Annotated in this window: 71 protein-coding genes and 2 pseudogenes (1 of these 73 only partly in view); 51 read left to right on the top strand and 22 right to left on the bottom strand. The window is 38.0% G+C overall.

Going from position 1 to position 54,830, the window contains the following annotated elements; genetic code table 11:
• The 5 genes in view from A7P55_RS18250 to A7P55_RS18230 are tightly spaced (at most 35 nt apart) and all read right to left on the bottom strand, a layout consistent with a single transcriptional unit that may run on beyond the window.
• Positions 1–485 carry the 5' portion of an ATP-binding cassette domain-containing protein gene (locus A7P55_RS18250; protein WP_171553299.1) on the bottom strand. 586 nt of this gene lie to the left of the window's left edge, so 485 of the gene's 1,071 nt are visible here — the first part of the coding sequence; it begins with the start codon at positions 483–485; its stop codon lies beyond the left edge, outside the window.
• 11 nt (positions 486–496) lie between these two features.
• Positions 497–1,327, bottom strand: coding sequence for a MetQ/NlpA family ABC transporter substrate-binding protein (locus A7P55_RS18245; protein WP_171553208.1), 831 nt, complete (start codon positions 1,325–1,327; stop codon positions 497–499).
• A 35-nt stretch (positions 1,328–1,362) separates the two neighbouring features.
• Positions 1,363–2,775, bottom strand: coding sequence for an LLM class flavin-dependent oxidoreductase (locus A7P55_RS18240; RefSeq protein WP_171553207.1), 1,413 nt, complete (start codon positions 2,773–2,775; stop codon positions 1,363–1,365).
• Complete coding sequence (locus tag A7P55_RS18235) at positions 2,775–3,998, bottom strand: SfnB family sulfur acquisition oxidoreductase (protein WP_171553206.1); 1,224 nt, start codon at positions 3,996–3,998, stop codon at positions 2,775–2,777. Before A7P55_RS18235 ends, A7P55_RS18240 begins: the two co-directional genes overlap by 1 nt.
• 10 nt (positions 3,999–4,008) lie before the next feature.
• The gene (locus A7P55_RS18230; protein ID WP_171553205.1) at positions 4,009–5,220 is read right to left on the bottom strand and encodes an SfnB family sulfur acquisition oxidoreductase; all 1,212 of its coding nucleotides are present in this window, start codon (positions 5,218–5,220) and stop codon (positions 4,009–4,011) included.
• A 358-nt stretch (positions 5,221–5,578) separates the two neighbouring features.
• Here A7P55_RS18230 and A7P55_RS18225 point away from each other — a divergent pair, with 358 nt between their 5' ends.
• Complete coding sequence (locus A7P55_RS18225) at positions 5,579–6,349, top strand: glutathione S-transferase family protein (RefSeq protein WP_171553204.1); 771 nt, start codon at positions 5,579–5,581, stop codon at positions 6,347–6,349.
• Between the two features lie 457 nt (positions 6,350–6,806).
• Positions 6,807–7,277: an Lrp/AsnC family transcriptional regulator gene (locus A7P55_RS18220; RefSeq protein ID WP_004661600.1), complete on the top strand. Its 471-nt coding sequence runs from the start codon at positions 6,807–6,809 to the stop codon at positions 7,275–7,277.
• Between the two features lie 43 nt (positions 7,278–7,320).
• Here the strand turns inward: A7P55_RS18220 and A7P55_RS18215 are convergent, their stop codons facing one another.
• Both A7P55_RS18215 and A7P55_RS18210 read right to left on the bottom strand, forming a co-directional pair.
• A complete protein-coding gene (locus tag A7P55_RS18215; protein WP_005293306.1) occupies positions 7,321–8,070 on the bottom strand; it encodes a YebC/PmpR family DNA-binding transcriptional regulator in 750 nt (249 codons plus the stop codon).
• A gap of 142 nt (positions 8,071–8,212) precedes the next feature.
• Complete coding sequence (locus A7P55_RS18210; protein ID WP_171553203.1) at positions 8,213–8,770, bottom strand: 1-acyl-sn-glycerol-3-phosphate acyltransferase; 558 nt, start codon at positions 8,768–8,770, stop codon at positions 8,213–8,215.
• On the opposite strand from A7P55_RS18210, the gene A7P55_RS22890 reads away from it, so the two are divergent.
• The 5 genes from A7P55_RS22890 (at position 8,757) to A7P55_RS18185 (ending at position 11,494) form a co-directional block, all read left to right on the top strand.
• On the top strand, positions 8,757–9,011 hold the full coding sequence (locus A7P55_RS22890) for a hypothetical protein (RefSeq protein ID WP_354667325.1): 255 nt from the start codon (positions 8,757–8,759) through the stop codon (positions 9,009–9,011). The two genes, A7P55_RS18210 and A7P55_RS22890, sit on opposite strands and share 14 nt — an antisense overlap.
• A gap of 437 nt (positions 9,012–9,448) precedes the next feature.
• On the top strand, positions 9,449–10,258 hold the full coding sequence (locus tag A7P55_RS18200) for a DUF4882 family protein (protein ID WP_171553202.1): 810 nt from the start codon (positions 9,449–9,451) through the stop codon (positions 10,256–10,258).
• An 84-nt stretch (positions 10,259–10,342) separates the two neighbouring features.
• Positions 10,343–10,657 carry a hypothetical protein gene (locus A7P55_RS18195; RefSeq protein ID WP_171553201.1) on the top strand — a complete coding sequence of 105 codons (315 nt, stop codon included), beginning with the start codon at positions 10,343–10,345 and terminating at the stop codon, positions 10,655–10,657.
• Between the two features lie 163 nt (positions 10,658–10,820).
• Positions 10,821–11,003 carry a type II toxin-antitoxin system HicA family toxin gene (locus A7P55_RS18190; protein ID WP_171553200.1) on the top strand — a complete coding sequence of 61 codons (183 nt, stop codon included), beginning with the start codon at positions 10,821–10,823 and terminating at the stop codon, positions 11,001–11,003.
• An 86-nt stretch (positions 11,004–11,089) separates the two neighbouring features.
• On the top strand, positions 11,090–11,494 hold the full coding sequence (locus A7P55_RS18185; protein WP_171553199.1) for a type II toxin-antitoxin system HicB family antitoxin: 405 nt from the start codon (positions 11,090–11,092) through the stop codon (positions 11,492–11,494).
• A gap of 66 nt (positions 11,495–11,560) precedes the next feature.
• Here the strand turns inward: A7P55_RS18185 and A7P55_RS22500 are convergent.
• A pseudogene (locus A7P55_RS22500) lies at positions 11,561–12,351 on the bottom strand (Bro-N domain-containing protein).
• Positions 12,352–12,653: 302 nt separating this feature from the next.
• Between A7P55_RS22500 and A7P55_RS22825 the strand changes: the two are divergent.
• Together A7P55_RS22825 and A7P55_RS22710 are read left to right on the top strand one after the other, a co-directional pair.
• Positions 12,654–12,788 carry a hypothetical protein gene (locus tag A7P55_RS22825; protein WP_289847050.1) on the top strand — a complete coding sequence of 45 codons (135 nt, stop codon included), beginning with the start codon at positions 12,654–12,656 and terminating at the stop codon, positions 12,786–12,788.
• A gap of 154 nt (positions 12,789–12,942) precedes the next feature.
• Entirely contained in the window at positions 12,943–13,092 is a 150-nt protein-coding gene (locus A7P55_RS22710; RefSeq protein WP_252727896.1) for a hypothetical protein, read from the top strand.
• A gap of 121 nt (positions 13,093–13,213) precedes the next feature.
• On the opposite strand, the pseudogene A7P55_RS22705 reads toward A7P55_RS22710, so the two are convergent.
• Positions 13,214–13,443: pseudogene (locus tag A7P55_RS22705) on the bottom strand (SOS response-associated peptidase); the annotation flags it as partial.
• 195 nt (positions 13,444–13,638) lie between these two features.
• Between A7P55_RS22705 and A7P55_RS18170 the strand changes: the two are divergent.
• Positions 13,639–14,190, top strand: coding sequence for a hypothetical protein (locus A7P55_RS18170; protein ID WP_171553198.1), 552 nt, complete (start codon positions 13,639–13,641; stop codon positions 14,188–14,190).
• Between the two features lie 194 nt (positions 14,191–14,384).
• On the opposite strand, the gene A7P55_RS18165 is transcribed toward A7P55_RS18170, so the two are convergent.
• From A7P55_RS18165 to A7P55_RS18105, 12 genes are all read right to left on the bottom strand, one after another.
• Positions 14,385–15,599 (bottom strand): site-specific integrase, encoded by a 1,215-nt coding sequence (locus A7P55_RS18165; protein ID WP_171553197.1) that lies wholly within the window; start codon positions 15,597–15,599, stop codon positions 14,385–14,387.
• Positions 15,600–16,022: 423 nt separating this feature from the next.
• A complete protein-coding gene (locus A7P55_RS18160; RefSeq protein ID WP_171553196.1) occupies positions 16,023–16,298 on the bottom strand; it encodes a DNA-binding protein in 276 nt (91 codons plus the stop codon).
• Positions 16,282–17,277, bottom strand: coding sequence for a hypothetical protein (locus A7P55_RS22700; protein ID WP_252727885.1), 996 nt, complete (start codon positions 17,275–17,277; stop codon positions 16,282–16,284). Before A7P55_RS22700 ends, A7P55_RS18160 begins: the two co-directional genes overlap by 17 nt.
• Complete coding sequence (locus A7P55_RS18145) at positions 17,270–17,950, bottom strand: hypothetical protein (RefSeq protein WP_171553195.1); 681 nt, start codon at positions 17,948–17,950, stop codon at positions 17,270–17,272. The genes A7P55_RS22700 and A7P55_RS18145 overlap by 8 nt, the downstream gene beginning before the upstream one ends.
• Positions 17,943–19,184 (bottom strand): hypothetical protein, encoded by a 1,242-nt coding sequence (locus tag A7P55_RS22495; protein ID WP_216078080.1) that lies wholly within the window; start codon positions 19,182–19,184, stop codon positions 17,943–17,945. The genes A7P55_RS18145 and A7P55_RS22495 overlap by 8 nt, the downstream gene beginning before the upstream one ends.
• A 10-nt stretch (positions 19,185–19,194) precedes the next feature.
• Positions 19,195–19,440: a helix-turn-helix domain-containing protein gene (locus A7P55_RS18135; protein WP_171553194.1), complete on the bottom strand. Its 246-nt coding sequence runs from the start codon at positions 19,438–19,440 to the stop codon at positions 19,195–19,197.
• 53 nt (positions 19,441–19,493) lie between these two features.
• The gene (locus A7P55_RS18130; protein WP_171553193.1) at positions 19,494–20,249 is read right to left on the bottom strand and encodes a hypothetical protein; all 756 of its coding nucleotides are present in this window, start codon (positions 20,247–20,249) and stop codon (positions 19,494–19,496) included.
• A gap of 13 nt (positions 20,250–20,262) precedes the next feature.
• Entirely contained in the window at positions 20,263–20,847 is a 585-nt protein-coding gene (locus tag A7P55_RS18125) for a hypothetical protein (protein WP_171553192.1), read from the bottom strand.
• On the bottom strand, positions 20,847–21,308 hold the full coding sequence (locus A7P55_RS18120; protein ID WP_171553191.1) for a hypothetical protein: 462 nt from the start codon (positions 21,306–21,308) through the stop codon (positions 20,847–20,849). The genes A7P55_RS18125 and A7P55_RS18120 overlap by 1 nt, the downstream gene beginning before the upstream one ends.
• A 104-nt stretch (positions 21,309–21,412) precedes the next feature.
• Positions 21,413–22,222: a DUF2303 family protein gene (locus tag A7P55_RS18115; RefSeq protein ID WP_171553190.1), complete on the bottom strand. Its 810-nt coding sequence runs from the start codon at positions 22,220–22,222 to the stop codon at positions 21,413–21,415.
• 54 nt (positions 22,223–22,276) lie between these two features.
• Positions 22,277–22,603, bottom strand: a complete 327-nt coding sequence (locus A7P55_RS18110; RefSeq protein ID WP_171553189.1) for a hypothetical protein — start codon at positions 22,601–22,603, stop codon at positions 22,277–22,279.
• A 152-nt stretch (positions 22,604–22,755) separates the two neighbouring features.
• Positions 22,756–23,403 carry a S24 family peptidase gene (locus tag A7P55_RS18105; RefSeq protein WP_171553188.1) on the bottom strand — a complete coding sequence of 216 codons (648 nt, stop codon included), beginning with the start codon at positions 23,401–23,403 and terminating at the stop codon, positions 22,756–22,758.
• Positions 23,404–23,524: 121 nt separating this feature from the next.
• On the opposite strand from A7P55_RS18105, the gene A7P55_RS18100 reads away from it, so the two are divergent.
• From A7P55_RS18100 to A7P55_RS18000, 21 genes are all read left to right on the top strand, one after another.
• Positions 23,525–23,776, top strand: coding sequence for a YdaS family helix-turn-helix protein (locus A7P55_RS18100; protein WP_171553187.1), 252 nt, complete (start codon positions 23,525–23,527; stop codon positions 23,774–23,776).
• A gap of 56 nt (positions 23,777–23,832) precedes the next feature.
• Positions 23,833–24,498: a phage antirepressor KilAC domain-containing protein gene (locus A7P55_RS18095; protein WP_171553186.1), complete on the top strand. Its 666-nt coding sequence runs from the start codon at positions 23,833–23,835 to the stop codon at positions 24,496–24,498.
• A gap of 60 nt (positions 24,499–24,558) precedes the next feature.
• Positions 24,559–25,389, top strand: a complete 831-nt coding sequence (locus A7P55_RS18090) for a hypothetical protein (RefSeq protein WP_171553185.1) — start codon at positions 24,559–24,561, stop codon at positions 25,387–25,389.
• On the top strand, positions 25,386–25,673 hold the full coding sequence (locus A7P55_RS18085) for a hypothetical protein (RefSeq protein WP_171553184.1): 288 nt from the start codon (positions 25,386–25,388) through the stop codon (positions 25,671–25,673). Before A7P55_RS18090 ends, A7P55_RS18085 begins: the two co-directional genes overlap by 4 nt.
• Positions 25,670–26,179 carry a hypothetical protein gene (locus tag A7P55_RS18080; protein ID WP_171553183.1) on the top strand — a complete coding sequence of 170 codons (510 nt, stop codon included), beginning with the start codon at positions 25,670–25,672 and terminating at the stop codon, positions 26,177–26,179. Before A7P55_RS18085 ends, A7P55_RS18080 begins: the two co-directional genes overlap by 4 nt.
• Positions 26,176–27,663: a hypothetical protein gene (locus A7P55_RS18075; RefSeq protein WP_171553182.1), complete on the top strand. Its 1,488-nt coding sequence runs from the start codon at positions 26,176–26,178 to the stop codon at positions 27,661–27,663. The genes A7P55_RS18080 and A7P55_RS18075 overlap by 4 nt, the downstream gene beginning before the upstream one ends.
• Complete coding sequence (locus tag A7P55_RS18070; RefSeq protein ID WP_171553181.1) at positions 27,660–28,319, top strand: hypothetical protein; 660 nt, start codon at positions 27,660–27,662, stop codon at positions 28,317–28,319. The genes A7P55_RS18075 and A7P55_RS18070 overlap by 4 nt, the downstream gene beginning before the upstream one ends.
• Complete coding sequence (locus A7P55_RS18065; protein WP_171553180.1) at positions 28,316–28,867, top strand: hypothetical protein; 552 nt, start codon at positions 28,316–28,318, stop codon at positions 28,865–28,867. The genes A7P55_RS18070 and A7P55_RS18065 overlap by 4 nt, the downstream gene beginning before the upstream one ends.
• Entirely contained in the window at positions 28,864–30,660 is a 1,797-nt protein-coding gene (locus A7P55_RS18060) for a DNA cytosine methyltransferase (protein ID WP_171553179.1), read from the top strand. The genes A7P55_RS18065 and A7P55_RS18060 overlap by 4 nt, the downstream gene beginning before the upstream one ends.
• Positions 30,657–31,700 (top strand): site-specific DNA-methyltransferase, encoded by a 1,044-nt coding sequence (locus A7P55_RS18055; protein WP_171553178.1) that lies wholly within the window; start codon positions 30,657–30,659, stop codon positions 31,698–31,700. Before A7P55_RS18060 ends, A7P55_RS18055 begins: the two co-directional genes overlap by 4 nt.
• The gene (locus A7P55_RS18050; protein WP_171553177.1) at positions 31,700–32,686 is read left to right on the top strand and encodes a DUF1376 domain-containing protein; all 987 of its coding nucleotides are present in this window, start codon (positions 31,700–31,702) and stop codon (positions 32,684–32,686) included. Before A7P55_RS18055 ends, A7P55_RS18050 begins: the two co-directional genes overlap by 1 nt.
• Positions 32,679–33,428, top strand: a complete 750-nt coding sequence (locus tag A7P55_RS18045) for a hypothetical protein (RefSeq protein ID WP_171553176.1) — start codon at positions 32,679–32,681, stop codon at positions 33,426–33,428. The genes A7P55_RS18050 and A7P55_RS18045 overlap by 8 nt, the downstream gene beginning before the upstream one ends.
• Entirely contained in the window at positions 33,425–33,883 is a 459-nt protein-coding gene (locus tag A7P55_RS18040; RefSeq protein WP_171553175.1) for a hypothetical protein, read from the top strand. The genes A7P55_RS18045 and A7P55_RS18040 overlap by 4 nt, the downstream gene beginning before the upstream one ends.
• Entirely contained in the window at positions 33,876–34,559 is a 684-nt protein-coding gene (locus tag A7P55_RS18035; RefSeq protein ID WP_171553174.1) for a RusA family crossover junction endodeoxyribonuclease, read from the top strand. The genes A7P55_RS18040 and A7P55_RS18035 overlap by 8 nt, the downstream gene beginning before the upstream one ends.
• Entirely contained in the window at positions 34,559–35,260 is a 702-nt protein-coding gene (locus A7P55_RS18030; protein WP_171553173.1) for a helix-turn-helix transcriptional regulator, read from the top strand. Before A7P55_RS18035 ends, A7P55_RS18030 begins: the two co-directional genes overlap by 1 nt.
• Positions 35,261–35,262: 2 nt before the next feature.
• Entirely contained in the window at positions 35,263–36,099 is an 837-nt protein-coding gene (locus A7P55_RS18025; protein WP_171553172.1) for a hypothetical protein, read from the top strand.
• Positions 36,096–36,788, top strand: coding sequence for an adenylosuccinate synthase (locus tag A7P55_RS18020; RefSeq protein ID WP_171553171.1), 693 nt, complete (start codon positions 36,096–36,098; stop codon positions 36,786–36,788). Before A7P55_RS18025 ends, A7P55_RS18020 begins: the two co-directional genes overlap by 4 nt.
• A gap of 5 nt (positions 36,789–36,793) precedes the next feature.
• Positions 36,794–37,174 (top strand): hypothetical protein, encoded by a 381-nt coding sequence (locus tag A7P55_RS18015; protein ID WP_171553170.1) that lies wholly within the window; start codon positions 36,794–36,796, stop codon positions 37,172–37,174.
• 217 nt (positions 37,175–37,391) lie between these two features.
• Positions 37,392–37,823: a hypothetical protein gene (locus A7P55_RS18010; RefSeq protein WP_171553169.1), complete on the top strand. Its 432-nt coding sequence runs from the start codon at positions 37,392–37,394 to the stop codon at positions 37,821–37,823.
• Positions 37,816–37,974 (top strand): hypothetical protein, encoded by a 159-nt coding sequence (locus A7P55_RS18005; RefSeq protein ID WP_171553168.1) that lies wholly within the window; start codon positions 37,816–37,818, stop codon positions 37,972–37,974. Before A7P55_RS18010 ends, A7P55_RS18005 begins: the two co-directional genes overlap by 8 nt.
• A gap of 18 nt (positions 37,975–37,992) precedes the next feature.
• Entirely contained in the window at positions 37,993–38,418 is a 426-nt protein-coding gene (locus A7P55_RS18000) for a hypothetical protein (protein WP_171553167.1), read from the top strand.
• Between the two features lie 51 nt (positions 38,419–38,469).
• Here A7P55_RS18000 and A7P55_RS17995 read toward each other — a convergent pair whose 3' ends face one another.
• Positions 38,470–39,159: a hypothetical protein gene (locus tag A7P55_RS17995; RefSeq protein ID WP_171553166.1), complete on the bottom strand. Its 690-nt coding sequence runs from the start codon at positions 39,157–39,159 to the stop codon at positions 38,470–38,472.
• Positions 39,160–39,370: 211 nt separating this feature from the next.
• Between A7P55_RS17995 and A7P55_RS17990 the strand changes: the two genes are divergently transcribed.
• The 20 genes from A7P55_RS17990 (at position 39,371) to A7P55_RS17895 (ending at position 54,818) form a co-directional block, all read left to right on the top strand.
• Complete coding sequence (locus A7P55_RS17990) at positions 39,371–39,745, top strand: hypothetical protein (RefSeq protein WP_171553165.1); 375 nt, start codon at positions 39,371–39,373, stop codon at positions 39,743–39,745.
• 70 nt (positions 39,746–39,815) lie between these two features.
• Complete coding sequence (locus A7P55_RS17985; RefSeq protein WP_171553164.1) at positions 39,816–42,149, top strand: hypothetical protein; 2,334 nt, start codon at positions 39,816–39,818, stop codon at positions 42,147–42,149.
• Positions 42,142–42,492, top strand: a complete 351-nt coding sequence (locus tag A7P55_RS17980) for a hypothetical protein (RefSeq protein ID WP_171553163.1) — start codon at positions 42,142–42,144, stop codon at positions 42,490–42,492. Before A7P55_RS17985 ends, A7P55_RS17980 begins: the two co-directional genes overlap by 8 nt.
• Before the next feature lie 83 nt (positions 42,493–42,575).
• Complete coding sequence (locus A7P55_RS17975; RefSeq protein WP_171553162.1) at positions 42,576–43,643, top strand: hypothetical protein; 1,068 nt, start codon at positions 42,576–42,578, stop codon at positions 43,641–43,643.
• Between the two features lie 96 nt (positions 43,644–43,739).
• On the top strand, positions 43,740–43,949 hold the full coding sequence (locus tag A7P55_RS17970) for a cold-shock protein (RefSeq protein WP_171553161.1): 210 nt from the start codon (positions 43,740–43,742) through the stop codon (positions 43,947–43,949).
• A 244-nt stretch (positions 43,950–44,193) separates the two neighbouring features.
• A complete protein-coding gene (locus A7P55_RS17965; RefSeq protein WP_171553160.1) occupies positions 44,194–44,478 on the top strand; it encodes a type II toxin-antitoxin system Phd/YefM family antitoxin in 285 nt (94 codons plus the stop codon).
• The gene (locus tag A7P55_RS17960; protein ID WP_171553159.1) at positions 44,432–44,698 is read left to right on the top strand and encodes a type II toxin-antitoxin system RelE/ParE family toxin; all 267 of its coding nucleotides are present in this window, start codon (positions 44,432–44,434) and stop codon (positions 44,696–44,698) included. The genes A7P55_RS17965 and A7P55_RS17960 overlap by 47 nt, the downstream gene beginning before the upstream one ends.
• 106 nt (positions 44,699–44,804) lie before the next feature.
• Positions 44,805–45,065, top strand: a complete 261-nt coding sequence (locus A7P55_RS17955) for a hypothetical protein (RefSeq protein WP_171553158.1) — start codon at positions 44,805–44,807, stop codon at positions 45,063–45,065.
• A 71-nt stretch (positions 45,066–45,136) separates the two neighbouring features.
• Entirely contained in the window at positions 45,137–45,658 is a 522-nt protein-coding gene (locus A7P55_RS17950; protein ID WP_171553157.1) for a hypothetical protein, read from the top strand.
• Between the two features lie 468 nt (positions 45,659–46,126).
• Positions 46,127–46,465, top strand: a complete 339-nt coding sequence (locus A7P55_RS17945) for a hypothetical protein (protein WP_171553156.1) — start codon at positions 46,127–46,129, stop codon at positions 46,463–46,465.
• Positions 46,449–47,891, top strand: coding sequence for a hypothetical protein (locus A7P55_RS17940; RefSeq protein ID WP_171553155.1), 1,443 nt, complete (start codon positions 46,449–46,451; stop codon positions 47,889–47,891). The genes A7P55_RS17945 and A7P55_RS17940 overlap by 17 nt, the downstream gene beginning before the upstream one ends.
• On the top strand, positions 47,879–48,508 hold the full coding sequence (locus tag A7P55_RS17935; protein ID WP_171553154.1) for a hypothetical protein: 630 nt from the start codon (positions 47,879–47,881) through the stop codon (positions 48,506–48,508). The genes A7P55_RS17940 and A7P55_RS17935 overlap by 13 nt, the downstream gene beginning before the upstream one ends.
• Positions 48,509–48,584: 76 nt before the next feature.
• Positions 48,585–49,040, top strand: coding sequence for a hypothetical protein (locus A7P55_RS17930; protein ID WP_171553153.1), 456 nt, complete (start codon positions 48,585–48,587; stop codon positions 49,038–49,040).
• 62 nt (positions 49,041–49,102) lie between these two features.
• A complete protein-coding gene (locus tag A7P55_RS17925) occupies positions 49,103–49,303 on the top strand; it encodes a hypothetical protein (RefSeq protein ID WP_252727884.1) in 201 nt (66 codons plus the stop codon).
• A gap of 128 nt (positions 49,304–49,431) precedes the next feature.
• The gene (locus A7P55_RS17920) at positions 49,432–49,656 is read left to right on the top strand and encodes a hypothetical protein (protein ID WP_171553152.1); all 225 of its coding nucleotides are present in this window, start codon (positions 49,432–49,434) and stop codon (positions 49,654–49,656) included.
• 81 nt (positions 49,657–49,737) lie between these two features.
• Positions 49,738–50,664 carry a hypothetical protein gene (locus A7P55_RS17915; protein ID WP_171553151.1) on the top strand — a complete coding sequence of 309 codons (927 nt, stop codon included), beginning with the start codon at positions 49,738–49,740 and terminating at the stop codon, positions 50,662–50,664.
• A 5-nt stretch (positions 50,665–50,669) separates the two neighbouring features.
• On the top strand, positions 50,670–51,476 hold the full coding sequence (locus tag A7P55_RS17910; RefSeq protein ID WP_171553150.1) for a hypothetical protein: 807 nt from the start codon (positions 50,670–50,672) through the stop codon (positions 51,474–51,476).
• Positions 51,469–51,978, top strand: coding sequence for a hypothetical protein (locus tag A7P55_RS17905; RefSeq protein WP_171553149.1), 510 nt, complete (start codon positions 51,469–51,471; stop codon positions 51,976–51,978). Before A7P55_RS17910 ends, A7P55_RS17905 begins: the two co-directional genes overlap by 8 nt.
• A 9-nt stretch (positions 51,979–51,987) precedes the next feature.
• Positions 51,988–53,976, top strand: coding sequence for a Hint domain-containing homing endonuclease (locus A7P55_RS17900; RefSeq protein WP_171553148.1), 1,989 nt, complete (start codon positions 51,988–51,990; stop codon positions 53,974–53,976).
• A 77-nt stretch (positions 53,977–54,053) separates the two neighbouring features.
• Positions 54,054–54,818: a hypothetical protein gene (locus A7P55_RS17895; RefSeq protein ID WP_171553147.1), complete on the top strand. Its 765-nt coding sequence runs from the start codon at positions 54,054–54,056 to the stop codon at positions 54,816–54,818.
• The last annotated feature ends 12 nt before the right edge of the window (positions 54,819–54,830 follow it).

Here is a 54,830-nt window from a genome sequence, read left to right as displayed (position 1 = left end):
ACACGTTGTTTCTGCCCACCTGACAGTTGAGCAGGGTAATCCTCTCGCTTTGCTGCTAATCCAACCAGCGTCAGTACATCACTGACCCGTTGTTCGATCTCAGCCTTGTCATAACTGGCAATACGTAGCGGTAGCGCCACATTTTCCCATACGGTTTTGGCGGACATCAGATTAAAATGCTGAAAAATCATGCCAATTTTCTGCCGAGTTTTAATCAACTCGGCATGACTGAGTTCAGCAATATTTTGCTGATGAATCAAAATACTGCCTGCATCAATTGACTCCAGACCATTTAAGGTACGCAGCAGGGAGGATTTACCTGCACCACTTTTTCCGATAATCCCGACAATCTGTGCTTTAGGAATATCCACATTAATGTCTTTTAATGCATGTAAGCGTTGGCCCTGTACCTCATAAAACTTATTTAAACCACGGATTTTCAGATGTGGAACTGAAAAATCAACTTGTGAACCAAAACTCACCATCATCGTTCTCCTTATTTCCAGCCTGGGAACCACAACGTTGGACCAAAATCACTATCCAAGGCTGCTTTGACTTTCGGTGAGTTTTGATAAATCTCGACAAATTTCTGTAGTTTGCTGTCTTTATCCTGATAGTCATCACGCACCACAAATAAAATCGCATAACGCTTATTGGTATTGTCATCAAACAATAAGGCACTTTCAGGATCAGCTGTTTTGGCTAAACGTAGGTAATGTGGATAGCCAAACGCCAGATCAACATCATCAATGGCACGTGCAGTTTGTGGGCCTTCAACTTCGGTAAATTTCAGGTTCTTCGGATTTGCAGTAATATCTTTCAGTGCAGAAAGGTGATTATTGCTGTCTTTCAGTTCAATCAGCTTGGCTTGTTGCAGCAACAATAAAGCACGACCTTGATTCACAGGATCATTCGGAATAGCAACTGTTGCACCATTTGGCAGTTCATCAAAGCTTTTATATTTTTTTGAATACAGTCCGACATGCGATGCTGCACCTGCCGCAAATGACTTTAATTTAAACCCCGTTTCTTTAATGGCATTGTCCAAGAAGGGCTGATGTTGGAAAAAGTTGGCATCAATATCACCATGATTTAGTGTAATGTTCGGCGTGTTCCAATCGGAAAACTCGACCAATTTGACATTCAACCCTTGTTGTTTGGCTTCATCCGCAGCGACTTGTAACGGATGTGCAAAAGACGGACTAATCCCAATTACCAGTTCACTGCTTTGGTTCTGTCTTTGTTTATTCCAAATCAATAAGGCAATAATCGCAACAACAACGACAAGGCCAATACCCAACCATTTTTTAGAGGCTGTTTGAGCCATATATTTCTCCAATTCTATTCTTAAATGTTTAAATGCTAAGCACTAATTTCTTCAATTGTTTTTAAGTCATGTGTGTTGTTCTGCGCTCTACATCGAAACTGATCGGCAGGATGGCTTGCAGCTAAATGATCCCCTTGAGCAAACAGTTTATTGCGTAATGAACCTGTGGCATATTCAGTTTTATAACGTCCGCGTTGCTGTAACTCTGGAATCACCAGTCGAATAAAATCATGATGTGATTCAGGTGCAACGGTACGAGTCAGGTTAAAACCATCGATACCGGTTTGATCGAGTAGCTCAATCAGATATTCCGCAACTTCAACACCACTTCCGACAATCAGCGGATAACGTCCACCCAAAACATGCTGTGCTTTTAAGTCATTCTTACTGATGCGCTGTTCTTTAAACTTCTCATTGACTGAGGCAATGCTATTGCTCTTTTGATAAGGAATCGCTTCATCATCAGCAAACTTGGCAAGGTCAATACCGACTGAGCTGGCATAATGCGCTAAACCTGCTTCTGGGCTGGCATATTGGCGATATTCAGCCAGTTTCTGTCGAGCAAGTTCATGTGTTTCAGCCACAACGACGGTAATGCCGACAAAGATTTTAATCGCATCTTCATCTCGACCTTGCTGTGTTGCTTGTAGTCGTATCTTATTAACGTGCTGACGAATTTTTTCAGGCTGATCACCGCCAATAAAAATACATTCCGCATGACGTGTGGCAAATTGCAGACCTTTCGGTGATGCACCTGCTTGGAAGAGTGTTGGGGTACGTTGTAGTGACGGCGCAACCTGAAACACCCCTTGGCTTTGGTAATATTGGCCTTGATGATTGATCGAGTGGACTTTATTTGGATCGGTAAAAATGCGTTGTTGCTTATCTTTTCTCAAGGCATCATTTTCCCAAGAGCCTTCCCAATATTGATAGCAAAGCTGTAAAAATTCCTCAGCCTGATCGTAACGGGCGTCATGATCTTTTAGACCTTTTTGCCCAATCAAACGTTCGGCACTATCCAGATAGCCTGTCACGATATTCCAGCCTAAACGACCTTGGGTTAAATGATCCAGACTGGCAAAACGCCGTGCAAATTGATAGGGCTGTTCATAGCTCAGATTGACCGTGACACCAAAACTCAAATTTTGTGTGACCAAAGCCATTGCCGAAATCAGGGTCGATGGATCATGGCTTGGTAGTTGAATGGATTCTTTGAGGGTCAGATCAATCCCATTCTGATAGACATCATAAACACCGGTAATATCCGCGAGGAATAAACCATCAAAAAGACCTTGTTCCAGCGTTTGGGCTAACTCAGTCCAATAACTCAGTTCATTAAATCGATGTGATTGATCACGCGGATGGGTCCACAAACCATGATTGATATGACCGACACAGTTCATATCAAAGGCATTCAGTAAAATTTTCTTCGGGAGATTTTGACCCATTACAATGTCCCCCGACGCGGTGGCAGAATGCCATTCAACACATAATTACCGATAAAGTAATATTTCCAGCGCGCAGCATCGTGCAGGGTATGGACCCGTGCATTACGCCAATGCCGATCCAGTCCATCTGCACGTTGACTGCCACGACTACCCGCCAACTCAATCAGTTTTGATGAGGCTTTTAATGCTGTTTCGGTACTATGCGCACGCACTTTTGCCACATCAATTGAGGCTTTGGCCAAGGTCTCTGCATTGAGGTCCTGTTTGGCGATATCTACAGATCGAGCTGCTTGTTTAAGTAAAAGTTCGCTGGCTTTGACATCGGTTGCGACACGACCCAGTTCAGATAGGGTTAAAGGATCTTGCGTCGCAGATTCAATATTGGCATCAATCCAAGGACGAGCCACACGCACGCGTTGTAGTGTTTCTTCAAAGGCAGCACGGGCAATGCCGACTTCAATCGCAGCATGCATGATCTGGGCAAAGGGGCCAACTAGAGACAGTTGCTTAAAGGCAGTATCAAAAGGAATCACATCCTCTTTGGCAACAAAGACCTGATTAAACTTAACTGTGCCGCTGCCCGTGGTGCGTTGCCCAAAACCAGACCAGTCATCAATCAGTTCTAAGCCTTGGCTGTCGCGTTGTACAAAAGCCAGAAACTCATTGCCCGTTTCATCAACTACTAAGGTTGGAATACGATGTGCAAACAGGCTACCCGTGCAATAGAACTTTTCTCCCTGAATCAGATAGCCTTTCTCATTTGGAATCAATGTTGTTTGCTTATGTGCAGATGTACGAGTTTTAAATTCAGCCAGTGCATTACCGAAACGAGCACCGTGTAAAACTTCTTGATAGAGACGTTTCTTTTGCGCTTCTGTGCCTGTATTACGCAGTACTTCCAATGCATAGAAGTGATTTTGTGGAATTTGCCCAATCGAACCATCTGCACCGCTAAACAGGGCAATGACTTTGGCAACGGTAAGGCTGGAAACTTCTGCACCACCATATTGCTTAGGTACGGTAATCGCCCACAAACCAGACTGGCTATAGCTTTCGATTTCAGTAAACGGCAAGTTTCGATTGGCATCGCGTTCAACCGCTGCTTGTTTAAACTGCTGACTCAGTTGAGTAGCAATGTCTAGTGCTTCTGCATCGCTTTGGATAATGTGCGCTGCTTTAATATGGGTTTTAGCAAAACCTTGTAATTCTTGGTATGAGGTCATGATTTACTCCTTAAATCCAAGCATGGCGGGCAGGGGGCGTACCATTGAGGTAATAGTCACCGATGGCATGGAATTTCCAACGCACAGGATCATGTAAGGTATGTACACGGGCATTGCGCCAGTGTTGATCAAGATTATGTTGGCTCAGGCTGGCACGGCTGCCACCAAGTTCCAGTAGCTTCTCGGAGATATGCAGTGCAGCATCATTGGCATAGATCTTTGCTTCTGCTACTAAAATTGAGGCACGCGCGCCTTGTTCGGCAGAGATTTCTGTAAGTTGATCCAGTTCATCCAGATATTCGGCAGCATCATCCAGTAATAAAATCGCTGCATCGAGCAGGATGTTGAGCTTGCCAACTTCTTGTAGGGTGTAATGTTCTTCACTGGCTTTTTCTACACCTGAATCGATGATCGGTCTTGCTTTACGAATGCTAGATAAAGTGTCATCAAAAGCTGCTTCGGCAATGCCAACATCAATCGCAACCTGTAAAAGTTGAGAATACGCACCGCGAACATTTGGGGTGTCGGCAATAATGCGCTCATCAAAAAATAGTGCAGGATCAACTTCAACATTGTTTAATTTAACTGTGCCACTGGCTGTAGTACGTTGCCCAAAGCCATTCCAGTCATTAATCACTTCCACGCCTTCGGCATGACGCTCAACCAGAGTCAATACGGTATAACCATCTGGATGAAGTGCTCTAATTGCTAACCAGTCTGCAAAGCTGGTTCCAGTTGAGTAAAATTTTTCCCCGTTTAAAAAGTATTGACCATTTTCCAACCTTAAACTGGTTTGAATGGCTTTGGTATCTTTGGAGTTTTTTTCTGGCCCACCATTGGCGATACGTTTGCCTGCCAGAATTTCAGTATAGATAAACTGTTTTTGTGCATCTGAACCAGTGATATTAATAAAATTTAAAAGGCCGAATTGGTTTTGTGGAATTTGTCCGACATTGGCATCGGCTTTAGTTAAAATACGAAACACATGAGCTAAGGTTTTATTGGAGACAAAAGCACCCCCATATTGTTGCGGTACACGGATTCCGCCAAGGCCTTTTTGGCTAAACTGGATGATTTGTTCTGTCGGCAGAATCCGATTTTGATCACGATGATTACGATCTTCTAATGCAAAGTCAGCAACTTGATAGGCAGCATTAATCGCCTGCTGATCATTTGAAATCAGTTGTGTTTGAACTTGAATCACTGATTGATTACTGGACATGTGAGCACCTCTAATAGATAAGAGACACTTTACAAAAGTTTTACTTTTCCACTAAACCATCAGTTATGCCTTGTATATCACAATAATTCCTAAGCATTTTTTATGAGAAAAATAACAGAAAAATTAATATTAAATATTAATATAAAACAATGGTTTGAGTTTTATGCTGATTTATTAAACAGTATAAAAAGTCATTGTCTATGAATGAGAGGAATATTCTCACCATGAAAATTTATAAAGCGACTTCGCCAAAATTAAAAAAGATCGAACGAAAAGGACATTGTATTCATTAACTTTTACTTCTAAAGTAGGGAAAACCTTATGTTTGATCGAGTAGAAAAATAAATTTGGAGAGTTTATGCGGGTTTTATACCAATTTCCTTTGTCTCACTATTGTGAAAAAGCTCGCTGGTTGTTAGATCATAAGGAATTGGACTATGTGGCACATAATTTAATTCCAGGTTTCCATCGTGCGTTTACTTATCTAAAGTCTGGGCAATATTTATTGCCGATGCTGAAAGATGATAAGCGGTGGGTTGCTGATTCAACACAAATTGCTTTATATCTTGATACGACATATCCTGAACATGCGTTATTGAGACGTGATGAGCAGTTACGTGAGCAGGCTTTAGAAATCGACAAATTGACTGATGAGCTTGGTGTTCATGTCCGTCGTTGGTCATTGGCACATGCACTTTCAGTGGGTGACCATCCGCTTGAAATCATGATGGGTGAACAAGGCTATTTACGTCAGTTTGAGAAGATTTCTAAACCGATATTAAAAAGTCTGGTTTCGACTAACTATAAATTGAGCCCTGAAAAAGTTGCTCAATCCAAGTTGCGTATGACCGAGTTGATTAGCGATCTCAACCAGCGTTTGATTGATAATCAAGGGCGTTATATGGTCGGTGATCGTCTTGGTTTAGCGGATATTGCAGTGTGTTCTATTCTCGCGCCTTTACTGGTGATTAAAGGTACGCCGTGGGAATTGGAGAGTGATGATATTGAACAATTCAATAGCGAATTGAAACAATATTATGACTATTTACTCGACCTGCCGATTGGACAATACGTACAGCGGATTTACGCCACTGAGCGGAATGCGCGAGTTGATTGGCGCGGTTTGTAAAATATTCTGCAAGTAAAAGCCCTGACTGAAAATAATCGGGGCTTTTTTATGGGAAAGAAAATTGAAAAATTGTGGATAAAGCAAAAAATAATTAGGGAATAAAATTAGTTTTTAAAAGAAAATTCGTTTTAAGCAGAAAATATTAGAAATTATTGCCAAATTTACTTTAAAAAAACTGAAAAGAGGGAAATAATTATAAAAAGGCTTTGTTATCTTATGTTTCAGGGTGTGATGGGGATCGAAACGAGTTGTTCAACTATTGGGAGATCAGTTGAACAGTTGCTCAAAAGGTCTTGTTTCGGCTTTGAGACAAAGATAAACCAAAAGTTTATCGGAATCATGTTTGCGTTATCCATGCAGCATCGTCAAAAGTTAAACGAATGTTTTCCCTTGACCCTTAAAAATTACTGAGTGAGCAGTTCCGATAAAAACATAGATTGAAAGAGAGGACTATAGAATGGAATTGGATCGTTTTGATAAACAAATTCTTGAAATTTTGACCCATGAAGATGTCAATCTGAATGAGCTATCAGAGCGTATCAATCTTTCTGTGAGTTCTGTGCATCGTCGTATTAAAAACCTGATTGAATCCCAAGTGATGGGGCAGCTCAAACGAGAAATTAATTTTAATAAACTAGGCTTTAGCCTACATATTCTGTTACAGGTTTCATTGAGCAAACACGACAGTGAAACCTTTGATAAATTTCTACAAGAAATTGAAGATATTCCAGAAGTGACCAATGCCTTTTTAGTGACTGGGCAGAGTGCGGATTTTATTTTGGAATTAGTGGCACGTAATATGGATGATTATAGTGAAATTTTATTACGCCGTATTGGTAAGATTGATAGTGTAGTCGCATTACATTCAAGCTTCGTGATCAAAGAATATAATGTATTTAACTGCTATAAACTTTTAAATAAGCTATAAAAAATGCATCTAAAAAGATGCATTTTTTGATCATCAGAAAGTATTAAGCATCAAGTTGAGCTAACACTTCTTCAGAGAATTCAACGTTGGTATAAACGTTTTGAACATCATCAAGATCTTCAAGCATATCAATCATTTTCAAAATTTGTTTTGCTTGATCGATATCTGTGATTTCAGCTTTAGTCGATGGGCTCATCACAACTTCAGCATTGTCAGATTTTAAACCTGCTGCTGTAAGGGCATCCTGAACATCACCAAAGCTCTCTGGGCTAGTAATCACCAAGATACTGTCTTCATCAATCTCGATATCATCTGCACCCGCTTCTAATGCGATATCCATGATTTTGTCTTCTAAAGAAACATCTTCAAAAGAAATTTCGCCACGCTTGGTAAACAAGTAGGCAACAGAACCATTGGTCCCCAAATTACCGTTGGTTTTACTGAAACAGTGACGCACATCTGGAACGGTACGGTTTAAGTTATCGGTCATTGTTTCAATGATAACTGCAACACCGCCAACACCATAACCTTCATAGGTGATTTCTTTTAAATCATCATTATCTTCACCGCCAGCACCACGTTGAATGGCACGATTAATCGTGTCACGTGTCATATTCACTGAAAGTGCTTTTTCAACAACAGCACGCAAACGAGGGTTACTCGCCGCATCTGGACCGCCCAAACGTGCAGCAGTGACGATTTCACGGATGTATTTAGTAAAAACTTTACCGCGACTCGCATCTTGTTTCGCTTTACGATGCTTAATATTGGCCCATTTAGAATGACCCGCCATGGAAGTAACTCCAAAAAATTAAAACTCAAAAAAGTGCAGGAATATTAGCATAGCGATGGTTTTGTTGAAAACTCTCGCAGCTCATATTCAAAATTTAAAATCTTGATCAAGTATCAAAGATTGATCAAATAGACGGAATAATTTAATTAATTTTCACATCAATATCATACTCAGCATAAAGCGCTTTGATTTTTTCTAGATCTTGTTGCAAATCTGTTGGGTAAATTTTACCTAGAATGCCGCCTTGCTTAGTACGAGCATTGGCATACATCAAAATAATGGGCACATTGGCTGCTTTGGCGATATGCCAAAAACCAGTGCGAATAGGTTTGCGCTCTTCACCATCTTTGGCACGTGTTGCCTCTGGCGCAATCACGAGATTAAAGCTGTCATTTTGATTAAATAGCTCAACCATTTGGGTCACGATATCTTTATTGGCTTTACGGTCGACTGGAATGCCGCCTAAACGTTCTAAGATTGGTTTTAATGGGCCTTTGAATAACTCTTTTTTGATTAAGGTATGAATTTTGAGTTCTAAAATTTCAAATAAAGCGAGGGAGAGGATCGTATCCAGATTTGAGGTATGCTCAAAGCCAATAATGACTTGTTTTTTTTCTAAAATGTTTGGGTCAACTTTGTATTTCCAACCTGTTGCTTTAAAAATAGATTTTCCTAAAAATTTTTTCATGTTTATCATCATAGGCTTTGAGTCGCAGCAGTGTAATACGAGTTTTCAGGAAAATACATATCCTAAAACACCAGATGAAAAGAAATTTGGATGTCTTTTAAATGATCAAAAAATTGAAGTGCAACAGATCCAAGTGAAAAACTTAGCTCGTTTCTCGGTTTATGCAATTAAGATCAAAGAAGCTTTAGAAAGTTATTCAATAGAAACAATCACGCCGTTAATTGAGCCGCAGATACTCAATATCAAACGCTAAGCTCTAAAGTGTTTATCGAGAATACAGAGCAAACAAAGGCCATTGCTGAACTTGTTTTAAAAATCATTGATGTAAATGAAGCATTCTTCAAAAAAGAGAAAAGATAGAATAGGTCAAGAAAGAAACAAAAGAGGTTGGTTGGTTTCATTCATTCGCTTACTTGATCCAGAGTGGACACAGACATGATGAGATCATGGACATGACTTACGGTACTTTCATGCACTACTTGAAAGAAGCTCATGCTTTAGAACGATAGCAAATTAAATCGTATGCAACAGCAACTCGTGTTTTGAATAATGCAAAGCAGCAGGGATGGGAAAAATATATTAAGCAGTTGGAAAATTAAGAAACTTTTAGGAACATTTCATTATTTATTTTGTGATTTCACAATAACTAATAGATATAATATAATCTCTATTATAAAAAAGGTGAAATAAATGAAAAATTTAATTCTAGGGGTGTTAGTTAGTTTTTCTACAATATCGAGTGCATTTGCAGTGTGTACATATAATTTAGATGCTACTCCTTATGAAATATCTAAAATGTATTCTGGACAAAATATAACGGAAAGATTTCCTACAGTAGTTTCTCAAGATTATGGTTATCAGATTAAAAGTACAAATAGTGTTTTAAACTCCTTAAGACTTTATGCTGCGGGAAGTTCGACTTTTGTAAATGCTATATCTTCATGGGATGCTGCTAGTTCCAAAGATGCTGAACTAAACGGGGATGTTGTTTTACCTGAGAATGGAATTTATGCCATTGAATTTAAAATAAATTCATTCCATTTTGCGAGTAATATTGGTTCTGCTGAATATAATTTGGGTGCAATGATTGTAGGTACAAGTAATAGTAAACGCGGTGTAAATATTATTCCAATTTTATCCAATACTTCGACTGGATTAAAATTAAAAATTGATATTGTTGATAAGCTCGGAGGGAATTTTGAAACTGTAAGTTTTCCCGTACCAAATCAGCTTGCTAATTTTAGATATGGCTTATATTTTAATCAAGACACCAAACAGGTGGGAGTAATTGTTAATGGCGTAAATAAGGGCTATATTAATACTCCACTATCTAATAAAATAGATGCTTTAGGTTTTATTTTGCAAGGTCGTATATCTAATATCCCTAGTGCATCATCATATTTAAACAAGTATGTAACTGCTAAAATAATTACTGATAAAAGTGAACTGAATTTTAATTATCCTATTGGCACTAAAGATATTTGTAGCAATATAATTTGAACTTGGAGCCTCCTTCGGGAGGTTTTTTTAATGACTTTTATTCAGTCATTTGGAAATTTACCCTCAAATTAGAAGGGGGAGTATATGAAGAATAAAGTTTTAAAAGGTTTGATGTTCATAATTGTATGGGGTGTTATTTACTGGATAACAGTGAGTGATTTTTGGTTTATTTCGTTCTTAGTTGCTTATTTGATTATTTCTGCTGTAGATAAGGACACCTTATTGCAAATAGTTAAAGGATTTGACAAAAATGATGAAACATTATTTGGTAGTGTAAAAGATTTATACGAAGAAGTTCAGATACTTAAGGGTGATAAAGAATCTTTAAAAAATGAATTACAAAAACTTCAGAATCAAATATCTGAGTTAAAACAGGCTAATGGTGATGAGAATCGGTAATGCCTATTAGGATTTAAAGGGTTTCTGATGACCAAAGAAAAGCCCTGAGGGGCTTTTTTATTGAAGTAAAGGATTAGCAATTGGATGAATAAATAACTCTAGGGTTGTTGCTTTATATAACTCTGGGGTTATAATAGCATTATCGAGTTAAGAAGGTGGTAGCGTGAAAAGTCTGGATTTGATCAAGATGATTGAAACAGACGGTTGGTATCAAGTTAGGGTTACTGGAAGTCATCATCATTTCAAGCACCCAACTAAAAAGGCACTGGTAACAGTTCCACATCCTAAAAAGGATTTACCAAGCGGAACTGTTAAAAGCATTTTGAAACAAGCAGGTCTTAATTGACCTGCTGTTTTCCGACTTAAAAAAACCACTATTAAACATAACGCAAAAGGCGATATGGTAAGGGCCTAGGGCTTGGAGTAAATGATATGTTATATCCGATTGCAATTGAACGTGGATCAGATACAGAGGCATTTGGTGTTGTTGTTCCAGATATCGCGGGGTGCCATGGTGCTGGCGATACATTTGAAGAAGCCTTAGAAAGCGTAAAAGAGGCTATTTCTGGACATTTAGAAATTCTTGCTGAAGATGGTGAAGATATTCCTTTAGCCTCATCAGTGGGTAAATATATTGATTCTGATGACTATAACGGCTTTATTTGGGCTGTTGTAGATGTTGATGTGAGCCGCTATCTAGGTAAGGCTGAAAAAATCAACGTCACACTGCCTAGTCGATTAATCCGATTAATTGACGATAAGGTTGGTAAAGATCGACAGTTTAAATCCAGATCCGCATTTTTAGCTGCAGGTGCTGAAAAGTTACTGCATGCCTAATTTAAATTCACCCACTTCGGTGGGTTTTTTAATAACGGAAAAAGCCCCGAAGGGCTTTTTTATAGATTAAGACCAGTTATTAAATTCACAATGGTCATGACTGTTTGGATTGCGCTCTACCAATTTTAAACATTCACCACTGAAAACCATTGGTATTTATTTCTGTAAAGCTGTACTGAACTCTGATGAAGATTGTTTCATTTCACCAAGTAATTTATTCAATAATGATTGGGCATCCTTGCGATCTCTAAGCAAGCGTTTAATTAATGCTTCCTCACATGCGTAACAAGTTCTTAGATATGACTAAATGATACTGAGAATGCGATTAAACTCTTGTGCCAAGACCGGCAAATGCTCAACCTCAAACCTAGAAGGACTTGGAACACCAGTCACATTACGAAGTGAATATCAAATAGCAATACTGACAGATTGCTTTTGGTCTAAATGTCCAGAACAACACCAAATTAAACGTTTGATATTAAGCATGCCGTTATTGTTGATGTAGTTACGTGGAGTGATAGGTTTCGGTGCTTCGTATTTACCAGTTTTTCGAATTGATAGAAGAACCTCAGAAGTTACCCATTTTTTGAATTTCTTCGCTTCTGGTTTACGGCTTTTTAGTATTGCTGAGTAAAGTCCAGATTCACTGATGATAAGCATTTCTTGGCTTCCACCAAGGGTATACTGATTGTGTATACCCTTTTCGTCATCATCTAAGTTGCGTGCAATATGTGAGGCTGATGGATAATCTAAAGCATTTGCAACATCAGAAGCGACGAACCAAAGTTCACTATCGATATCAACGATGCGAACATCGCGTAGTCATTGTGAAACGTAAATTGTGTTAAAGTAGCCATGTCAGGTTTCCTTGTTTGAAAGTTGATAACTCGCCCCCGCTTTCCGCCAAGAATGTGTTTGGGGTATTTTAATGTGACATCATTTTTGATTTCTTTAACCCTGATATCTGAAAATTTATAGGTCAAGTATTTTATATATTTACAAGTTTTAATTTAGAACTTATATTGCTTGTGCTGGCTAAAAGATAAACTATCTATTTAGAGTCAAACTTCAAAGCCTTGTGGTTATATTGTTTAATGGACTATTTTGAAATAAGTATTAAATTTCAATTGTTTGTTTTGATGCAGAAATGAGTATGTCAATGAGTGATGCAACCAAAATTTCAAGATTCAGCTCTATGGCAAAAATCACAGGCTATGGGTTTATTCTTTTCTTTTTGGGCGCAATATTTTTATTTTTATTAAATGTTGCTGATATTTTAATTCAAACAGATTGAGGGCGATTTTTAGTCCGTTTAGTACGCTGGGGCGAGTTACACGGTGGTGGAGAACACTACGAAATTATGATCGGTGTTATCTACGTAGTTTGGGGGTGGTTCCTGCTGAAGGCTGCTATAACCCAATAGAAATTATATATTTTTTGAGTTCACCATGGTCGCAAATATTGCACATTTTGGAGCAATGCTGATTATGGGATTGGTGATGACACATGAAATACCACATCTAATAGGTGATGTATTGATGGGGTGGATACTACTAATAGCTTATATATTTTTGGTTGCCTGTTCGGAAAATTATTAATTCTAAATGATTTGTAAAGCCCTCTGATGAGGTTTTTTTTTAATTTTAATACTTGTTGTTTTACTTTTTCTAGGTCATTAATACTATAACCTAATAATTGCGGAAGCTTGCTTTTGTCGCATGTCGCGACATTCTCAGATCTAGCGTTATATGTGTTACGAATGTTTTTGAGGTCATCTGCCCAGTTTGGAACCAAACCTAGCCGTACGCCACTCTAAACCTTGATCCGTTGAAATGATGATGGGCCCATCATAATCAGGGAAAAGGTCAGCTTTATAGTCAAATGTAGGCTCATACAAATTTAGTAATTGAGCACGGCTTCGTGAAATAGGGTTCATAGTTTGCGCACATAGAGACCTCATTATTTTATTTATATTGATTTTTTTCATAGTAATACTTTTAGATATATAAAATATTTTACAGCTTGTCGATTTTTTTGAAAAAAACTTTAAAAAACATTTAGATGATCTTAGAATTTGTAAATTTTAAGTTTGAACTTTAAAAGTCAAAATTGTGTTTTTTATGTTTATTTAGAGAAATTGTCATATGCTAAAAGGTATATTTAGTTTTACCCTAACTATATGGATCATATATGTTTTATGGTTCTTTTTGTTCACTAATAATGCAGAAGATCGAATAAAGAATTTAGAGTTGGAAGAGGTGGTAAGAGGTCATTTCGATGAAAATGAACAAGAGTACGCAGATAAATTTTTAAACTATGCAGAAAAAAATGGTGCAGAAACAAATAAATCATTAACGAAATCTTTAAAAAATTTAGGTGCTGAAAATTTCTCTTTGAAAGAAAAAGTTCTCATGCCTCAAGTAAAATATATTAGCTATAAATTTGAATATAAAGGTTATACAATTACAATGGGTAGTAAAGTTGCAGAAAGAAATCTTATAAGAAAAGAATATCCTGGTCCGTTATCAAAATTACTTTTTATCGAATCATTGAAATGTTCAAATGGGCGAAATGAAAAAATAACTGATATGATTAGCTTGGATAACGTAACAGGCTTAGCAATAATGTCTTCGTTTTACACAGACCCTAAGTTAAAAGCTATGGATGAAGTCATTAGTTATATTTGTCCTAGATGATGAAAATTAATGCATAGAACAAGAAAACTTGTTTTGCATTTTTCAGATCGTTTTAAATTATGAAGAAGAACAGAGGGCATCTGCTAAGTATGGTGCCCTTAAGTACAATAGAACAGGATGAGCAATTCAATCGAATTTTTGAGATCAGCAATCTAAGAATCTTTTACGAAATGATATGAGCAAATATCTCTACATTAACCTAAAACAATATCTTCAATCTCATTCATTGCTGCTCGAAGTTTCTTATCACTGATCTGAACATAACCCGCAGTAACATCATTTTTATCTTCATTCTTATGATTCAGTAATTTCTTAATCGTATATTTCCCATAGTCCAGGCTTTCGGCAATTGAACCATATGTACGGCGTAGATCATGGAAAGTGAACTGGATACCACAACTTTCATTGATCTTAGCTCTAACTTTTGAAATATTTGTAATGTGGCCTGATTCAGATTTTACTGAGGGGAAAACCCAATCTACAGAAATTTGTTTTCTACGCTTTTTCATCATTTCCCAAAGGAAGTCGCCCATAGGGAGTGTATGTGGTTCATTATTCTTCGGATTTATTGAAGTGATATAGCCATATTTCAAGTCTACAGCTGACCATGCCAGTGACTCACATTCTTCACGTCTAAAGCCGGTTAGGATCAATGTGATAAGAAAGTCTTTATTGGTCTCAAGCTGCTGGCCACGGTCTTCAAAATTTAATACAGCATTGACCCAATCGGGCAACTTATCTTCATTGATATATGAACTGCGTCTACGAATCTTATTCCATGACTTTTTTGCTGTTAAAGTTTTAACAGGGTTGAGTGGGGGAATGATGGGCTGTTCATCATCATCCAGATAGTGTTCGATCGAAAAATTATAAATAGCACGAAAGACACGCATACACATATTGGCCTGAGCTTTACTATTAAGGGATAGGTCCTTATGTTTTTCTTGAACCATGGTCCTTGTAATGTCTTTGAGCTTCGCGTTCTTCCAGTCTTTTAAGTATCCATTAACGACATCACTGTAATCATCTAGCGTACGAGGTTTTAATGTGCGTTCTTCGAGATATACCAAGTATGCATCATTTAAAGTCGGCTGAGACTTTTCTATATCAAAAATTGCTTTAGCGTCTGCGATCTTCTTCTTTTTCTTATCGATTGGTTTTATACCCATTGTCATGTCTAAAAGGGCTTCTTGAGCCAATACTTTTGCTTGAGTCAGGGTTATTTGTCCATGAATGCCCAGAGTAGACCGAGTAGACCTGCCATTAACCTTTTTTTCAACGATATAAGTTTTATATGAGGTGTTTACACGCACAGCAAAGCCAATTAACTCACTATCACGATAAATCGCAGGAATTAATTCGAGTTGGTCAATAAATGACTTAGTTAGCTTTACTCTGTTTGCAGACATGAGCTAGAATCCGCTTGTTTCACAACATTTAGCATCATATTACAATATTATCTGCGGTCTACTATAGGTCTACTCAAGAAAAAACTTGTAATTAAAAATGATTTTCGCTAATATTAGATTCAAGCTGAATTGTAGAGAATACAAACAGTTATAAAGTTTAGGGCCTATAGCTCAGTTGGTTAGAGCAGCGGACTCATAATTCAGAAGTTACAAAAAATAATTCGCAATAATAGACAACAATAAACAATAATTCGCAATAATTTCTCTATCTAAGTTTCTAATTTTAAATACTAATTTATCAGTTTTGCAACAACTCGCAATAATACGCACTATTTCGCAATAATCCAAATGCCTACATAACGCCTACATGTTTTTAGCAAGGGTGCCTACAAAGTGCCTACACGCCTACACAGAAAAAAGCCGCTAAACATAAGCGGCTGATGAGGTGCTGGTGTGCTTCTTTTTGGAGAAATAGTCTATTGCATCCTGCTTTATATAAAGGATTGTTCGACCTTCTTTACTAAAGGGGATTCCACCTCCAACGCAGCGTTTAAGTTGGAACCACGATAATGATTTCTTGTAGACAATCGCCAAGACTTCAGGGGTGAAAGTTGCATCTGTCGGAGCAGCCCAATACTTGATAGCCTCGGCTGCTTTTTCTTCGGAAGTCATTTGATCTAATTTAGTTAAACGAGCCATCTTTATCCTCCTCTATCATAGCTGCAATTTTAGAAGGGTAGTAACACAACGGATTTGCACAGTTCCTAATCACATTATTTAAGGAATCAAATGCTGTTGCGATTTCATCTGGAACACTTATTCCATCAGGTAAATGTTCTTCAAAGTAATCGTCTGGGTCGATTTCAGTTGCATTTTGAGGATCACCAATTACAAGCATTAATTCTTGAGCTGATTGACCAGTTTCGCGCATAACATCTATTACTGAAATTTTATCCAAATACCATTGGTCCAGAGCCATGGAATATAATGGTTCATCTTTCCATTGTTGCTTTGGATAAGTTGTGTATTCTTCCTGGTTATTTAGTGGAACGCATGCTTCGCAATAACCTTGTTTGGGAGATAAATGACCACGCTTGCAAATACTATGAGTTGAACCATCCCAGCGGGCCATGGATTCTTCAATAAACAGGCGACCAGTGCTCGATTTCCAAATCACTGCACTTACTTTTCTAGCTGCAGCAGGGGAATCTGGCAAAATTGGTCCTTCATGAGAGATATCATTCTCATCCTGTTCCTTAGGGTAATATTCCTCATCGAAAATTCGATCTAGTAGCTCTTCAGTAATTTCACTTACTAAGCCAACAGCTTCTGATTCTTCACCACAACATAGTGTTTCTAATTGATCTTCCGTTAAAGCAGATAATTCTGTTTCAGCTTTCATTAGAATCGTTGGATCGATTGTCATTAACCATGTATTAAATCTTTCAAGCGTAACACCATATGGTTCATGACGGTTAACTCGGCCATTATCTAGCCAAATCTCTGTAGCTGCCTGCTGAATTTTTGGGAAGCATTCTGCTAAACGCTGGCTTATAAACGTTTCGAGTTCTTCAGGTAATACAAGTAGGTGGTCTGGATATTCTTCTGGGCTTGATCTATCAGAGAGCTCACAAATATCACGGATGATTAATACGATCTTGTCTTTTAGCTTACTCATGATTTCCACCTCTGGCTGCTTCCACAACACCTAATTTAATTGCACCTTCCTCAGGGCATTCAGTGCAATATGCATAGATACCCGCGCCGCTATGTCCTGTATCACGATGAACAATGGTAATTTCAGTGCCCATCTGTTCTTCTGAATATTCGGTTCTTTCAATTTTCAAATCTGGTGCACCAAATTCAAGAACTTCCAAAATTTCCTCACAAGTAAGAATTAAACCTTGTGATGGCACCACCACGCAGCCTTCAAGTTTTTCTTCGGCACGAAGGGCAGAGGCTTTGCCACTCTTAAATTCTTCTACTGTCTTTTTAACGCAACGTGTAAAAGACTTACTTGCATGTTCATTCGACCAAATCAGAACTTCTTCAAAAATGTGGAAAGTTAATCTCTCTAAAATAACCTCTACATTATTGACGGTTTCAATATGATCTGGTTTTTCGTATTTCTCTAATTGAGATTTTAATTCTTCAATTTTGTGTTGCTGACTAATAAAGGCAGTTAGACCACCATTGCACCCATCAGCGTAATGCTCAAACTCGCTGCTACCAGATGTATTCACGTATACGCCCGCGGCTTCATCCCATTCACATAATTCGAGTAAATGTTTAAATTCAGGAAGGTCTTCAAATTTTTGTCGCAAATATAATTGTAAGCTTGGATTAGTCATTAGCTTTCTCCAAGAAAGTTGTGTGAAGCCACCAGATTGGATTTGATTTTAAATATTCGGCGTGTTCGTCTGACGTACCTTGCCATTCCTCAATAGTCACGGCATCGGCAATAGACTGACCAACATTGGGGAATTGTTGTAGAGCTTCTTTTTTTAACCTAGTAGCAATTTTTTTAGCAATTTCGTGGCTCGGTACTGGATGTAAAATTGATGCCGAATCTGGTTCTTCTGGAATGTTCACTGCCCAAAGTTTTGGATTTGGGTTTTCAGAAAAAAACTTAAGAACATCTTCCTCAGATAGAGCAATAACAGACTTATCATCGACATAACACTCAACACAATCGTTAAGGGCTTTTATATATTTAATCGCCATCTCTGTATTGTCATAACGCTTCAATGGCTTTGAAAACCATTCTTCGGTAATTTTCAATTCTTCGGCATGTGCTTTCTTTGTACCATTCCAAATAGCTGGATAAATCCAATTTGCACCATCATTAAATTCTGAATGATCATTTTCAAATCTTGGATTGAAAATAAATGACTTTCGGAGGCGATGAGCAGCTTTAAATGCTAATTCAGCTGAAGCTGCGGCCATTTGTACAACATCCTCATCATCTTCTGGATGAGGACCAACTACCACCGAATATAGTCCTGAATCTGGATCATTACTTCTTGGCATCAACACTGCTTTCACATCTTTAAAGTCGCTGAATAGAAAATCAATGTTCGCGCCTTTATCCATGCCAGTAGGGGTAATGACAGGATTGCAAATTGATCCTAATTCACTGCAAATTTCTTCTACTTTTAAAAGATATTCACTACCAAAACGGACAAAGCCTTCATAATCAGTATTGGCTGGTATTACTTTCTCCCAGTCAGGATAAGTAACTTTTAAGAAAACTTTAAAGGCCTCATATGCATTGTGGTGATGTGGAATTTCAATTAATCCAGTTTGTGACTCAGTGTCATATGAGATCTGGCAATGCTTCAATCCTGAACTACAAGCAGTTTTTTTAATAAAACTTTCTGCATAAGCTTTTGGAATAATGAAGAAAACATTATCTGGCACATTTTCTAATTTTGCATAAAACAAAATACGTCCATCTGTAGCAACAATATGACCATTTTTGATTGCTACAGAATCCAGATTTCGGGTGACCCAACTATCTTCATCTTTTGATGCAATACAAGCAGCACGAAGCAGGGCGATTGGCACTAAAATGCTATGTTTCATCTTTAGGCTCTCACTTCAAAATGCCATGAGCGTGCAACTTTTTACGCAGCGTGCCGCGGTTAAGTCCCAATCGAGTTGCTACGCGGGTTTGATTGCCGCGTTCTTGAAGGAGCAATTCCTCGATTAAAGGTTTCTCGAAAACTTTCATAACTTCAGCAAAAAGATTTTCATCTTTTGATTCGATAATTGAACGAACAATTACTTGAATCTGTTGTTGGGTATAAATCGGACTTTGTAGTTGGGTTTTAGAGTTCATTTACTTTTCCAAAAATATAATGATGTAAGGTGGAGAAGGGCAGCTATTTACTTTTAAGCTTGGCCCCATCCTTCATGTGTTTTCTTGTTCTTGCATGCGGCTACAATGGTCGTTTCATAAAACGTGCCTTTGAATCTTGTATAAGCTGCATTCAAAATTGATGGCTCTTTTGCGTTACAAATAGCCTTTAGTGCATCATTAAATAGTTGCTTCTCAGACCGTTTAGGCTTTTGTTCATTTGGAGCTTGTTGTACTGATTGCTCAGTTGTTTTAACTTCGTGCACAGGCTGTTGATGTTTGGCTTGGTTATTTGAAGCTGCAGCATTATTTTTGCCGTAGTAATGTTCATAAGCCTTCTGCTGATAACCTGGTGCATTCCAGTAACCCGCATGAATATCGCCAGCAAAGCCTAAGAGACTTAAAGCCTTAACGGTTGCATTTGTTTTTGACTTTTTAATTGCATCTTCGTCATGAATAATGCCAGTGCTAGCCTTATACATTGCTTTAGATCCAGCAGTTTGCTCAACACAGCACTTTTTCCCGTCCTTCATGTACCAAAGCACAATGACTATCCAGTGGCTGATAGTCACATCATCAAGTTTCTGAAAACCATGGTCTTTGATATCAACACCCCAACCTTCACCAATCGGTCCGAATGTTTCAGTAGCACGTTGAATCAACCAGTAAGCTTTGGGTGAAGTTCCCTTATATCGCTTACCTTCTATTTTCGTGGTCTGAGTTGGGTCCGTCACACAAACGGAATGCCATAACGCCATATTGCGATTATTTTGATTGTCTGCATTTCCCATGATCAAATCCTCCTCAACCTAAAATTTTGCGTTGTTTAGGTGGGATATTGTCAAAGAAACCTTTTTGATCTAAATGTTGAGCACGCTTAGCCGCTTGTTTTACCTGTCGAGCTTTATAAAGATGTGAGGTCACTTTTTCTGACAACATGGTTTTAATAAGTTGTCCATTTCTTTCAATATAAAAATCGAAGCCATTAAGATAAGTGCCCCAAGTAAGATATTTACTTAGTCCAGCAGGTAACTTTGAAGTTTCATTTTTTATTAGGACATACACTGTAGGATTATCAAAACCCATGCGGAAACGTTCATTTCCGTCACCATCGACATTAAGAAATTCACAAAAATACTTCGCTGATTTCTCTTTGAATCGTTGTGTATCGTATGTTTTCATTGAAAAGCGAAATTTAAGACAACCACTGAAAATATCTGCAATCGAAATAGGGCAGTTCTTTTCAATGAATGACCAATCACTTGTTTCAACTTCAGCGTATTCAATGCCAATACCTTTGCTCAATGACTCCAAAACTTGAGCAGGGCTAAGGTTTTGAGTAAATGCCATTAAAGATGATTGGATTTGTTCTTGTGCAGATGTAGACATTAGCGTGCCTCCACCAACTTGTTAGCCTCAATAAAGTTTTTCAAAGCTTCACTGATATTTTTATGGTCCTGATAATTGGTAAAGTCATCAACTTCTTTGCCATTTGTATTAAGAATTTGACCAATATCGAACCATGTGATGTCTACGGCTGTATACTCAGTGCCTGGTGCACCGTAATTACTAGGATAAGAATCAAACTTGAAATCTAAAGGCACTAGATAGCCATCAAGATTGATTAATCCAGTCCCTGTATTTTTTGAAGTAATGGAAAGTTGAGTAACTCCATATGTTGAAGGGCGTACATCAGGTATAGCGTTATTCTGTGGAGGTGGGTTTATATCAATAGGCTTTAAAACAGCAATCGATATACCAAAGAGGACAATTAAACAAATAATTGCCGTGACTAATACTACATTCGGTAAACTAAATGAAATATTGTCTTGAGAAAGCTTTTGTTCCATAATGCTCTCGTTCCATAATTTTCTTGCGTAAAGCAATGAAAGTTGACCTTGAAAAGCCCTGAATCCGCCAAGAGCAGGGCTTTTTTTGTGCTTTAAATTAAGGGTTAGGCTTTGAATGTACCGATTAGAACTTGTTGTTCAGGAAGCAATTCTGCAACACGCAATTTGAATTCTTGTGCAATTTCATCAATAAGTAATTCTTGTTTGACAATTTGCAGGGTCAGAGAAGGTGCTTGATCTTGGGTATTAACTGACAAACGTAGTTTGATAGTTTTAATACCAAGGCCAATATATGCAGTGTCTTGCACTTCAAAATATGTCGGCAACTTGCCTTCAACAGCTTTTGCTTCCACCGTTTCAAGTGTTCCACGTGATGTACGGGTATTATTAACTTGAGAGTCGACTTGATTATTAGAGTCAACCTTCATATTACGAACAGCAAGAAGTGCATCTTTTATTTCAATGACTTCACCATCTTCACTTGTTGCTTTAAAAACAGATGCCCAATCGTCAAGTAAATTTGCAAAAGAACGCTGGTTTAAACGTTGGCCGTTTAACTCATTGAGCTTTTTCCACACCACGGTTTTTTCTAACTGTAATGTTGCAGTATGGTCACAGTGACCTTGATCGTAGCCAGTTTCTGAATCATTAAGGACAGCCACGGCTTTTACATCATCACGGGATACATAAACAGGCACTTTGCCTGTAGTGATAGAAGCAGCAATATAAGTTTTAAAGTCGGCAAACATTGGTGTTACGAATGAACCGCGGACACGATTACGACCAAGTTGATACTGTTCTGTATCTTCAATTTTATAATTTTGATGTACAGCAAGTAGCTCACCACGGATTAAATTACGGGTTGGCGCACAATGTTCAACTACAGCTGCAACTTCTGAATTTGCTAATGACATGAGATTTAATAATCCTATTTAATTTAAGGTTGGGGAGGTTAAGAAAAAGAAGGCTTAAGCTTCTTCTTCCAAAAGTGATAGTGAGTTTTTTGCAAAAAGGGAAACGTCGCCACCAAGGTTTACATACATTGGTGTTTTTTCATTGTGTTCTTCGACACGCTTACCTTTCGCAAGTGGTTCATTGAATTGAAGTTTGCTTTCAATCTGAACTTGAGAATCAGAAATCTTGCTAACTTTAAGCTTGATATTAATTTCACCGACTTTACTTGTAGCTAAAACACTATTAGCTACTTCACTGACTGCAACACCGAGTTGCTTGCCAAATACGCCTGCGCCAATATCATCGATAAATTGTTGTGCATCAGTTGGTTTGTTTGACATTGTTCACCACCTAACTCTTAGGTTTTGTTGTTGGTGAAATGATCATATTACAAGTAAATCTTGTATGCAATAATTATTTAAAGAAATTCTTGTAATATTTTTAATTAGACATAAAAAAACCTGCATATAGCAGGCTTTATGATTTCAAAAAATTACATAACTGTTAATTGGCTAATTAAATCTTGGTCTGTTTTAGAACTAATCGCACCAACAACTTTCCCTGTAATGTGACAAGTCTCATCTATAGCCATGTAGCGAGGTACCCAATCGGGATTTAACGCTTTTAAAAGAAATGAGCCATTATCGTTAGCTGTCAGTCTTTTAAAGGTAGAGCCGTTCGAACACCAGGCAATTACATCATCACCAATATTCGCTGCCAAATCTGGATTAACAAAAATAATATCTTTGGGTTTGTATTCATCTTTCATGCTTTCCCCATTAACTTCAAGGGCATAACCATTAGGACCAACATTAAACATGCAAAGTATTTTTGTATACTGATCTAATATTTCAATATGACGATCATTCCAGTGACCTGCTGCAACCCAATCAATTAATGGGACATATCTAGCTCTGTTAAAAGGTTTTAGCTCATCTTCTTCGCCAAACAAATAAGCTTTTGTACAATCTAATATTGTAGTGAGTGCATCAAGGTTTTTTCCACGTGGAGAGGTTTGACCTGACTCCCATTGTTGGACAGCTTGAGGAGTAATCTCAAGTAAATGTGCCAACTCTGTTTGGTCTAAACCTTTAGCATCACGTTTTTTTGCGATCCGCTTACCCATTTCAAGCTTATTCATCTCTATGTACACAAGAAAATCTTGTATCAAATATAAAGCAATTCTTGAAAAAAGTCATTGCAAGTAATTCTTGTACCATTTAAAGTAATACTTGTAATGAGCGAGTAGGGCTTTTCTTTTTATGAATAACAATCTAACAAAATCTGATGAAGTAACAACTGAAAGCATCGTAAAAGATGCGATTCAAAAAGTTGGCGGTGTGGGTGCCGTTGCACGTTTGGTTACTAAAAAATTAGGTAAGAGCTATTCATATCAAGCCGTTCAGTCTTGGGTTTCACAAGACCGTATACCACCTAAATATATTCCAATCATCTCTGATGAAACAGGGATATCTAAGAGCACATTAGACCCGATTGTATTCCAAGAGCAATAAAAAACAAAACAAATTGCATGGGATCCAATTAATACAAAAGGGAGTAGCGAAAAGATATGAATCAAATTGTTGTAAATCCGAATTTAAATAACAAATTTTCAAGTCTTGATCTATTAAAAATCATTAATCAGGTCCGTCAAGAGTTTGGCGAACCGGTGATTAGACCAAATGATTTTTATGCGCGGGTTCAAGATGAATTAGAAGGTGAGCACTACGAAAGTTTCGTAGTGAATAACCCGAATAAGACTGTGACGCAAGCAGCCAATTTAGATCATGACCAATGCTTGGTTATTTCAATGCGTGAGTCAAAAGGTGTTCGTAGAAAGGTTTTAGAAGTATTAAAAGCACAGCATGTCCAACCTGTACGAATTCCACAGACTTTTGCAGAGGCATTACAACTCGCAGCGGATCAAGCGCACCAACTTGAGCTTGCTGCACCGAAGGTTAATTTTTATGACACGGTTGTAGAGAGAACAACTCTTATGAATACAACTCAGGTTGCACAAAAAATTAAGCTATCAGCTAAAAAGCTAAACAAAATTTTGGATGATCTAGGCGTTTATAGCAAAGCAGTGCTTCGTGGCCGTGTCTTTAGACAATGGTTCATCGAAAAGGATCTAGGAATTATGCGTCAAACAGAGGTTGGCTATTCACAGCCAATGTTCACAACTAAAGGAGAGGCTTGGATTGTAGAAGAAATCACAAAGAAAGGCTTGGTTTAACCGCTTCTTGTTGGCGCAAGAAGCGGTCAAAAGTTATTCATTTATTCTTAGAGGTAAAAAATGAACTCAGTTACTGTATCAGAACATAGCTGTGCAGACAAATGCACGGAATTTAAGAACAAAGGGGAGCAATGTGGTCATTGCTTGATTCAGCATGTAGAAAAGCAAGAGTTTGCCTTAGGTATTGCACCAGATGCTGATTATGTTAAGGGTGATGTTAAACAACAACATCAAAAACTATTAAGTGCTGTTGGTGGAATTAACCTGGCTCTTAAAATCATCAAAGACAATCCCGATGATTTTTCGTGGTTCTCGATTCAAAAGCAATATTATTATGACTCTAAAACTCATGATGATTTAATTTCAATTAATGATCTAAGAGATGCCTGTCACGGATATTTCATTGAGTTCTTTGGTGGCCTTACCGCTATCCAATACATTCTGGATACCGCACCCAAGGGGGCTACACATTTTGATCGTTATTTCGAAAAGATCAATTACTTAAATAAGACACTTTCTTTATGGGTAGACGGTGACTGGTCACTGCAAGAATTTCGCCTTCTGGGATTTAATAGAGCAATATCTACCAGCATTCCCCTTGAAGATTTAAGAGATGTATTAGATCACTACAAACCTGAAATTATCCCGACTTTCGATGATTCTGGTGTCCAGAACTTCTCATATCTTCAACTTACTCAAGCCACAATTGCACAGATTGAGTTTTTCAATACTCAAAAATATGTAGCAGCTCAGAACGGTGCTCAACAAGAAGCTGATGCTTTTGATAATCAGGCTGATGGTGCCTATTTACTATGGTTCAGTATGACTAAGGATTGTCGTACTAAAGCAGACAATGAACGTCTTCAAGCTTTGATAGGTGCTCAAGCATGAAGACTAATAAAAACAATCGTCCAGATAGCACAAGCATTTATCATTTTCACAAAACAGCAATTTCACTTCTTTTGGAAATGCAGCAAGAGTCAATTGATGCAGCATCACCAGAGAAACAAGTTTGGCGTGAAGATTGGAAAGCGCGTTTAGCCTTTGAACATCAGTTAAAAGATGATGTCTGTGATCAAATCGAATCATCATTGTTTAATTCAAATTTAATCAATTTCCATGGGGAAAATATATTTGTCGTAGTTGCTGATGAAGCACGGGTTGGTGCTGCATGAGTGCTCGTCCTATTGATTTAAATGCAATTGAAGTAAACGCAATTCTCAGCAAAACAAATCTTCAGATCAGACGAAAAGTAAAAGCTAAAAGTGGCGGTCAGATCGTGGGTTGGGGTGGCAATCATATTGCAATGGAAGAATTGCCTTGCGATGAACCAGATACCCAGCATATGAGAACTGTTCTTTGTCCTTATGGGCAGGTGGGTGATCGTCTATTTGTCCGTGAAGCCTTCGGTACCAAAATTCAAAATCTAGGTGGCACTCCACATGAAAAATTGGTCTACAAGGCATCTGAGCCTGATGCAGTTGGATTAACTGACTGTAATGGCAAATCTTATCCAGTCAAATGGAAAACAGCACCAAAAATGCCGCGTCATCATTCGCGTTTGCTTCTCGAAATCCAAGAGATAAGTGTAGTTCCTAAGAATTCTAAACATAAGGATCAAAACCCTAAAGATTTTATGTGGGCGATGAAATTTGCAGTTATTGAAGGCGGTGCATCATGAGCCAAATTATATATAGAGCTGAGGATTACATTCTAAAGGCGGGTTCAAACAGTATTTATCGCATTGAAAAAGTGATTAAAGGGAAAAAGACCACAAAAATTCGTATTAGTAATCAGAAAACTAAATCTGAATCAACAATTTCATTGTCAGCCATTGAGCGTAGAGCTACATGGGATGAACTAAAACTTAAGAGACGAGTACTGGAAGTCGATCCTATTGATAGTTCAATAGTATTTACAGGGACTATGCGATTTTGTGATGCTTCTTTAGTTATCAATGTAAACAGACCAAGTTATAAAAACTGGTCAGAAGAAGAAGCGCATTGGAATTCTCAGCTACACATTCAGATTTTTAACAAGGTACTTAAAGAACTTGAAATATTGGGATATAGCATTAAGCAGCAAAAGTATATTTATACTTATCCAAGTCATAAATATTGCAGAAAAGGTGATTTAAGACTTGATGTGGAAGTAGAACACGGAAGCATAATCCTTAATTTTTTCCAAAATGTGAATGCTCCTAATCGCCCCGAAAGAGGTGTCCGTCATGAGCATAACAAACAAAAATTAATGCCACATTTAATTTTGTTGGAAATGAAACGTACTAGAAATCGAATCAAAAAAATGATCATGGATAATTATGATTTTACTTTTGAGGATGATTTTAAAAGAAAATGCCGTTTTGATATTGTTGGGCCCGAAGGGTTAACAGCTCTTGAGTGGATTCAAGAGGACTATAAATCAGATGGACTGACATTAGAAAAGATCGTAGAAAGCCACGATTATAACTCGACCTATAACAATCACAGTGCTGATAAGAAACGTTTAAACCAAGGACAACAAGTCTGGTTTTATGACAGAAAAAAACGTCTAAATATTGGCAAGGTTTTCTATCGATCAAACAGTATGTGGTGGGTAGTCACTGGTAAATATGGCTATGCGATTGAAAGTAGTCACAGTCTATATGTCGAAAAACCTCATGATGTAAGCGTTAAAGGCAATAAGAAAACCCGCAGAAACATCCTTAGCCAAGTAATTTTTGATGCCAAAAACAAAGGCAATTTAAAACTTGCAGATAAATTACAAGTTCTTTTTGACAACGAATTTAATGACAAAGGCTTGTTTATCACCAGAGAACAGGCACGCAAGTATTTCTCTCATGTTGGCCTTACTTTTGGTCATATCACTTTGGCACGTATTAGAAAATTACATGCTCTTTTAGATGAACGTTTAAAAGCAAGTGGCATTTTTGACAAGTCATTGCATTGTCACAAGGACATTGATTTCAAATTCACTGAAGAAGGCGGTATGGCACATGCTTCTATTAAGTGCAATGCCAATTATTTTAATGGACGCCAAGCTGTTGATTTTGAGGAAGGTGGATTTATTGGTTTTGCTGGATGGTCTGATGATCAAGCCTTAAAGCCAATGCTTGAGGCGTTTGTTGACTGGTGTGACCTTACTAAAAAGGAGGTTGCGGCATGAGAGAACGTCCAATTTTATTCAGCACGCCTATGGTTCAAGCTATCCGTTCAGGGCAAAAAACTCAGACTCGTCGTGTTATGCGTCGCCAACCTGATGCTGTTGAGTATTTCAAGCGTGGTGAAGAAACAACTGATACCAATGCTAAATATGCAATTTTGCGCTGTTACAACAATCCAAAGGGTTTTAAACGGTGTGCAAGTGGTTGGTCTGCTGATGCATCTTACAAAACTCCATTTCGTGAGTTCAATGTAGGTGATCTTCTTTGGGTGCGGGAATCATGGTACCAGAAAGGTTCAGTAGGCCGTTCATATCCAGATGATGATGAGTATCAATTCTTCGGGGCCAGACAGGCAGCGTATGTAGCAGATGGAGACGCGCCACAGGGCTGGACTGTTAGAAAGCGCCCATCAATACACATGCCACGTTGGGCATCACGTATTCAGCTTGAAATTACAAAGATAAGAATTGAGCGCCTTCAAGACATATCAGAAGAAGATGCTATTGCTGAGGGCATGTTAGCCGATGATGATTATTGTGCTGAAGAAAAGTTCTCAATTCTCTGGAATCAAATAAATGGTTGGGCAGAAAAAGGATGGAATGCCAATCCTTGGGTTTGGGTAGTCGAATTTAAAGTGATTCAAGGCGGTGAGGCATGAGCAATTTTACTTATGCCAGCTGGCAAGACTTTGTGGCTGAGTTAATTGAAAGTCATGAAAAGCACTACTGTTCAACTAGAGAACCGGTTTGGATGGTTCAAGAGAAACAGGTGACCTATGGAATGGATCCTGACTATGTTGATGACTACAAATGGATTGAAGAAGGTGAATCAACCTTTTGTTCACCATTAGAGTTATTTAACTCACAAGATGCTCAAACGAAGCACAAAATTAATGAGTCGAGTATTAAAGAGCATGAAGAGCTATTTACTGATTTGGATGAGTCCGATCAATGTGACATTCTGGAAGCAGTTTCTAAAAAACTAGAATGCAATTGGTACAAAACCCATTACGTTGAGAATTGGGTAAATATTCAAGTATTTCTGACACGTCCAGATGCAGATCGATTTATTAAAAGACAAGGTCACAATTATCGTGAGCTAAGAGTTTATGTAGAGTCACTTTGGCGTTCGCCTCAGTTTAGCAATCTCATTCAAGCCATTTTAGATGGCGAATTGAAATTAGTTAAAGGGGGTGATGCTCAATGACCAGCTTTGTTAAATATTCAACCGCTTTCAACACCCAATTCGATTTAAATTTCTCTGAAAAAATCATTGTGGATTTTTTTGCCGGTGGTGGTGGTGCCAGTACTGGCCTTGAAATGGGATTAAATCGCAGCGTTTTTGCAGCTGTAAACCACAATCCAAAAGCTTTATCAATGCATGAGGCGAATCATCCACATGCTAAGCATTATGTACAGGATGTGTTTGCAGTTGATCCAGTAGAAATCTGTGAAGGGTATCCAGTAGGTTGGTTTCATGCCAGCCCTGATTGCACACATCATTCGCAAGCTGCTGGTGGTCAACCACGAAAAAAAGAAATTCGTGACCTAGCTTGGGTTATTCCTAAATTTGCTGGAAAAGTTAAACCTGACGTTATCTCAATGGAAAACGTTAAGCAGATGCTTAATTGGGGGCCATTGATTGCAAAACGAGATAAAGCTACTGGTCGGGTAATAACTCTCGACAAAATCGAGGTTAATGGCAAGAAGCAATATCGTGTTGCAGAACCTGGTGAATATGTACCTCGCGACAACCAATTCTTGGTACCTGATCCAGAACGAATTGGTCAAACATGGAGACAATTTGTTCACCATCTTGAACAATTAGGCTATGTAGTTGAATGGAAGGTTTTAAGAGCCGCAGATTATGGAGCACCTACTACTCGTGAACGGCTTTTTGTTGTCGCACGTTGTGACGGTAATCCAATTGTATGGTCTGAACCAACACATATCAAAAAGTCAAAAGTTACTAAGGCTACAAAGAAAAAACCAACGTGGCGTGCGGCTGCTGAAGTCATAGATTTCTCGGATTTAGGGAGATCAATTTTCAACCGTCGAAAGCCATTGGCAGATGCGACTTTGAAACGCATTGCACGGGGTTTAAAAAAGTTTGTAATTGATACAGAAGAACCATATCTGGTCGAATCTGCATTGCCTTTTATCAGTCGTGACTTTGGTACATCAACAGGACATCTAATTACTGAGCCATTAGCAACAACAACTTCGGCTTTTGGCGGGCATAGTGCTTTAGTTAGTCCAATCATTGCGCCATTTTTAACTGAGTTTGCTAATGCTTCACAGCAAAGAAATTGGTCAGCTGATCAACCTTTAACGACAATCTGTGCTCAGGTAAAGGGTGGGCATCACGGATTAGTTGCACCTTTTTTGATTCATGCTGGACATGGTGAAGGTACACCAGAAAACCCGCGGTGGAGTGATGGATGTGACAACATCCTTGATCCATTAGGAACAATTACAGCTTCTGGTTCAAGCCGAAATTTAGTATCAGCAGTTTTCACGCAAGCATACTATGGCGATAAGACTAATTCAGATCATCGAGCAGAAACGCTTGATAGTCCACTGCGAACTATCACAACCGAAAACAGACATAGCATAGTAAGCGCAACTTTAAGCAAAGAAAACTTAGAAGGGGCTTTAAAAGTTGCGGCTTTTTTTATCAATTTTTACGGCAATGGTGATGCCAGAGATATAACGGCACCACTTGATACTCTGACTACAAAAGATCGACTCGCATTAGTTACGGTCTGGATTAAGGGTGAACCGTGGGTGATTGTTGATATCTGTATTCGCATGTTGAAACCACGAGAGCTCTATAAAGGCCAAGGCTTCCCAGATTCATACATTATTGAACATGGGCATGACGGCAAACCCTTAACGAAAACTGATCAGGTCCACATGTGTGGCAACAGCGTTTCTCCCTTGCCGATGGCTGCAATTGCTCGAGCAAATAGCCCTTTCTTAAATGGTGGAGCTTTATGAATCAAATTCTATTTGGTGACTGCCGCCAGACGATGCAGCAATTGATCGACGAAGGAACCAAGGTGCAGATGTGTGTTACATCACCGCCATATTTCGGATTAAGAGATTATGGCGTCAGTGGCCAACTTGGATTAGAAGAAACTGTAGACGAATATGTTGAAAACATGGTTCAAGTTTTTCGCTTAGTGCGAGAGCTGCTGCATGATGATGGGACACTCTGGCTAAATTTGGGTGATAGTTATGCTGGTTCTGGTCGGGGGATGACTCGAACAGGATTAAATGATGGTAAAAACCCTAAAACTAAAGGTTTGATTCTGCCAAAACAAAATGCAGCACAGTCAAATCTAAAACCTAAAGACCTAATTGGTATCCCATGGCGCGTAGCATTTGCTTTACAAGCAGATGGTTGGTACCTACGCCAAGATATTATTTGGCACAAGCCGAACCCAATGCCTGAAAGCATCACCGATAGATGCACCAAAGCGCATGAATATATTTTTTTATTCAGCAAGTCACGTAAATACTATTTTGATTACCAAGCAATTAAAGAACCGGTAGCCGAAAGTTCTTTAAAACGATTGGCACAAAATATTGAAGCACAAACTGGCAGCGACAGGGTGCCTAATAAATCAAATGGCCCTATGAAAGCTGTTATCTCGAGATCTTCGCGTGACAATTTCAAACGCAATGATAGTAAAAGAGCAGTTGTGCATCCTAATCAAAATATGGGAACACATCGAGCAGAGCGAGCAGATAGTGAATACGATTTATTGACTCGGAATAAGCGAAGCGTATGGCAAGTGTCTACTAAGCCATATAAAGGTGCTCACTTTGCTACTTTTCCTATTGATTTAATTGAGCCATGCATTCTTGCAGGATCTCGAGTTAATGACGTGGTTTTTGATCCTTTTATGGGATCAGGAACTACAGCAGCTGGTTCGTTGAAACACAATCGTCAATATCTTGGTTGTGAATTAAATCCAGATTATGAACCGCTGCAAAAAGAAAGATTGAAACATTTTAAGAAAGAGGTGGCCTAATGCATTACTACGAGAAGAAAATCGGTGATTACCATCGTAAAGCAGGTCGTCTTAATATCCTTCAGCACGGTGTATATAACTTGCTTATGGACGCATGTTATGACCGTGAGGCATTCCCAACAGAAGAACAGGCAATTGATTGGGTTTGGGCTGAATCTGATGAAGAAATTGCCGCAGTCAAATTTATCTTGAAAAAATTCTTCAATAAAAATGAGGAAGGTGTGTATATCCAAAACCACATTCAAGAGGATTTGATTGCATATAAAGCATATATCGCAAAACAGTCAGAGAATGGTAAGAAAGGTGGTCGACCTAATGGTTCTAAAAATAAAAACAATTCAGGTGGTAACACTGGTGAATCTCAGGAAGGGGAACAACCAACTGAACAAACGCAAGATAACCCAACTGAAAGCGAAATAAACCCATCGCTTACCCAAGATAACCCAGATGAAAGCCAACAAAAGCCTAAACCAATAACCATCAAACCATCGAACCAAGAACCATCGAACCAAGATAGTGATTGTAATAACGCGGGTGAAGAAAAATCATCTTTGCCACCGATTCAATTTGCAACATACCAAGTTCATGACAGAGGTTTTTATTCACTTCTTGAACTAGCCAATCAGTATCCACAATTCCAGATGGACTTCTTTGATTTGGCTATCCCAAGACACGACGGAATATCTTCAACTGATTTCCAAACATTGCTACAGGGCTATTGTGATTTCTTTGCAGCTAAGAACGAACAAAACACACCAAGTATTTGGTTTGTGAAATGGCTTACATGGATTCAGAACAATATCCAAAATGTGATTAACCGTCGTGAGAAGCAGGAAAAAGCGAGTCAACCAGTAATTACTGATCAACCAACCAAAAGTTATTTTGAGCGCATCGTTGATGAAGAACAATCTGGATCATCCGCGGGAATGGTGGATGTAACCCCTTCAAAAAAGTTGTTGGCTAATTTGGAGTATGGGCATGCATAGAATTACGATCAAAGATATTCGTCAATTGATTATGGACCTGCGTGTTCTTCATGCAGCTCAATTCAATAAGAATTTTCCAGCAAATGGTGAAATGGCTGTCCCAATGGCGTTCGTTGAAGCGACTGCAATGGAAAGCTTGTGTGATGTGTCAAAGGAACAATTTGAACGCGCCAGAACTCGATTACTTAAATCAGGCGGCAAGTTTATGCCTTCTTTTTCTGATTTCCGTGAATGGTGTATTGGTGAAACATGGATGTCAGCAGATGAAGCATGGGCCAGAGCATGTAGATACACGGCTGATAAGAGTGTACCTATTACTCAGATTACCAAAGTTGCTTTGGATGAAGTGCAATCATTTATCAACGATGGATATATGAAACCGGCACGGGAGCAATTTATTAATACCTACAATGCATTTGTAGCAAAGGCACAGCATGTAGGTCGAACACAAGAAATGTATGTGCCACCAAAACAATTGGAACATAAGAAAAAAGAACATGTTGCTGTATCTAATGATGAGTTTGTACAGCGCCTTAACGCATTGAAGAAGAAGCTAAATATCAATAACCGTGAGGTCCCAAAGCCACAGGAACTTAAACCCAAAACTAATTTGGGAAGTGCAGCAGCTCATGAGCCATGGCCCGATCCATTTGATCAACCGAACGAATATTTAGAAGCTTGCGAGCGTGATGGTCTGAATGTCCCTAAAACCGTTATTAAGCATATTGGTGGTAAAGCATGACTCAGACAGCAACTCAACAAACAGAGCAAAATGAAGCGAAAACAACGCTATTTAAGAAAGGCTATAGAGTACACGTAGATTTTGTTAGCGACTCGAGAACTGAGTTTTCAGGTACACATATCAAAGGTGATGCGGTTGTTGATCGTCATGAAAATGGATATGTGTTCGGACAATTGGAACAAGGCACCCCATTTATGTGTCCTGAACAATTTGTTCAACTGACTTCTCAAGAAATTTTCAAACAATTGCGTGATGAATTTGAGGAGTGGATTAAGAGCCAAGATTTTTATTCATCAATACTTATCTATCAGCATGGACCCAACTTATTTATTTATGACTCAATAGATGGTTATAAAAATTTAGTGGTACGCGTTGCCTTTGATCTTTGGAAGGTTTTGCATAAATGTCGTGAACAACTCAAAACTTTAACAGTGGAGGGTGTTTGCCATGGGTAAGAGCCGCAATGCATGGGATCAATGGTCTAAAGGGAAAGTAGATTTCTTTGCAATGAATACACTTTCAGAAGGGAAATCAAACCGTCAATCACGTGTTCGACGCGCTTTGGATAAAAAAATAATTTTACCTTGCTCAGTAACCACACAAGAAATCAATGGTGATTTATTGCATCAAGGTGGCACAGGCGGCTTGGTCATAACTGGTAATGGATTTATTACTGTAAATCTTCCGTATGGAATGAGTGCAAATGACATATGGCGTGCCACGATTGATGAAAGCACAGGCAAACAGAGAAATAGCCTTTCACTTGGGGCTAAGAAGTTTAAACGTCGTGTACACGAAATATATGCACCTATTTTCAAAGCGATGAAATGGAAAGCGATTTCACAACAATGTGAAATTAGATTGGTTATTCAGCCACCACGAAAAGATCGTAGTTACAGCTCAAGCACTTATCCTCGCTTTGATATAGATAACTATCCAAAACTATTAATCGATTCATTAAAAGGTGCCGAGTTGCTTTTTAAGGATGACAACATTTTTGTTAAAGAAAAAATTGAATTTGCTGAACCTATTGAAAACGGTTGTGTCTGGCTGTCATGTGTTTTTATCAACGAAACAAACTGGCTTGATAGAAAAGTGGACTTTGACTGGCTGGCTGGGAGAGTTGCGTAATGGCTAAAAGAACAGATTTAGAAAAACGGGTCATGATTGGTCGAAAGTTAGCACTCGCAAGGGAACGTTCTGGACTCAGACAGGATGAAGTAGCAATTGAACTGTTTGGAGTTGCCCAAAAGAATCGTATTTCAGAAATGGAAAATGGAAAAACCTTGCCTGATGCCGAATTATTGCAAGTGATGTGCAGCCTTTACCACTGTTCTGTGGACTGGGTTTTAGGATTTACGATTAATCCAGAATTGAATGAAACAGAGTCAGTTGCGGGCATTCTATTCAATGGCCTTGGCGATTTGCTTGCTGAGAATTTGAATGCTGTGACATCTCAAATGGCTTTGTTATGTGCAAAACATATCGCATCATTTCCACCAGCTTTACAGGTACGACTATTAGAACAATCAAAGGCGTTAGCCAAAAAGTTTATGAACTTGGATCGTGAACAGCAAGAAAAGCTTCAACCAGAAATGATTGAACTTATGCAAACCATCCAAGAATGTGAAAAGGATAGAGCGATTCAATTCACAAACCTTGCCAAAGGTTTAGAAGATATTACCTACAGAGATGAGAACGATATTCAAGAGAAGCTGATTCAGGACCTGAAAAGCCAACGTAAAACTCGATTTACCCAAACCACACTACCAACCGAGGACAAAGTAGAACCGCAACGTGATTTTTTCTCTGGTGATGCGCTGGGTACCTAAGTATGGCAGTTCAATCCTATTCACAAGAAATATGGGATCGACTCAAAGCGGTTTATGAGTCATCCCCTAAGATCACATGGCAAAAATTAGTTGACCAGGTGGGAGAGGAGTTAGGTTGTGAAATGCCTTCTCCTTCCGTTGTGCGCCGTAAAGCAATCGCTGAGAAATGGAAAAAGTGCACGAAAAATCTAGTCAAAAAGAATGCTAAACAGATCAATGATGAAATTAAAAAATTGACTAGCAAAATGACTAGTCAAAATGAAACCCAAACTAATGAAAATAAAGAGGAAAGTTGTAGTAAAAAAACCGTCAAAAAACCGTCAAAAGTAAGCACCTATGATGATGAATTTGCAAGAAATGCTCAACGTAGCAAAGTCGCAGATACAAATAAGCTTACAGCGACAAGAATCATTCGTGAAAATCGACTTCGTTCTGTGAAGTTAGCAAGTTTAATTGATTCATCTTTAGATAGTTTGCTGAGTGTAAGAAAAGACTTTCAGGAATTGGATTTAAAAACTGCAACTGAAGATGACATAGGAATGATTAAGTTCAAGATGGCAGTTACTTCTCAATTTATCGAACAAAACGTAAAACAAAGTATCAGTGTTGCGAATATAGCGAAAATAGATGCCATGTTTTGGGGATTAACAGAAGAGGACTTGAAAGACCAATCGGAAGTACAGTCAAAACGTTCAGCAGTTATTGCAGGTGCAGAGGAAAAACTGAAACTTGCAAAAGAGAAAATGGCTGAGGAAAAAAAAGCTGCCTTTGCTCGTAAATTGGCAATGATTGAAGCCGGTGATCCTGAACAAGATGAAGAACAAGAGGCAATAGCATGACACAAGCAAAATTAAATCACCGCGAATTATGTGAGGTAGGTTCTGCACTATTACGGAAGCCTGAATCTGCTAATGGTCATGGATGTCATTTTTCAATAGTTGAACCATCATGCTACGGCGAAAACCCTGATGTATTCGGGATACGCCACGGCAATGGCTACGATGTTGGGACAATCTTATTAGAAGCCAAAACAAGTCGTGCTGACTTCTTGGCTGACCGTAAAAAGCCGCATCGAATTGCACCAGAGACAGGTATTGGCAAATGGCGATATTTCATTTGCCCGACTGATTTAATCCATCCTGATGAATTGCCTGAGCGTTGGGGCCTTATCTATGTGTCTAACGGGAAAAGATGCAAATACATCAAGGGGGCAATGGCTGTGCCGAAAGATAAGCACACCAGCGAATGGAATCAAAATCCACAGTATTGGCGTAATGGAAAAGCATTAGAGCAAAGCTTCATTGATTTCACGTTCCATGAGCGAAATATTCAGAATGAATTTAATTTACTGACTATGGCTTTGGCCCGATTAAGGGATCCAGAAAGAATTCTATACATGCAAAGAAATTTCACCCGTTTGGAGTTGGAAAACCAAAAGCAAGCGCATGAAATTCTTAAATTACAGCAAGACGTAAACCTAAATGATTGTCTAAAAACATTGAAGAATTTATCGGAGCAAAGCCAATGATATCAATGACTCCAGCAAAAATTAAAAAGCGTATAGATGCCTTTCAAAAGCAATATGAAGAGGAATTGCGAAATCTGGCAGAGGAGGTTTTACAAAATAGGATCATTCCATATTGTAAAGAGCACAAACTTTCTTTTGTGATGATGAATGGTGTCCCGCGACTGGTGAATCAGTCAAATGAGTATGTGGTTTTACCAAAATTCATGCGCAACTTATTTGAAGTAACAGACGATCATGGTGATCATTTGATGTATTGGATGAATGACTTTAAATTTTCTGATACCACTGATTTCAATGAGGCGGATGAAAAGCACCACAAAAAGGCGTACACAGACCGTAGCCTAGCTTCTCTTGTATTTAGTCCAGCATTTGCATTGTTGCGGTGATAAAAGTGATGAAAACAATTAAACAAACATGGATGCAAAGCCATGCTGAAACACTTACTCAAAACATTGTCGGTTTATTAATTGGCTTTATCGTTCTGAAGTGTTTTGGACTGACGGCTTATGAAAGTTTCCAACTTCAAGCAGTAATTTTCGTTACGTCATATCTTCGGTCATATTTGATTCGTAGGTTCTTCAATCGATTTGTTGGAGCTAAACTATGAGTATGCAAAAAAATATACTACAGCATGAAATCTTTAAGACAGGGGATAATGTTGTTCCTTTATACAATCATGATGGTAATGCAGTTTTAACAGTCATAGAGCACAAAAAACTTGCAGGACTTTATAATGGTGAAAAAGTTGATTTGCTGTTATTGGATTGCGGTTTTGGCGGAAGAAAGGAAAGGCATCCAAGTAACTTTCGCCAAGCAACTACAGACGAAATTGTAGCAGGTCATAGAATTGATGACCTTCAAAAGCAGATAGATGCGGCAAATGACGTATTGACTGAGCTAAAAGAAAAGTCAGAAGCATTGTATCATCGGTGGCACATATTCAGCGATTCTGTGGCTTTGGCAGAAGCTGAAATGATTGATATGTGTGTCAAAGAGATAGAACAGGCGCTTAATACAGAGGTTTCCCATGGCTGATGTTGTCTATGAGTATGAAGGTCGGTTTAGCTGGTTTGTAGTAGAGGAAACTTTTGGAGGGTTTATTCTCTTCATGAATAACAATTTCCAATACGATTTTACCAATCTTGACGCTGCAAAAAACTGGATAGAAGAGTGTGAGTCAGAATGAGTGTTATAGGCATATGCGATGCATGCAATAGACCAGAAACATGTGAGTTTGTATTTGGTCGATGTTTATGTGATTCATGCCAATATGCCTATGAAGATGCATTTGGTGACGATGACAATGAAAATGATAGTCATGGTGATGAAGATGAGCCAATCTAAGAGTCAATTTAATGTAGGTGATAAGGTCCTCTATGTAGGTTTATGGGGATCTGATTTCAATAAAGTCGATGAGGTTGTGGGCATTATTTGGGATGATCTTCTCCTGCGGAATAAGTATCTCATTAAAGAGTCAGATTCTGGTGAGATACTAACGCAATACGGCGATAACTACCGACTTGCCGAGGCCGATGAAATCGCCGTGGGGCATCGGCTACGATCTAATCATGGGAAAAATATTTGTACTTTCGATCTGAACGGAAAGTCGAAATCGGAATCATTGCTCTAGTATCTTGAAAGAGGTGAAGAAGTGGTAAAAACTTGGCCTAAGCGATAGTTTTTACCAAAGATATTGTCCCTGATCTAATTGCTCATAAGTCTCAAGTGGTTCATCAAAAATAACATCAGAAGGATCGCAACTTAGTGTTGTGGCTGCTTCTTCTATAAGTTTGGCAGTGGCACAATACGATTCACTACTTTCAGTTAAATCTTTTAGAATATCTAAAATATGGTGAACTCTCTCACCGCTTAGTTTAATATATTCACTTGTAATTAAATCAATATGTGCAAAATGATAGTCCCTACTAAAAGGAGCATTATTCTCAGACCAATTTATATAGAATAATGCTGCATCTACTGATTTTTCTTCAATTTTATAAATAAGTTCTTGGTTCAGATGTTCAATCAGTCTTAATGATTTTTCATACTTTATATAAAAGTGTTCAATGTAGCTGAAAAGTATATGAATCTGACAAAACAGCATTGGTAGCAATACATCAACTGAGTATATTTTTTGGGGCAAATGTACTGAGCTATTTTCGATGATTGGTAGACTAATGGTTTCAATATGCCTTTTGCCCGACCAAGCCTTTCTTAAATCATATTTTAGTCCAAATACCAATAGCACATCGTCCCAATCTTCATCATCAGGTAAAATGTCACTAATAGCTTCGTATAATTCTATTAGATCATCTTCAGTACCCGAAATTTTTGCACCTAATGAAAATGGTGTCAGTGTTACTGTTAGCATTGCAAGTCCTAGCTAATTTTTAGCCAAAGAATATAACACTCGATTTGGAACATCTAGACAGGTGGTTAAATAAAGTGAAAAAAGTAAATATGTAACCAGAATGTAAGATTTATGACGAAACTCAAATTGATTGTATAGGCTTCTTTAAAATCTTTTCAAAAGCTATGTTAATCTCGAAAAGTTACAGAGACTGATTCTAAAGGAGAAGAACATGTCTGAATTTTGGAGCTATGATTTTAAAAATGGTTGGATTGAAGAGAACAATTTTATTGAAGAGTATATCGCAATAAATAATGAATCTGACTTAAGTGAAGTAATTAAAGGTCTAGGATATCGAGATGGTACTGGACTTTACCAAATTGAAGATAAACTTCTTGGAAATCCCATAAATCTTTATGAACTAGGCAAGAGTTCTGCTTTGCCAAAGTATCTAGTAGAATTTTGTCCAACTGGGAATGATGTAACTTACTTCACAACGCGAAATTTACCTAGTTTAATTGAATTGTTGAATAAGCTATCACCTCTTGTACATGCTGCCGTTGTTTGTAATCAAATCAATGACGAAACAAATGAAAAATTCGCTTAATTGGAACAATTAATATTGATAATGCCGAATTGATTCACAATCACTCTATGTAAAATTAGGGTGATTTTTTATGTCTAGCAATGATCAAGAACAAAATAGAACTTTTCTTCAATACGATGCACAAGGCTTTATTATTAGTCTAAAACAGGCAGGAAAAGACGTTTCAAAGATCGATAAAACAACCGAAGAGATTCGGGATATTTTATTGAACATGCAGAATGACTTAGAAAAAAACCTGTTAGAAAAATACCCAGATAATAAACAGCCAAAATTAAAACTAAGTGCATTGGAACAGGCACTCATTGATGCACAGATCAAACCAGTTGAGTTTGCGGATTTAATTAGAGAACAAGCTAACCCAATAATTCAAGCTACAGTGTCTTTAGATCGTATTGCGACCTCAATAGAAGATTTGATAAACGAGGCTCAATCTAATAAAGATAATCAAAATTCTAATGATAATTTACCGTCGCGTGAGGCAATAGACCTTGATTCGCCTGAGAGCATTATTCGAGAGTTTAGTGAAGATATTGCTGATACACAGCATGAACAAGAGCAACAAGATCAACCGTCAGAAATTTTAAATCAAAGTGATGTTAATGGTTCAAATGAAAGTGACAGTAGCGAACCTGTACAGCCAGAAAGCACACGAAGTAATCGTGATTCGAGGGGACGTTTTACGGGGGATGGGTCGGGAAATGAGAATAAAACTATATTAGGAAAAATAATTAGAGCCATGGGGTCAGCTTTTAAAGGTGTAATGCCAAGCTCACCACAAGGTGTAGATCCAACTGTAGATGCGATCAATGAAGTTGCAACAGTCTTGTCTCCAGTTAAGCGAGCTGCTGGCTTTATGCTACGGCCATTGACAGGATGGATGAAATCACGCAAACGTAATGAACCTTTGCCCAAGGAACAGTCTGATCATAACCGTAAACAATTAAAGCTATTGCAAAAGCTAATAGATAATCTGAAATCTAAAGGTGGAGTTTTAGGAAGTATTGGTAAGCTTCTTAGTGCTGGCGGCGGGCTGTTAGGTGGCTTATTCGGGGGGCTAATCAAGAACGGCGGCAAAATACTTAAATTTGGTAAAGGTTTGCCTGTTATTGGTGCTGTATTAACGGCAATGTCATTTTCTAATTGGGGTAATAAAACAACCAATGAAAAAGGCGGTGCTGTAGGCGGTACTGCTGGTGGTCTAGTTGGAGGTGCCATAGGCAGTATTTTTGGACCAATTGGCACCATTGCGGGTGCTGGGCTTGGTTCTATAATTGGTGAGAAAATAGGTAGTGCTGCTGCACCTTACATCAAGGAATGGACAGATTCTCTAATCGCTGCTGATATTCCATCAATGATTGAGAAGCTTTTCAGTGTAGCCTTTAAATTAACACCAGGTGGAATTGCGAAATCTTTAGCCGATTGGGGCCGTGAGAAGTGGAATTCTACTTTTAATGGTCAACCGAACCCAAGTTATCTAATGCGCCGTCAGTATGGTGGCAAAGGTGTAAATGGTGGGGAACCTGCTCAATTCGGAGCTGCTGCAAATAATGGGATACTTGGAAAGTATCAGCTATTAGCAGATGAGATTGCTAAAGGAGAAGGTTCTTATACATCAGTGAATACTGGAGGTAATCCTAAGCGTCGAGTTAAAGGTGATTTCCAATCAAAAGTTGAACATAATCTTACCAATATGACTATTGATGAGATCCTATATGCAAATAAAAAGCAATTTGGAGACCCAAATAGAATCAATGCCGCAGGGAAATATCAGATAATCGCTTCTACCCTTAAAAATGTAAAAAGGGAAATGGGCTTAACAGGGAAGGAGAAATTTACACCAGAATTACAAGATCGAATGTTTATGCATTTATTGCCAAAATCAGCAAAGAATTTCGTAGAGGGAAAAGGTGAAAACAAGGAGCGTGCCATTGCCGATATTTCTAGTGTTTGGTCATCTGTTGCAAACCCAAGTACAGGGAAAACAAGTCATCAAGATGGGATAAATAAAGCTTCGGCTAATTCAATTAACCGTATTGGTGTTGCTCTTGATTCTGCTAAAAATACATCTAATATTCAGGGTGGTGCTCTAACCAACCAAAATATAAGTAATTCCAAAACAGCAGAATCAATAATTCAAAAAGCAAAAACAAATGTTCCTGTATTGAATATGCAATCCTCAGTTACACCTGCTGCCGCTAGAATAAGTAGTCTTGGGGCGAGCTTTAACCCTACAAAAATGGAAACCAAAATTCAACCTGCAAAGGAGTTTCTGACATCACCTGCTCCACAGGAAGTTGTTGTTAAGAATCAAAATAGTGGTACTATCAATCAAAATGTGAGCAACAGATTATTAGCTCATGCAATAACAGGTGGTTTAGGGATGGGGGAAAATTGGAATGGGTAAGAGACAAAAATTAATTGTATTCATTGGCACTTTTTTCATTTTTGGTTCAGCATTTGCGGAGCCGAATCAACAAAAAGTAAAAACATGTGAAAAAATTTTAGCCGCAGGTATGTTCAATGGACTATTAGAGGATGTATGTGGCTTTGAAGGAAATGTTAAAGCACATCTATTAACTTTGTATGATGACAGTCAATGTAGAAGAATTCTTCCACAAAAAAAGGTAGATAAAATTGCAGAGGATGTTTTGGTAGATACAAAAAAGAGAATTACTGCTTATAGTAAGCATACTTTCTGTGAAGAAAATATGCAGCCATATGTTGATTTAAAGAAAGAATTTAAATAAAAAATAGCTATACAATTATATTGTAAGCAAGGAAGCTTTTGTTCATTCAATTACGGGTGGCTTTGACGTGTGTGGAAACAGAAATGGATTTAGATATAAATAGTATTGATACACGCCTAGTTAAAAAGGCAATTGAGGAGGGTAATTTAGATTTATGTAAAATTATCATAAATAGTGGTTTTAATTTTCAAAGTAAAAGATTTGATGGTTTAAGATATTTAGCGGAAAAAGTAAGCTATCCTATTGATTATGGGAATCAGTTTAACTTTACCTATCAATCAGAAAAGTATAAAAATCAGTTGTTAATTTTAAACCTCATGTTGGCAGAAAAATATAGAAATATTGAAGATATATACGGTTTAAGCCCTTTGGAAATAATGATTTCAAAGGGAGTTATAGAGTTTGTTGAAGCCATGTTGGTAAGTGGTATCATTCCAAATGGAAATTGTTTTATAGAGGCTTGTTATCATAGAGATTTTGAGATTTTTAAACTGTTATTAGTATATGAGCCAAATTGCAGAAAAGAAATTAATAGAAATTATTTACACAGAGAACATCCCACTCACATGATATTGTCTTTTGATGAGGATGAAAATCAGTGGCATAAATATAAAAGTATTGATGATGTTGAAAATTATTGTTCTGCACATCCGCGCCTATATGCAACGATTTATAAATTGATTTTGGGTGAAAAAGTAAATAATAAAAATACATCAGAAAAATTAAAGGATCATTTAGATAAGTATATCATTGAGCTAGAGATTTTTTATAGTCTATTGAGTAATTTATATCCACCAATAGATATGGAATCTTTGAATTTAAAAGCAAAAGTGGCAGAAGATGAATTTAATAAAAGAATGGTTGAAAAAATCAATATAGTTTCAACTGATTTAAATTTTTTTAATATTAAAAACTCAAAGGAGGCTTTCCTTTATGTTAACAAAAAATATGATTATATGATGGAAGGTGAGAATTTTAATTTTAGGAAGCTGATAGCGAATGAGTCATTAGAAAAGGCAATGAGTGAAATAATACCATTGCATATTAAAACATCATTAGAAAATAGTATAACTTTAAGTCAAATTGCAATGGATTTGAAAACGACAGAAAGAAAGCTAAAAAACTATATGAATAAGAAAGGTTTAATGTAAAGCTAGAGGTTTGTAATATCTTTTTATATTAGATAGAATAGACTAAATCAATATAAAATTTTGATTTTTATCTATAAATAAACAAGGTTTAAATGTATGTCTGAAAAAGCTACTGGTACTGTTAAGTGGTTTAACGAAACTAAAGGATTTGGTTTTATTCAAGCTGATACTGGCGAAGATTTATTTGCACATTTCAGTGAGATTCAAAGTAATGGCTTTAAGATTTTGATTGAAGGCCAGCGTGTTTCTTTTGTTGTTGGTCAAGGCAAAAAAGGACCGCAAGCTACTCTGATCACAGTAATCTAACTTAGTTAGATCAGAGAAAAGGCTCACCATCGGTGGGCTTTTTTTATGTGCTACACTTTAGTAATAACCTGTTAGAAGACTTCTTAATAGGTCTTGTATTTGGTCTCTAAATTGGTTATCTTAATCTCGTAGTCAATTTTAACTTCGCGAAAAGGACGCGAGCAATTTTAAGATAACCACTTCTAATAAAATTATTGATGCCTACTACCGTCAAATTAATCAACAACAAACAAGCGAGTACCATATGAATCACATCATCCACAGTCGATTTGTGGCTAGTGTTTCAGATCTTAAAAAGAATCCAATGGAAGTCGTTGGAAATGGTTTTGGTGAAGCTGTGGCAATCCTAAATCGTAATAATCCAGCCTTTTACTGCGTACCAGCTGAGATGTATGAAAAGCTGATGGATTTGATTGAAGATAAGGAACTTTTGAAGCTAGCAGAACAAGTCGATGATACTGAAACAGTTAAGGTGTCAATTAATGACTTACGAACTAGAGTTCGAAAAGAACGCCCTAAAGAAGTTTGAAAAATTAAACCCGCAAATTGCTGAACAGTTTATTCGTAAGCTGGAAGCTATACTTGAAAATCCTAAGATCCCCAAGAATAAGCTTAGTGGATCGGTCGATCTATATAAAATTAAGCTGAAAGCGGCTGGATATAGATTGGTGTATAAGGTCAAAGATGAAACAGTAGTTGTTTTAGTTCTTGATGTTGATCGTCGAGATACGATTTACAAAAACCTTTGATATTTAGGAATTTTAATACTAGGGCCTGTTAATTTGTATTAGGTAGTTAGGCCATATGCTACTATGCTTTTTAACAGGAAAAAGGTAAAAGTGTATTTAAAGTTCTATGAAGAAAAGCAGCATTGAATATTTAAGAAATTCAAATAGATCAACATCCAATAGCAAGGGATTACTGGAAGGATACAAGCTTTATTTAGAAATGAATGAGCGCAAAAATGAATACATGAGTAGATTGGTGTATGTGCGAAAGAACATACCTGAAACCGAATATCTACTATATGGTGTGAAAAATCAGGATGAATTAATTATTAAGTTGGATAAACTTTTTGTGGTAAATGCTATTGTCAGCATGCAAAAAGAAAACTAAATATTGGAACAGCCTAATAAAAATATTGGAAGTTAGGCCAAAATGACATTAACTTACTTAAGGATAGTGTCATGGGCTCTTTAAATTTAGCTACGGTTACACCAGATACACCGTATATCAAAAAAATCAAAGCCGCCTTGGAAAAGGCAACAGGTCAATCAATCCCACTGGTTGAGGTCAAAAAGGTCCAGCGTAAAGCTGGTGTAAGTGTAGTTCCTGTATTTCTTGTCTTTGCTGGTGGGCAAGAACTTAACTTATTCGCCCGCGCAAGTGCAGATGTGATCAAAGCAGAGCTGAATGGTAAAGAGGTTATCCTTCCTGGTGATTTTAGTGATGACTACCAGCAAACTTTTGACAATGCAGTTTCTGGCCTTGCAAAGCTGATTCGTGAATCACAATCTAAAGTAGAGCAACAAAACCAAAAAGATAAGGTTAAATTGCCACCACGAAAAAATCGTAGTATCCAACAACAGATTGGCGATAAACGTGAAGAAGAAAAACAGCTTGATCAAGAGCTGATTGATATGACAGCTCAGCGAGACCAGCTACAAGTACAATTAGAACAAGCACAATCTAATTCAGCTGCAGCTTAAACAAATTGGATCAAACGGCTACTTTAGGTAGCCTTTTTAATTGGAACAATCAGAAATTTTATAATGCCATTGCACCTAACCTTAACTTAAAGTTTGGGAGTCTGACATGTATCAAAATTTTCAATCCGTAATCGTTGATCTTTTTATTGTTACTAGTTTTTTAGTGCAGGTATGCCTTGCATTAGACGCAGTTAAAAAAATGATACAACCATTGGTTTTATTGCTTGATAAAGGGGTGACAGACCTTATTTTTAACAAGGCAAAAAAGCTAATTTATATACTATCGGGGTTCGTTCTTATTATCTCGATTTTGGTGACTTGGAGACTATTTGAGTTGCTTACATTTTTTGAAGTAACGGGCTGGGGCAAGTATATCTTATTGGGTGCATTCACGATTTATAGTTTCACATTTCTGGGTATTTTCATTTTTTGTAAATTGTTGCTCATGACTGCCCAAAGGTCTGGAATATGATTGATTACACCAAAATCATGGCAATGATTGAGCACTGGCTTCAGTCAGAGGTCAACGGATATTTTGGATCTGATTATGGTCCAGATTGGAATAGTCTTTTCCTTGGGCCTTTAAGTGCGCCTGTTGCGAACACATTCATTGAAAAAATGAAAAGCGATATTCCTATTCTAAAACAATTAAGCCCTGATCAACTCCAATTATGGTCACAAGATGAAGGCTTTGAGACCAAGGTTATTTATCTACGTGTGGCTAATCAAGTAGCCATCAATTTGAACCAGGTGCGGGATATGCAAGTAGCACGAAACGGAGAGACTTTTGATGTTGACGCAAGCTGATTTTGAAGCACGCCTTGTAGCGAATTTAGATGATTTTGAAATTCTTGAACGCTACAACGCCCAAGATCCAATCGTATTAAAATATTTACGTTCACTTGGCGCGTACTTGGCCTTATTTAGTCAAGACGTCGATATCTCAGAAATTGAACCATTCTTAAAAACGAGAGATAGATCAATTATCGCGGATGCTACAAACAAAGGTATTTTGCCTATTGGCATGCCGACTCAACACATCATCGAAGTCATCAATCGCTCTTCAAATAGCATTACCCTTAGTCAGGGACGAATTATTGAAGATAATAGCGGTGGTCGACCTTGGCGATTGCTTCAGTCAGTCACTGTAAATGCCGGTGAAATAGGTGAAGTGTTGGGCGAGCAAAGTGAATATAGGGAAGTTGAATACACAGTTTCTAATACAGATACTTTTCATCGTGTACAGCTTCTCCTACGCGAAGATTTATCGCTGGCAGGTTTAACGGTTAGAGATAATGCAAATCAAACCTATAACTTAAAAAAACGCTGGATGAACGTTCCTCCATTAGATTTTGCATTTAATCTTACAACCGATAGCTTACGTCGTTTGTTTATTGAGTTTGGCGATGATGAGCGAGCGGGAAGAACTGCACAAGCGAACCAAGTGTTTACCTTTGGGTTATTAGAAACATATGGAGAGGTTGAGATATCACGCTTGAAAGATGCATCGCTTGTAGATGTTTTAACAACTGACGAAACTAAAGTATCAGTCCGTTTTAAACAGGGTGGCATTGTTAGAGCAGGTGCTGATCCGTTAAATATATCGCAATTAAAAGTCTTATCTTCTTACCCAGCTCTCTATGATGAAAATGCAGTATTCCTTGGTAATTTTGATTACTCAGTTCGGCAAAAATTTATGGCTCGTTGCCATTTTATTGCTGTATGGAATGAAAATGAACAAGACCGCTACTATGGTGTGACTTATCAGGATATTAATCATTTACACATTGCTATAGTTGCGAAAAACGAAGCAGAACAGGCTAATCTTGAGCTAGAAATTATTCAGTATATTGGGCAATTAGATAGTTTGTATAAGGACCGCGTTAAAGTTCATGCTGTAATAGAAAAACCTTTTGCACTTACATTAAATGGTCGTTTAGCTGCAGTACATGATCTAGATGGAGTTAAGGCTCAAATCAAAGGTTTATTGGTTGATCGATATGGCCGTTCAAAACTTAGTGCCAGTCGTTGGCTGGTGAATGGTTTTAACTCACAAGAAATATCCACACAATTGAGAAAAAACATAACTGCATTTCAGGACAATATTAGCGACTTCTCTTTGATAGTTCCTATTGCATTAAATAAGCCACATGAATGGGTCTACATTGCCCAAGATAGTATTACATTGAATCTTGAGCGAACCGCGGAAACGGGGACGGCATGGATATTTTAAATTTTACACGTCCTGTAGATGAGCAAGCTAATAATCATGCAGGTTTAGAGACAGCGATGTCAAAGGCTTTTAAACAAGTCTTTGCAGATGTATTTCAAAACCAACTTCAAAACCTTTTAGATTATGGTGCACCCCATATAGGGAGTCCAGAAGTTATTGAGCGTTTCTCAAAACAGGATGGATTAGTTGTCTTGCGTCGACCTGTGTCATCGGACCAGTTGATGCGTGTGATTTATGCAAATTGGTCCAGTATTGCGAGTGAGCGCGGTCTAGGTTTTCTAGAGTTTGTGATGCGTATGCTATGGACTGATCAATGGGTCATTAAACGGATGTGGCATCCTATTAGTACTTATACCAATTATCCGCAATACATTATTGATGAGGAACGGCCAGATCACTTTCTCACTAGTCGGATTCAAATCACAATTGATGAAACAGTGGATCTATCCGAGATCGTTGAACTATCTCCAATTCTTCGAAAATTAGTACCAGCCAATATTGTTGTGAAAGTAAATGCCAAAGAATTAAATGTAAATGGCGAATTTCCCATTGGGGTGGGACTTATCAGCAAAACGTTTCTAATTCAAGATCATAGTATTGGTATTGGAACTAACTAGAACTGCAAAATCTAAGCAATGGTTTTATGTATTTGTTTGATTAAGAAACAACATAAACCATTGTTAGGATTAATACATGTCTCAAGACAATAATGAACAACATGCACTTACCACCGATGTCGGCAGTGATGGCAATCTAATCATAGAGCAGTTTCTTGGATTTTCAGGTAAAGAACTACCTGAAGATGAGTTTGAAAAAGTTTTAGAGGGGCAGGTAGTTGAAGGCGTTACGACTTACAAACCTGCGACTTATTACAACATTTCAGCAGATCCTGACTCTTTAGATTATAACCAACCTTTTGATATGCCTATTCACTTTCAAGATGGTCCGACAGTCATTGATGGTGTGAATGGTGTTACCAGTGAGTCACTTTTAAAAATATTGATTCATCGTACTAAGTATTTAGATAGCAAAATTCCATCAGATCAAAATAAACAAGCCATTACAGCGATGGAAACTGCTTTAGCTGCATTTGATGCACGCACAGCAGAACGCCAAGCGCGTGGTATTGAAGGTCAACAAGCGGAATAACTTTTAACTCAGCCCTAAGCAAGTTTGCCTAGGGCATTTTTTATTCTTATGAGGATTGCAAAATGCGTATTAGTCATATGTCTTTGATGGGTGTTTTAGGGGCAATATTTAGTGGAACAAGTGCAATAGCAGGTGATGCTATTCCTCGATCTCACAGTAAATTTACTTTACCTGAATACACACCAACTAAGGTCGATAAGAAGCCGAATAAGGTTAGCCAAAAGAAACGTCGCCTTAAACTTCGTCGTTTAGGTCATAAATAACATGTGGAGTTTACCAATGAAATTAATCGTAATGATTTTGTTGGGAATAGTTCTATTGGTTAATTGCCTAATCTGGTTGATCGCATTAATCACTCCATTACTTATTGAACGACGAAAAGGTCATCAAAATGCTAACTAAAATTTATTGTCCAATTCATCAAAATACTCAATATATTGATTTAGCTTATGTCGAGTATGTTGAATCAGCAGAAACCAAATATTGTGCTAATTGGGTACCAAATCAAGGTAAATATACAGAGGTCACATTTGGGATGAAAAGTGGAAATGTTATCCATGTGACGATGGAAAAATCGAAGCTTGAAACACTTATGAAAATAGAAGTTGTTGAATAATGTGTCCATTGGAACTCATCATTAATTAACCTTTAATCGACTGTAAAAATAACCCTAATACATAAATATTAGGGCTTTTTCATGACTGCTTTAAAAGGTCGTAAAACGAAAAGAATTACATATAACCTATATGATCGGGGGCGCTTGCACTCTGGAAAAGACCGTAGCAATGTTGATATGAAAGCTATGATCGCCCAAATAAATGATCCTTCCGTTCAAGACATGATTAAGTCAGGCACTTTTTGGGGTTATAACGGTCATGAAATTCGCCGTCGCTTCGGAATGAATCCACCTGATTCAGTCATTATCGATGGCAAAGTTGTCTATTTAGAGCGTTCTATTCGTACTTTAGAGTCCACGGCAAAGCCGAATGGTGATGTAACACACGTTCATGAGTTTCTAGAAAACGAATCGGGTGAATATGCTCGTAAGCAATATCTTGCACGTGCAGGTGGTTTTAGCTCTGCTCAAAACTATAAGCGGGCAGGTCTAGGTCTTATCCCTGTTGGCTTTTATGGTTTTGATTACGTCATGCAGCCTAACTATGCAACCAATGTGGGTGATGGTCAATTATTCGATGGTTTAGCAATTCCCGAAGAACAAGACGGATTAATCGCAAGTTTTGATGATGCTACGGATGTCACTCAACTTTCAGCAGCTGATGCAATGATTGCACACTTATTAGAACAACAAATTCTAAGAGATTTTGACAATATTCATATTCAATCAGAGCTCTTAAACATGAATGGTCAAGCACTAGATCAAATTGATGTGTTGGCTAATCAGATTGCCGGTCGTGAAAGGAGAGAAGCACTCCAAGCACAGCGTAAACAAGATCTAAGTACAGGTTTAGTAGGTGTAATACGCTCGTTTGATTCTGTATGTGAAGAGGCAGACACACTTCTATCTCAAAGTGATTTAGCACGTATGCGACTGAATGGTGAAGCACCAAGCCAAAATAAAACAAAGCCACGCCTGTTTAAAAGTATCTTTGGATTCGGAGGGTAAAACTTATGTCTTTACCTAAAGATTCTCTTAAATGTATTCAAGATGCTTGGTACAAACTTTTAGTTGATTTCCGCGCCTGGTATATGCCTGAGACGATTCTGACAAATGAATGGAAAAAGCGAGATATAGGAATAGCTATTAAATCTTGCCCTAGTCGAATGATGGACGACTCTGAAGCAATGTTGGCAGAGTATCGTAAAAATCAAAATGCTGATGTTGTTGCGGGTGCAACGGCGTTTATGCCAATTATGTTGACTGCAACAGCTGCAATTGATCAGCCACCGGATACGATGCAGCTGATACCAATGCCATATTTTGTACCAATCTTAATAGGTGATAAACAGGTCAGAATTCGATTAATTGCCAAGACTGTAAGAGCACAAATAGCATTCTTTGCTACGAATTCGCATGATGCAAAATCTGTATGTGATCAGTTTTGTACTTATGTTCAGGATGAAACTAAACGTCGTTTCGCCGTACCGTTTGATATGGGGATGGGGCACATTCAAAAAAGTACATTTACGCTTGTAGAGAATCAGTTATTTCCTTCTCCAGTACCAAGTGAAGCAATCAATCTTTCAATATTTACAGTGGATGCTCAGCTTATCGGTTATGCACCGCAAATTATTGGCCTTGGTGGACCTTTTGATAATGATACGGGCAATGGATACAACCCAGATGGATCGGCAGTTGAAACGCCTATAAATGATTCTGTTGTTGTACAGGCGGACCAATTTGCAGATGACGGTCATACGCGAGTTTTAGCAGATCGTGACACGGGTGAGATAACTGTGGAGCGTATCAATGACTGAAATTATTAAGATTGATGCCCGAGTAACTGGATTTTCAAATGATCAGGTTCGATTAATTAGTCTATGTTTCCCCGATTCAGGTGAAATTTTAGTTCAGAAAATTGATATTTTCACGACTTTGCCAGTTAGACCTGATCAACAAGCAGATACGATTGTTGTCACAGATTCGCCTAATTTAATTCAAAACTGGCAGCTAAAATTTGATCCTAAAGAACATTTAGAAGAAGTAATTAGAGTCTATCAATCGTCGTTTAGAGGTGGGCTCGTCGAATTCGAGACTTCATTAGAACGTTATAATCCAATGAACATTTTGCAAGTCCGTAAAATTGATAAAAATGGACTGCAGCAAGAATTTGATAGTAGCTCTTTAGACAATGGGCATATTGCCGCTCTCATTTCAATTTGGGCAAGTAATCGAATTGCCGTATCTCATGCTGTTACATCTAAAGAGGAAGTAAAAGAAGAATACATTGATAGAACTATGTTGCCGTTTAGCATTTAACGGTGATGTATGGCTCTAAAACCTCTTAAAGATATCCCTGAGTGGTGGGAACTCTGTGCACGTTATCGATATGACATTTATGCCTTTGCTGTTGAGGCATTAGGTGTTACACCGACGTGGCAACAAGAATTACTTTTTGAATCTATCCAGTTTGATGGTAGCCGTACTTCTGTAGCTTCAGGCCATGGTTGCTTTGGTAAAGGCACAAAAATACGCTTAGCAAACGGCAAATGGAAACGTGTCGAAAAAATAACAATAAATGATGCCGTAATGGGTATAGATGGCTTTACTCCGCGTGAAGTCATCAAGGTCGTCCAAGGTTATCAAGAGCTTTATCAATTTGAGTATGCCAATGGCTCAAAGCATGTTTATAACAAATCGCATATTCTTTGCTTAGTCTCACTTGAAACTAAAAACGGCTGGAAAGCTGGTGATACCATGGAAGTATTGGTATCGAAATATCTAGAGTGGCCTGAAGAAACCAAGCAACAATTTGCAGCCTATGAATTTAGACATAGAAAACTTTGGCCTGTAAAAATAAAAAATGTTACCGCTTTGGGGGAAGGTGACTATTACGGCTTCGTACTCGATGGAGATGCAACCTTCCTCACAGCTGATGGTATGGTCCATCACAACACGGGTAAAACCGCTTCAGCTGGTATTGTTGCTTTATGGCATCTCTTATTCTTTGATGAATCAATCACGATGTTTACTGCTCCCCAGATCGGGCAGTTAAAGAAACAAGTCTGGAAAGAAATCAGTATTAACCTGGCACGGCTTAAAGCTGGTCCATTAGCTTGGCTTGCTGATTATGTTGGTTATCAATCTGAATTAGTCTATATCAAAGGCTACAAGGAAAAGTGGTATGTCTTTGCCAAAACCGCACCAAAGCACCAACCAACAAATTTAGCAGGGAACCATGCAGACAATTACTTGCTTTGGGGTGATGAAGCGAGTGGTATTGCAGATGAAATTTGGGATGTAGCTTTAGGAGCATTAACACACGTAGATAACCGTGCTGTTATGACATCTCAGCCAACCCGTAATGCGGGTATGTTCTATGAAACACATCACAAGTTAAGTCATAGGGCTGGCGGTGTATGGATAGCATTAACGTTCAATGGTGAAGAATCACCACTTGTAAGTAAGCAATCATTAGAAGAACAACGACAAAAATACGGTAGCCGTGATGATCCACAGTATCAAATCCGTGTTTTAGGGCAATTCCCTGATCGCGCTGATGAGTTCTTAATTACCAAACGTCAAGCCGAAGATATGTACGTCGGTGCATCGATATTTGAAGAACATATTTTTGGTTATGTCATCACTGTCGATGTGGGGGGGGGTGTGGGCCGTGATGACTCTGTTATTGCTGTTTCTAAAGTATGGGGTGAGGCACAATGGGGTGATCGTGCCCGACGTGTAGAAGTAGTTGATATTCCTTTGTGTAAGAACAGGGATGATATCACTGAGCTCTTAGCCAAGATTAATGAGTGTATCCTCAAATATCCTAATGCAACTCTTGTAGTTGATGATAACGGGGCAGGTAAAGGCTTAGGACAACTTCTTAAGAAAAATGGTATTTGGTATATGCCAGTGTATTGGGGCGGTGCTTGCTTCAACAATGATAATCGTAAAGAGTATGTGAACAAGCGTGCATTGGCCTATGTTTGTCTAAAACGTGCTATTGAGTCGGGAAGATTCAAAGTTAAAACCAAGAAATACAAGGTCAAGATTCAGGACCAGATTATAAAAATTCCATATACTTTTGATGAACATAGCCGATACAAGATACTAAGCAAAGATGAGATGAAGCGCCAAGGGATTAAATCACCCGATTTGGGCGATGTTTTTGCATTCTTGTTCCTAGAAAACGTATTCTATACGGAAGCATATGAAAGTGTGGTAGTTGCAGATGATAGTCCAGAGGCACAAGAGCGAGCAGCGCGCAAATCAAGGTTTGACAAGCTGAAAGAGGCAGCAAAGACAATTGAATAGAGTATTTGGAACTTAAGGAAATTTTAGCCAAATCATGGAATTAATATTCAAACTTAATTAAAAGTTTGGATTGAAATATGGATTTATATAATCACCCTCAATGGAAAAAAGATGTACTAATTTATCAAAATGATATTAAGAAGTTTGCGGTTGATGCATTTGGATTTATTCCTACATGGCAGCAAGCACTTTTTTTTGAAAATATTCAGGTCAATGGTAATCGGGTGTCAGTCAAATATGGATGGGGTTGTGACGAAGCTATGATGGATGCATTCGCAATCACTATTTTGCATAACTTATTGTTCAAAATCGATTCCTGTACATTAATCCTGACGCCACAGAAAGATATCAAGCATTTAGTTTTAAGGGAGTGTATAGCAGGATTTATTAAGAAGATATCTCAAAATGCTTTGGTGTACTTAGCTAAATATATTGTTGGAAAAGCTAAATCATTTTGCATCAAAGGACGGGAATATTTTGCAAATGTAACAATAAAAAGGGAACAAAGTCGAAATGAACCTCACTCAATAGCAGGGACATTCAGCGAAAACTATCTATTGATTGTTATTGATGCAGCAAGAATTAATCAGTCATGGTTAGAAGTTGGTTGTGGTAGTTTGGTCCATCATGATAACAGATGTATATTTTCGCAGAAAATGGATACTGATATATCCTCAGAAGGCTTTTTTTATCATACCCAGCACAGTGAAAAATGGAAATCATTAACATTCAGTGCGGCTGAGAACCCCTTATATGAATGGGATGAACACGGGAAACTCGCTATAGCCTCAGATTTAAAGCCGTGTATTGTTGATGGAAATTTTTTTAAGAAGTCAAACTAGATTATATAAATG

The sequence above is a fragment of the Acinetobacter sp. Ac_5812 genome, assembly GCF_013072695.1.
Lineage (GTDB): Bacteria > Pseudomonadota > Gammaproteobacteria > Pseudomonadales > Moraxellaceae > Acinetobacter.
The sequence above is the reverse complement of the archived record's forward strand: the minus strand, read 5'-3'. Positions and strand labels throughout refer to the sequence as shown.

Coding starts and splice junctions, on each gene's coding strand:
- A7P55_RS18245 (WP_171553208.1), bottom strand. CDS start 1,327: ATGGCTCAAACAGCCTCTAAAAAATGGTTGGGTATTGGCCTTGTCGTT.
- A7P55_RS18240 (WP_171553207.1), bottom strand. CDS start 2,775: ATGGGTCAAAATCTCCCGAAGAAAATTTTACTGAATGCCTTTGATATG.
- A7P55_RS18235 (WP_171553206.1), bottom strand. CDS start 3,998: ATGACCTCATACCAAGAATTACAAGGTTTTGCTAAAACCCATATTAAA.
- A7P55_RS18230 (WP_171553205.1), bottom strand. CDS start 5,220: ATGTCCAGTAATCAATCAGTGATTCAAGTTCAAACACAACTGATTTCA.
- A7P55_RS18225 (WP_171553204.1), top strand. CDS start 5,579: ATGCGGGTTTTATACCAATTTCCTTTGTCTCACTATTGTGAAAAAGCT.
- A7P55_RS18220 (WP_004661600.1), top strand. CDS start 6,807: ATGGAATTGGATCGTTTTGATAAACAAATTCTTGAAATTTTGACCCAT.
- A7P55_RS18215 (WP_005293306.1), bottom strand. CDS start 8,070: ATGGCGGGTCATTCTAAATGGGCCAATATTAAGCATCGTAAAGCGAAA.
- A7P55_RS22890 (WP_354667325.1), top strand. CDS start 8,757: ATGTTTATCATCATAGGCTTTGAGTCGCAGCAGTGTAATACGAGTTTT.
- A7P55_RS18210 (WP_171553203.1), bottom strand. CDS start 8,770: ATGATGATAAACATGAAAAAATTTTTAGGAAAATCTATTTTTAAAGCA.
- A7P55_RS18200 (WP_171553202.1), top strand. CDS start 9,449: ATGAAAAATTTAATTCTAGGGGTGTTAGTTAGTTTTTCTACAATATCG.
- A7P55_RS18195 (WP_171553201.1), top strand. CDS start 10,343: ATGAAGAATAAAGTTTTAAAAGGTTTGATGTTCATAATTGTATGGGGT.
- A7P55_RS18185 (WP_171553199.1), top strand. CDS start 11,090: ATGTTATATCCGATTGCAATTGAACGTGGATCAGATACAGAGGCATTT.
- A7P55_RS22825 (WP_289847050.1), top strand. CDS start 12,654: ATGAGTGATGCAACCAAAATTTCAAGATTCAGCTCTATGGCAAAAATC.
- A7P55_RS22710 (WP_252727896.1), top strand. CDS start 12,943: ATGGTCGCAAATATTGCACATTTTGGAGCAATGCTGATTATGGGATTG.
- A7P55_RS18170 (WP_171553198.1), top strand. CDS start 13,639: ATGCTAAAAGGTATATTTAGTTTTACCCTAACTATATGGATCATATAT.
- A7P55_RS18165 (WP_171553197.1), bottom strand. CDS start 15,599: ATGTCTGCAAACAGAGTAAAGCTAACTAAGTCATTTATTGACCAACTC.
- A7P55_RS18160 (WP_171553196.1), bottom strand. CDS start 16,298: ATGGCTCGTTTAACTAAATTAGATCAAATGACTTCCGAAGAAAAAGCA.
- A7P55_RS22700 (WP_252727885.1), bottom strand. CDS start 17,277: ATGAGTAAGCTAAAAGACAAGATCGTATTAATCATCCGTGATATTTGT.
- A7P55_RS18145 (WP_171553195.1), bottom strand. CDS start 17,950: ATGACTAATCCAAGCTTACAATTATATTTGCGACAAAAATTTGAAGAC.
- A7P55_RS22495 (WP_216078080.1), bottom strand. CDS start 19,184: ATGAAACATAGCATTTTAGTGCCAATCGCCCTGCTTCGTGCTGCTTGT.
- A7P55_RS18135 (WP_171553194.1), bottom strand. CDS start 19,440: ATGAACTCTAAAACCCAACTACAAAGTCCGATTTATACCCAACAACAG.
- A7P55_RS18130 (WP_171553193.1), bottom strand. CDS start 20,249: ATGGGAAATGCAGACAATCAAAATAATCGCAATATGGCGTTATGGCAT.
- A7P55_RS18125 (WP_171553192.1), bottom strand. CDS start 20,847: ATGTCTACATCTGCACAAGAACAAATCCAATCATCTTTAATGGCATTT.
- A7P55_RS18120 (WP_171553191.1), bottom strand. CDS start 21,308: ATGGAACAAAAGCTTTCTCAAGACAATATTTCATTTAGTTTACCGAAT.
- A7P55_RS18115 (WP_171553190.1), bottom strand. CDS start 22,222: ATGTCATTAGCAAATTCAGAAGTTGCAGCTGTAGTTGAACATTGTGCG.
- A7P55_RS18110 (WP_171553189.1), bottom strand. CDS start 22,603: ATGTCAAACAAACCAACTGATGCACAACAATTTATCGATGATATTGGC.
- A7P55_RS18105 (WP_171553188.1), bottom strand. CDS start 23,403: ATGAATAAGCTTGAAATGGGTAAGCGGATCGCAAAAAAACGTGATGCT.
- A7P55_RS18100 (WP_171553187.1), top strand. CDS start 23,525: ATGAATAACAATCTAACAAAATCTGATGAAGTAACAACTGAAAGCATC.
- A7P55_RS18095 (WP_171553186.1), top strand. CDS start 23,833: ATGAATCAAATTGTTGTAAATCCGAATTTAAATAACAAATTTTCAAGT.
- A7P55_RS18090 (WP_171553185.1), top strand. CDS start 24,559: ATGAACTCAGTTACTGTATCAGAACATAGCTGTGCAGACAAATGCACG.
- A7P55_RS18085 (WP_171553184.1), top strand. CDS start 25,386: ATGAAGACTAATAAAAACAATCGTCCAGATAGCACAAGCATTTATCAT.
- A7P55_RS18080 (WP_171553183.1), top strand. CDS start 25,670: ATGAGTGCTCGTCCTATTGATTTAAATGCAATTGAAGTAAACGCAATT.
- A7P55_RS18075 (WP_171553182.1), top strand. CDS start 26,176: ATGAGCCAAATTATATATAGAGCTGAGGATTACATTCTAAAGGCGGGT.
- A7P55_RS18070 (WP_171553181.1), top strand. CDS start 27,660: ATGAGAGAACGTCCAATTTTATTCAGCACGCCTATGGTTCAAGCTATC.
- A7P55_RS18065 (WP_171553180.1), top strand. CDS start 28,316: ATGAGCAATTTTACTTATGCCAGCTGGCAAGACTTTGTGGCTGAGTTA.
- A7P55_RS18060 (WP_171553179.1), top strand. CDS start 28,864: ATGACCAGCTTTGTTAAATATTCAACCGCTTTCAACACCCAATTCGAT.
- A7P55_RS18055 (WP_171553178.1), top strand. CDS start 30,657: ATGAATCAAATTCTATTTGGTGACTGCCGCCAGACGATGCAGCAATTG.
- A7P55_RS18050 (WP_171553177.1), top strand. CDS start 31,700: ATGCATTACTACGAGAAGAAAATCGGTGATTACCATCGTAAAGCAGGT.
- A7P55_RS18045 (WP_171553176.1), top strand. CDS start 32,679: ATGCATAGAATTACGATCAAAGATATTCGTCAATTGATTATGGACCTG.
- A7P55_RS18040 (WP_171553175.1), top strand. CDS start 33,425: ATGACTCAGACAGCAACTCAACAAACAGAGCAAAATGAAGCGAAAACA.
- A7P55_RS18035 (WP_171553174.1), top strand. CDS start 33,876: ATGGGTAAGAGCCGCAATGCATGGGATCAATGGTCTAAAGGGAAAGTA.
- A7P55_RS18030 (WP_171553173.1), top strand. CDS start 34,559: ATGGCTAAAAGAACAGATTTAGAAAAACGGGTCATGATTGGTCGAAAG.
- A7P55_RS18025 (WP_171553172.1), top strand. CDS start 35,263: ATGGCAGTTCAATCCTATTCACAAGAAATATGGGATCGACTCAAAGCG.
- A7P55_RS18020 (WP_171553171.1), top strand. CDS start 36,096: ATGACACAAGCAAAATTAAATCACCGCGAATTATGTGAGGTAGGTTCT.
- A7P55_RS18015 (WP_171553170.1), top strand. CDS start 36,794: ATGACTCCAGCAAAAATTAAAAAGCGTATAGATGCCTTTCAAAAGCAA.
- A7P55_RS18010 (WP_171553169.1), top strand. CDS start 37,392: ATGAGTATGCAAAAAAATATACTACAGCATGAAATCTTTAAGACAGGG.
- A7P55_RS18005 (WP_171553168.1), top strand. CDS start 37,816: ATGGCTGATGTTGTCTATGAGTATGAAGGTCGGTTTAGCTGGTTTGTA.
- A7P55_RS18000 (WP_171553167.1), top strand. CDS start 37,993: ATGCATGCAATAGACCAGAAACATGTGAGTTTGTATTTGGTCGATGTT.
- A7P55_RS17995 (WP_171553166.1), bottom strand. CDS start 39,159: ATGCTAACAGTAACACTGACACCATTTTCATTAGGTGCAAAAATTTCG.
- A7P55_RS17990 (WP_171553165.1), top strand. CDS start 39,371: ATGTCTGAATTTTGGAGCTATGATTTTAAAAATGGTTGGATTGAAGAG.
- A7P55_RS17985 (WP_171553164.1), top strand. CDS start 39,816: ATGTCTAGCAATGATCAAGAACAAAATAGAACTTTTCTTCAATACGAT.
- A7P55_RS17980 (WP_171553163.1), top strand. CDS start 42,142: ATGGGTAAGAGACAAAAATTAATTGTATTCATTGGCACTTTTTTCATT.
- A7P55_RS17975 (WP_171553162.1), top strand. CDS start 42,576: ATGGATTTAGATATAAATAGTATTGATACACGCCTAGTTAAAAAGGCA.
- A7P55_RS17970 (WP_171553161.1), top strand. CDS start 43,740: ATGTCTGAAAAAGCTACTGGTACTGTTAAGTGGTTTAACGAAACTAAA.
- A7P55_RS17965 (WP_171553160.1), top strand. CDS start 44,194: ATGAATCACATCATCCACAGTCGATTTGTGGCTAGTGTTTCAGATCTT.
- A7P55_RS17960 (WP_171553159.1), top strand. CDS start 44,432: ATGACTTACGAACTAGAGTTCGAAAAGAACGCCCTAAAGAAGTTTGAA.
- A7P55_RS17955 (WP_171553158.1), top strand. CDS start 44,805: ATGAAGAAAAGCAGCATTGAATATTTAAGAAATTCAAATAGATCAACA.
- A7P55_RS17950 (WP_171553157.1), top strand. CDS start 45,137: ATGGGCTCTTTAAATTTAGCTACGGTTACACCAGATACACCGTATATC.
- A7P55_RS17945 (WP_171553156.1), top strand. CDS start 46,127: ATGATTGATTACACCAAAATCATGGCAATGATTGAGCACTGGCTTCAG.
- A7P55_RS17940 (WP_171553155.1), top strand. CDS start 46,449: ATGTTGACGCAAGCTGATTTTGAAGCACGCCTTGTAGCGAATTTAGAT.
- A7P55_RS17935 (WP_171553154.1), top strand. CDS start 47,879: ATGGATATTTTAAATTTTACACGTCCTGTAGATGAGCAAGCTAATAAT.
- A7P55_RS17930 (WP_171553153.1), top strand. CDS start 48,585: ATGTCTCAAGACAATAATGAACAACATGCACTTACCACCGATGTCGGC.
- A7P55_RS17925 (WP_252727884.1), top strand. CDS start 49,103: ATGCGTATTAGTCATATGTCTTTGATGGGTGTTTTAGGGGCAATATTT.
- A7P55_RS17920 (WP_171553152.1), top strand. CDS start 49,432: ATGCTAACTAAAATTTATTGTCCAATTCATCAAAATACTCAATATATT.
- A7P55_RS17915 (WP_171553151.1), top strand. CDS start 49,738: ATGACTGCTTTAAAAGGTCGTAAAACGAAAAGAATTACATATAACCTA.
- A7P55_RS17910 (WP_171553150.1), top strand. CDS start 50,670: ATGTCTTTACCTAAAGATTCTCTTAAATGTATTCAAGATGCTTGGTAC.
- A7P55_RS17905 (WP_171553149.1), top strand. CDS start 51,469: ATGACTGAAATTATTAAGATTGATGCCCGAGTAACTGGATTTTCAAAT.
- A7P55_RS17900 (WP_171553148.1), top strand. CDS start 51,988: ATGGCTCTAAAACCTCTTAAAGATATCCCTGAGTGGTGGGAACTCTGT.
- A7P55_RS17895 (WP_171553147.1), top strand. CDS start 54,054: ATGGATTTATATAATCACCCTCAATGGAAAAAAGATGTACTAATTTAT.